General features: G+C 48.7%; 43 protein-coding genes and 1 tRNA gene (2 of these 44 running past the window's edge). 22 read left to right on the top strand and 22 right to left on the bottom strand.

What is annotated here, in order from left to right:
* The 5 genes from bshC to BGO59_RS04180 form a co-directional block, all read left to right on the top strand.
* Positions 1 to 879 carry the 3' portion of a bacillithiol biosynthesis cysteine-adding enzyme BshC gene (gene bshC / locus BGO59_RS04160; protein ID WP_293680990.1) on the top strand. Its footprint begins 669 nt before the window's first position, so only the last 879 of its 1,548 coding nucleotides appear in the window; the start codon falls outside the window, past its left edge; its stop codon occupies positions 877 to 879.
* A gap of 4 nt (positions 880 to 883) precedes the next feature.
* Positions 884 to 1,471 carry a 5-formyltetrahydrofolate cyclo-ligase gene (locus BGO59_RS04165; protein ID WP_293680993.1) on the top strand — a complete coding sequence of 196 codons (588 nt, stop codon included), beginning with the start codon at positions 884 to 886 and terminating at the stop codon, positions 1,469 to 1,471.
* A gap of 114 nt (positions 1,472 to 1,585) precedes the next feature.
* Positions 1,586 to 2,599 carry an aspartate-semialdehyde dehydrogenase gene (locus BGO59_RS04170; RefSeq protein ID WP_293680996.1) on the top strand — a complete coding sequence of 338 codons (1,014 nt, stop codon included), beginning with the start codon at positions 1,586 to 1,588 and terminating at the stop codon, positions 2,597 to 2,599.
* 89 nt (positions 2,600 to 2,688) lie between these two features.
* Positions 2,689 to 3,465, top strand: coding sequence for an ABC transporter ATP-binding protein (locus BGO59_RS04175; RefSeq protein WP_293680999.1), 777 nt, complete (start codon positions 2,689 to 2,691; stop codon positions 3,463 to 3,465).
* Positions 3,466 to 3,470: 5 nt separating this feature from the next.
* Positions 3,471 to 5,135 (top strand): hypothetical protein, encoded by a 1,665-nt coding sequence (locus tag BGO59_RS04180; RefSeq protein WP_293681002.1) that lies wholly within the window; start codon positions 3,471 to 3,473, stop codon positions 5,133 to 5,135.
* A 65-nt stretch (positions 5,136 to 5,200) separates the two neighbouring features.
* Here the strand turns inward: BGO59_RS04180 and BGO59_RS04185 are convergent, their stop codons facing one another.
* From BGO59_RS04185 to BGO59_RS04235, 11 genes are all read right to left on the bottom strand, one after another.
* Entirely contained in the window at positions 5,201 to 5,719 is a 519-nt protein-coding gene (locus tag BGO59_RS04185) for a hypothetical protein (protein ID WP_293681005.1), read from the bottom strand.
* 29 nt (positions 5,720 to 5,748) lie between these two features.
* Positions 5,749 to 7,212 carry a SusD/RagB family nutrient-binding outer membrane lipoprotein gene (locus BGO59_RS04190; protein WP_293681008.1) on the bottom strand — a complete coding sequence of 488 codons (1,464 nt, stop codon included), beginning with the start codon at positions 7,210 to 7,212 and terminating at the stop codon, positions 5,749 to 5,751.
* A 24-nt stretch (positions 7,213 to 7,236) separates the two neighbouring features.
* A complete protein-coding gene (locus BGO59_RS04195; RefSeq protein ID WP_293681010.1) occupies positions 7,237 to 10,440 on the bottom strand; it encodes a SusC/RagA family TonB-linked outer membrane protein in 3,204 nt (1,067 codons plus the stop codon).
* A 605-nt stretch (positions 10,441 to 11,045) separates the two neighbouring features.
* A complete protein-coding gene (locus tag BGO59_RS04200; protein ID WP_293681012.1) occupies positions 11,046 to 11,810 on the bottom strand; it encodes a CRISPR-associated endonuclease Cas6 in 765 nt (254 codons plus the stop codon).
* A gap of 11 nt (positions 11,811 to 11,821) precedes the next feature.
* Positions 11,822 to 12,538 carry a CRISPR-associated protein Cas5 gene (cas5, locus tag BGO59_RS04205; RefSeq protein ID WP_293681015.1) on the bottom strand — a complete coding sequence of 239 codons (717 nt, stop codon included), beginning with the start codon at positions 12,536 to 12,538 and terminating at the stop codon, positions 11,822 to 11,824.
* Entirely contained in the window at positions 12,535 to 13,503 is a 969-nt protein-coding gene (gene cas7b, locus BGO59_RS04210) for a type I-B CRISPR-associated protein Cas7/Csh2 (protein WP_293681018.1), read from the bottom strand. The genes cas5 and cas7b overlap by 4 nt, the downstream gene beginning before the upstream one ends.
* Before the next feature lie 3 nt (positions 13,504 to 13,506).
* Complete coding sequence (locus BGO59_RS04215) at positions 13,507 to 15,369, bottom strand: TM1802 family CRISPR-associated protein (RefSeq protein ID WP_293681021.1); 1,863 nt, start codon at positions 15,367 to 15,369, stop codon at positions 13,507 to 13,509.
* A 159-nt stretch (positions 15,370 to 15,528) separates the two neighbouring features.
* Entirely contained in the window at positions 15,529 to 16,767 is a 1,239-nt protein-coding gene (locus BGO59_RS04220; RefSeq protein WP_293681023.1) for an AraC family transcriptional regulator, read from the bottom strand.
* Between the two features lie 82 nt (positions 16,768 to 16,849).
* On the bottom strand, positions 16,850 to 17,248 hold the full coding sequence (locus tag BGO59_RS04225; RefSeq protein ID WP_293681025.1) for a hypothetical protein: 399 nt from the start codon (positions 17,246 to 17,248) through the stop codon (positions 16,850 to 16,852).
* Positions 17,249 to 17,462: 214 nt separating this feature from the next.
* Positions 17,463 to 18,113: a hypothetical protein gene (locus BGO59_RS04230; protein WP_293681027.1), complete on the bottom strand. Its 651-nt coding sequence runs from the start codon at positions 18,111 to 18,113 to the stop codon at positions 17,463 to 17,465.
* A 158-nt stretch (positions 18,114 to 18,271) separates the two neighbouring features.
* Positions 18,272 to 19,024, bottom strand: coding sequence for an NUDIX domain-containing protein (locus tag BGO59_RS04235; RefSeq protein ID WP_293681029.1), 753 nt, complete (start codon positions 19,022 to 19,024; stop codon positions 18,272 to 18,274).
* A 138-nt stretch (positions 19,025 to 19,162) separates the two neighbouring features.
* Here BGO59_RS04235 and BGO59_RS04240 point away from each other — a divergent pair, with 138 nt between their 5' ends.
* The 5 genes from BGO59_RS04240 to BGO59_RS04260 all read left to right on the top strand — a co-directional run bounded on the left by BGO59_RS04240 (position 19,163) and on the right by BGO59_RS04260 (position 25,180).
* Positions 19,163 to 20,038 (top strand): alpha/beta hydrolase-fold protein, encoded by an 876-nt coding sequence (locus BGO59_RS04240; protein ID WP_293681032.1) that lies wholly within the window; start codon positions 19,163 to 19,165, stop codon positions 20,036 to 20,038.
* 15 nt (positions 20,039 to 20,053) lie between these two features.
* Positions 20,054 to 20,923 (top strand): alpha/beta hydrolase family protein, encoded by an 870-nt coding sequence (locus tag BGO59_RS04245; protein ID WP_293681035.1) that lies wholly within the window; start codon positions 20,054 to 20,056, stop codon positions 20,921 to 20,923.
* An 11-nt stretch (positions 20,924 to 20,934) separates the two neighbouring features.
* On the top strand, positions 20,935 to 21,819 hold the full coding sequence (locus BGO59_RS04250) for an alpha/beta hydrolase family protein (protein WP_293681038.1): 885 nt from the start codon (positions 20,935 to 20,937) through the stop codon (positions 21,817 to 21,819).
* Between the two features lie 73 nt (positions 21,820 to 21,892).
* A complete protein-coding gene (locus BGO59_RS04255; RefSeq protein ID WP_293681041.1) occupies positions 21,893 to 23,434 on the top strand; it encodes a carboxylesterase family protein in 1,542 nt (513 codons plus the stop codon).
* Between the two features lie 120 nt (positions 23,435 to 23,554).
* The gene (locus tag BGO59_RS04260) at positions 23,555 to 25,180 is read left to right on the top strand and encodes a carboxylesterase family protein (protein ID WP_293681044.1); all 1,626 of its coding nucleotides are present in this window, start codon (positions 23,555 to 23,557) and stop codon (positions 25,178 to 25,180) included.
* Between the two features lie 145 nt (positions 25,181 to 25,325).
* On the opposite strand, the gene BGO59_RS04265 is transcribed toward BGO59_RS04260, so the two are convergent.
* The gene (locus tag BGO59_RS04265) at positions 25,326 to 26,213 is read right to left on the bottom strand and encodes a DUF808 domain-containing protein (RefSeq protein ID WP_293681047.1); all 888 of its coding nucleotides are present in this window, start codon (positions 26,211 to 26,213) and stop codon (positions 25,326 to 25,328) included.
* A 168-nt stretch (positions 26,214 to 26,381) separates the two neighbouring features.
* Here BGO59_RS04265 and BGO59_RS04270 point away from each other — a divergent pair, with 168 nt between their 5' ends.
* The 3 genes from BGO59_RS04270 (at position 26,382) to BGO59_RS04280 (ending at position 31,317) form a co-directional block, all read left to right on the top strand.
* On the top strand, positions 26,382 to 27,146 hold the full coding sequence (locus tag BGO59_RS04270) for a hypothetical protein (protein ID WP_293681050.1): 765 nt from the start codon (positions 26,382 to 26,384) through the stop codon (positions 27,144 to 27,146).
* Positions 27,147 to 27,242: 96 nt separating this feature from the next.
* Positions 27,243 to 27,530 (top strand): TIGR03643 family protein, encoded by a 288-nt coding sequence (locus BGO59_RS04275; RefSeq protein ID WP_293681053.1) that lies wholly within the window; start codon positions 27,243 to 27,245, stop codon positions 27,528 to 27,530.
* Positions 27,531 to 27,894: 364 nt separating this feature from the next.
* The gene (locus BGO59_RS04280; RefSeq protein WP_293681056.1) at positions 27,895 to 31,317 is read left to right on the top strand and encodes a HEAT repeat domain-containing protein; all 3,423 of its coding nucleotides are present in this window, start codon (positions 27,895 to 27,897) and stop codon (positions 31,315 to 31,317) included.
* Positions 31,318 to 31,407: 90 nt separating this feature from the next.
* Here the strand turns inward: BGO59_RS04280 and BGO59_RS04285 are convergent, their stop codons facing one another.
* Both BGO59_RS04285 and BGO59_RS04290 read right to left on the bottom strand, forming a co-directional pair.
* Positions 31,408 to 32,292, bottom strand: a complete 885-nt coding sequence (locus BGO59_RS04285; RefSeq protein ID WP_293681059.1) for a DUF4249 domain-containing protein — start codon at positions 32,290 to 32,292, stop codon at positions 31,408 to 31,410.
* A 36-nt stretch (positions 32,293 to 32,328) separates the two neighbouring features.
* The gene (locus BGO59_RS04290; RefSeq protein WP_293681062.1) at positions 32,329 to 34,746 is read right to left on the bottom strand and encodes a TonB-dependent receptor; all 2,418 of its coding nucleotides are present in this window, start codon (positions 34,744 to 34,746) and stop codon (positions 32,329 to 32,331) included.
* Positions 34,747 to 35,180: 434 nt separating this feature from the next.
* On the opposite strand from BGO59_RS04290, the gene BGO59_RS04295 reads away from it, so the two are divergent.
* From BGO59_RS04295 to BGO59_RS04305, 3 genes are all read left to right on the top strand, one after another.
* The gene (locus tag BGO59_RS04295; protein ID WP_293681065.1) at positions 35,181 to 35,495 is read left to right on the top strand and encodes a hypothetical protein; all 315 of its coding nucleotides are present in this window, start codon (positions 35,181 to 35,183) and stop codon (positions 35,493 to 35,495) included.
* A 198-nt stretch (positions 35,496 to 35,693) separates the two neighbouring features.
* Complete coding sequence (locus tag BGO59_RS04300; protein WP_293681067.1) at positions 35,694 to 36,572, top strand: outer membrane beta-barrel protein; 879 nt, start codon at positions 35,694 to 35,696, stop codon at positions 36,570 to 36,572.
* 347 nt (positions 36,573 to 36,919) lie between these two features.
* Complete coding sequence (locus BGO59_RS04305) at positions 36,920 to 37,279, top strand: hypothetical protein (RefSeq protein WP_293681070.1); 360 nt, start codon at positions 36,920 to 36,922, stop codon at positions 37,277 to 37,279.
* Between the two features lie 641 nt (positions 37,280 to 37,920).
* Here BGO59_RS04305 and BGO59_RS04310 read toward each other — a convergent pair.
* Positions 37,921 to 39,135, bottom strand: coding sequence for a DUF2252 family protein (locus BGO59_RS04310; RefSeq protein WP_293681072.1), 1,215 nt, complete (start codon positions 39,133 to 39,135; stop codon positions 37,921 to 37,923).
* Between the two features lie 516 nt (positions 39,136 to 39,651).
* On the opposite strand from BGO59_RS04310, the gene BGO59_RS04315 reads away from it, so the two are divergent.
* Positions 39,652 to 39,933 carry a hypothetical protein gene (locus BGO59_RS04315; RefSeq protein WP_293681074.1) on the top strand — a complete coding sequence of 94 codons (282 nt, stop codon included), beginning with the start codon at positions 39,652 to 39,654 and terminating at the stop codon, positions 39,931 to 39,933.
* A gap of 153 nt (positions 39,934 to 40,086) precedes the next feature.
* Here the strand turns inward: BGO59_RS04315 and BGO59_RS04320 are convergent, their stop codons facing one another.
* Positions 40,087 to 43,476 carry a glycosyltransferase gene (locus BGO59_RS04320; protein WP_293681077.1) on the bottom strand — a complete coding sequence of 1,130 codons (3,390 nt, stop codon included), beginning with the start codon at positions 43,474 to 43,476 and terminating at the stop codon, positions 40,087 to 40,089.
* Positions 43,466 to 44,209 carry a hypothetical protein gene (locus BGO59_RS04325; RefSeq protein ID WP_293681080.1) on the bottom strand — a complete coding sequence of 248 codons (744 nt, stop codon included), beginning with the start codon at positions 44,207 to 44,209 and terminating at the stop codon, positions 43,466 to 43,468. The genes BGO59_RS04320 and BGO59_RS04325 overlap by 11 nt, the downstream gene beginning before the upstream one ends.
* Positions 44,210 to 44,704: 495 nt before the next feature.
* On the opposite strand from BGO59_RS04325, the gene BGO59_RS04330 reads away from it, so the two are divergent.
* Positions 44,705 to 46,237, top strand: a complete 1,533-nt coding sequence (locus BGO59_RS04330; RefSeq protein WP_293681083.1) for a capsule assembly Wzi family protein — start codon at positions 44,705 to 44,707, stop codon at positions 46,235 to 46,237.
* Between the two features lie 103 nt (positions 46,238 to 46,340).
* On the opposite strand, the gene BGO59_RS04335 is transcribed toward BGO59_RS04330, so the two are convergent.
* From BGO59_RS04335 to BGO59_RS04355, 5 genes are all read right to left on the bottom strand, one after another.
* Positions 46,341 to 46,424, bottom strand: a tRNA-Leu gene (locus BGO59_RS04335).
* Between the two features lie 80 nt (positions 46,425 to 46,504).
* A complete protein-coding gene (locus BGO59_RS04340) occupies positions 46,505 to 47,842 on the bottom strand; it encodes a dihydroorotase (protein WP_293681086.1) in 1,338 nt (445 codons plus the stop codon).
* Positions 47,839 to 48,813: a porphobilinogen synthase gene (hemB, locus tag BGO59_RS04345; RefSeq protein ID WP_293681089.1), complete on the bottom strand. Its 975-nt coding sequence runs from the start codon at positions 48,811 to 48,813 to the stop codon at positions 47,839 to 47,841. The genes BGO59_RS04340 and hemB overlap by 4 nt, the downstream gene beginning before the upstream one ends.
* Positions 48,814 to 48,917: 104 nt before the next feature.
* On the bottom strand, positions 48,918 to 49,628 hold the full coding sequence (locus tag BGO59_RS04350; protein WP_293681092.1) for a response regulator transcription factor: 711 nt from the start codon (positions 49,626 to 49,628) through the stop codon (positions 48,918 to 48,920).
* Positions 49,629 to 49,692: 64 nt separating this feature from the next.
* Positions 49,693 to 51,609, bottom strand: a complete 1,917-nt coding sequence (locus tag BGO59_RS04355; protein WP_293681095.1) for a HAMP domain-containing sensor histidine kinase — start codon at positions 51,607 to 51,609, stop codon at positions 49,693 to 49,695.
* 175 nt (positions 51,610 to 51,784) lie between these two features.
* On the opposite strand from BGO59_RS04355, the gene BGO59_RS04360 reads away from it, so the two are divergent.
* From BGO59_RS04360 to BGO59_RS04375, 4 genes are all read left to right on the top strand, one after another.
* Positions 51,785 to 52,606 carry a T9SS type A sorting domain-containing protein gene (locus BGO59_RS04360; RefSeq protein ID WP_293681098.1) on the top strand — a complete coding sequence of 274 codons (822 nt, stop codon included), beginning with the start codon at positions 51,785 to 51,787 and terminating at the stop codon, positions 52,604 to 52,606.
* Between the two features lie 151 nt (positions 52,607 to 52,757).
* Positions 52,758 to 53,006: a hypothetical protein gene (locus tag BGO59_RS04365; protein ID WP_293681101.1), complete on the top strand. Its 249-nt coding sequence runs from the start codon at positions 52,758 to 52,760 to the stop codon at positions 53,004 to 53,006.
* Between the two features lie 492 nt (positions 53,007 to 53,498).
* Positions 53,499 to 56,618: a glycoside hydrolase family 3 N-terminal domain-containing protein gene (locus BGO59_RS04370; protein ID WP_293681104.1), complete on the top strand. Its 3,120-nt coding sequence runs from the start codon at positions 53,499 to 53,501 to the stop codon at positions 56,616 to 56,618.
* 374 nt (positions 56,619 to 56,992) lie between these two features.
* Positions 56,993 to 57,671: the 5' portion of a T9SS type A sorting domain-containing protein gene (locus tag BGO59_RS04375; RefSeq protein ID WP_293681107.1), read on the top strand. It continues 2,978 nt past the right edge of the window; 679 of the gene's 3,657 nt are visible here — the first part of the coding sequence; the start codon lies at positions 56,993 to 56,995; its stop codon lies off the right edge, out of view.

A 57,671-nucleotide genomic window follows, 5' to 3' on the forward strand; every position in this document is an offset into this window, starting at 1 on the left:
GCTCCTATCATGCGGGACGAACTGCTGCATCAGCACTCCGGCGAACTGGTACAGCAACGCACTGAGCAACTGGAGGAGCTTGGCTATAAAACGGTTATTGCTCCCCGCGACATTAATCTGTTCTATCTGGACGATCAACTTCGCGAACGCATCGAGCGCAAAGAGGATGGCAGCTATCGGGTTGTCCATACCAAACTAAGTTTTTCGGAAGCCGAACTCCTTAGTCTATTGGACGAACACCCGGAAAAGTTCAGTCCGAATGTAGTGCTACGGCCATTGTATCAGGAAACCATTCTCCCCAATCTGGCTTATATCGGCGGCCCTTCCGAAGTGCCTTACTGGTTGCAGCTAAAAGGTGTATTCGATCATTTCCAGACGCCTTTCCCAATTCTGATGCCCCGGAATTTTGCGCTGTATGTTCCATCCGTAGCAAACAAACGCATTTGTAAGTTAGGCCTGACTCCTGAAGAATTATTTCAGGACACGCTGAAAATCAAGCACGAATACATCGAACACCACGCCCGGCATACCCTTAAGTTCGACAACGAAAACAAAGTGGTCAATAAAGCGCTGGATGCTATTCTGCACAAAGCACAAATGGTTGACCCTACGCTCGAAAAAGCCGTTCTGGCCGAAACCAAGCGGTTTGCCAATGCCATTGCCCGGCTGGAGAAGAAAATGCGACGGGCCGAAGAACGAAATCAGGAAACGGGCGTTCGGCAGCTATTAACGGTCAAGGCAGAGTTATTTCCTAATGGTGGGCTACAGGAACGGAGTGAAAACTTCCTGACATTCTACTTGAACGACAAATCGTTTTTACAGAAAATGCTCTCCGTTTTCGATCCATTCGATTACCGGATGCAGCTTTGTATGGAATAGCCGAATGACCAAAGCCGAGCTACGTCGTCAGTATCTGACCAAACGAAGGAGCCTGACTGCGGATGAAGTTAATCTCCGGAGTCAGGCCATAGCCCAGCTGTTTTTCGACTTTCTCACTCAACTCAAAAAAACACCTTCCTCCGTTCATTGCTTTCTTCCGATTCAACGACAACAGGAGGTTGACACCTGGCTGATTATCCGACAGCTTTGGGCGTTGTATCCAGCTATTGAACTAGCTGTTTCTGTGACAGATGTAGCCACTCATCAACTTCGGCATTATCCTCTATTGCCAGATACATCGCTCCAGGAAAATCGCTGGGGGATTCCAGAACCCATTAGTTCCGATCAGTCGGCCATCGAGAGTCATCGATTCGATTTAGTCCTGGTGCCATTACTTGCCTTTGATCGGAAGGGCAATCGAATAGGTTATGGGAAAGGATTTTATGATCGTTTTCTAGTCAACTGCCGACCCGATTGCCAGAAGGTTGGCCTATCCTTGTTCGAAAGCCTGGAACAGATTGATGATGTAGAACCAACCGACGTTCCACTGAGCGCCTGCATCACCCCATCGGGTATCTGTTTTTTTTCGTAATAATTCTCCTGTGCGTCAAAGTTTTGGCGTAATTTTGCACTCCAAATTTGTAATGCGGGTGGAAGCCCGCTTTTGTTAACTAATCAACTGCGGGTTTATACCCGCATTACTACAATGAAAATCGCAGTCGTTGGAGCTACTGGCTTGGTCGGTAGCGAAATCCTGAAAGTGCTGGAAGAACGTAACTTCCCCGTGTCTGAACTCATTCCCGTTGCTTCCGAGCGCTCGGTTGGTAAACAGGTTGAGTTTAAGGGTAAACCTTACACGGTGGTTAGTTTCGAAGACGCCATCGCTGCCAAACCTGCTATTGCGATTTTCTCGGCGGGTGGCAGTACGTCGCTGGCGCTGGCTCCCAAATTTGCCGAAGCGGGTATTGTTGTTGTCGATAACTCGTCAGCCTGGCGGATGGACCCTACCAAAAAACTGGTTGTTCCTGAAGTCAACGCCGATGTACTGACTCCCGAAGACAAAATCATTGCTAACCCAAACTGCTCGACCATCCAGATGGTTGTAGCGTTGAAGCCTCTGCATGATCATTATAAAATCAAGCGGGTGGTCGTTTCAACTTACCAGTCGGTGACAGGAACGGGCAAAGCGGCTGTCGATCAGTTGTTTGCCGAGCGTAAAGGTGATCATGAATCACCCAAAGTATACCCGCATCCGATTGACCTGAACGTACTCCCACACATCGATGTATTCCTCGACAATGGCTACACCAAAGAGGAAATGAAGATGGTGAACGAGACCAAGAAAATTATGGGCGACGATTCCATCAAGGTGACGGCTACCACTGTTCGTATCCCAACGATTGGCGGTCACTCCGAAGCGGTCAACATCGAATTTGAAAACGAATTTGAAGTAAGCGATGTGGTTGATATTCTGAGCAATACCGAAGGGGTTATCGTTCAGGACGACCCGCAAAACAAAATATACCCAATGCCGCTGACGGCACATGGTAAAGATGAAGTGTTCGTAGGTCGGATTCGTCGCGACGAAAGCCAACCCAAAACACTGAATATGTGGATCGTAGCCGATAATCTTCGTAAAGGAGCGGCTACCAACGCCGTGCAGATTGCCGAGTATCTGGTAAAACACAACCTGGTTGAAACCGAGGCAACTGTGGCGTAACCGTTTTTAGTGATTAATGTAATAAATCCCGTTCGGCTTGTAGCTGGGCGGGATTTTCTGTACTTTCGGATACACTGAACCCTTTTTCCGTGAATCCAACGCCAGTTATCCAGCTACAGAACCTGCAAAAGTCGTATGGTTCGTCCCTCGTGCTTAAAGGCATCAACCTTAGCGTATCGGCTGGTCAGGTGGTCGGCTATATTGGCCCCAACGGAGCCGGGAAGTCAACCACCATTAAAATTCTGATGGGTATGCTCCCCGATTATGCGGGCGAAGCGACTGTATTGGGCATGGATGTCAAAACCAATGCGCTAGCGATTAAACGGCGGGTTGGCTATGTACCAGAAAACGCTGCCCTGTACGATACGCTGACCCCCATGGAATATTTGCAGTTCATCGGCCAGCTTTATGAGTTAGACCCTGCCCATATCGAACGCAAAGCCCTCGACCTGCTCCGACTCTTTCAACTGAGCGACCACGCCAACGCCCGCATGACGACGTTTTCGAAAGGGATGCGCCAGAAAGTACTGCTTATTTCGGGGCTTCTGCATAACCCGGATGTTATTTTCCTGGATGAACCGCTGTCGGGCCTGGATGCGAATGCCGTGGTACTGGTGAAAGAAATTATTCGGCAACTGGCCAACGATGGCAAAACGATTTTCTACAGTTCGCACCTGATGGATGTAGTTGAAAAAATTTCGGATCGCATCATTATCATTAATCAGGGCCAGGTGATTGCCGACGGTACGTTTGCCGAGCTTCAGCATCAACGCCCCGAATCGCTGGAGCAGCTATTTTCTCAATTGACGGGCAATGAAGGACAAACGGGCGTGGCTGAGGAGTTTATTCACACCCTGAAAAACTAATCGGCATGATTACCATTATACTGTGGATTCTCGACCGGCTGAAACCGCTTTTCGAAGCATTGGGCGCCGACTACGGTCAATTGCGAGCCATTGTACAGGTCAAGCTTACAATGGACAGCCGACGAAGCTTCGTCAGTTTGGGGCGCTATGGAAAGCAATCTGGCGAGAGCAATACTAATTTCATCCGGATTCTGGCAATTTACGCGATTATCGGCGGGCTCATTAGCTTCGCTATGTTGGGTATTGCGCCCAAAGAAAATCTGTTTCTTCCGTTAACCTTACAGTTTAGCTACATCATGGCCCTTTGCGCCATGACGCTCATCTCCGATTTTTCATCGGTCATTCTCGACTCATCCGACAATCAGATTATTCTGCCCCGGCCTGTCAGTAGCCGAACCCTGTGGCTGGCTCGTGTGGTGCATATCACCAGCTATTTGTTTGCCATTACACTGTCGCTAACAGTAGTCAGCATTTTCATTCTGGCAAGTCGATTTGGCGCGGCTTCGGGCCTGTTGTTTTTATTACTGAGTCTGCTTTCGGCCATCCTGATGGTGTTTCTGACGAACATTTTCTATCTGGTGCTGATGAAATTTACCAGTGAGGAAAAGCTTCGGGAAGTGATCAATTACTTTCAGATTGTGATGGCGATTCTGTTTTACGGAAGCTACCAGGTTTTGCCCCGGCTCATCGGCTCCGAACGAATGTTGCAGGAGCCACTGGCCCATCAAAGCTGGCATTACCTGATACCACCGATGTGGATGGCGGGAGCGACTGAAAGTTTTATTCAACCTGTATTCGACCAAACACACCTGATTTTTCTGGCGCTGGCGCTGCTTACTCCATTTACTGGTCTATGGTTTATGAATCGGTTTTTAACTACCGATTTTACCCAGAAAATAAGTAGTATCGATCAGGACGGGCAGACAACGCCAACTCCAATTGCAACTACATCGACCAATCGGCAAAGCTGGATGGAACAACTAGCTGATTGGTTTACCAACGATTCACTTGAGCGAGCGGCCTTTGCTTTTACCTGGCGAATAACAAGCCGGGATCGGAAATTCAAGCTCAAAACCTATCCACAGTTGGGCTTCGGGTTAGCCTATGTCATCGCCATATCGTTTCAGAGCGGAAGCTTTAGTTCGGGAAGCTTCTTTTATCTGTTCGCGCTTTATTTCGGCGGTATTTATGTGATGGTTGCCCAATACCAGCTCCGCGTTTCGGACAATTATCGGGCATCATGGGTATATGGCAGTGCGCCTATTCAGGAGCCAGGTAGTATCTTGTCGGGGTCACTGAAAGCCATTATTATAAAACTGCTGGTGCCTTTTTACACGTTGCTATCGTCCTATGTCCTGTTCCGATACGGACTTGACAAAATCAGCGATGTCCTGCTGGCATTCAGTAATTCGCTGGTCATGCTCTTGAGCGCAGCCCTGCTTTCGACACGCTCTATGCCCTTTTCAATTGAGCAGGATGCCATGAAGCAAAACAATACGGCTCGCGGACTACTCATCAGCCTGGTGCTGGCGCTGGTTGGTTTTTCGCATTACGGTCTGACACGCATCCCGTTCGGCGTCTGGATAGCCCTACCGTTTTCGATAATCCTTTGCTGGTACCTGCTTCAACAATATAAAAAGACTGGTTGGGAGTCGGTTGAAATGAGTTAGAAAAGCGAAAGCCTACTCACAACAGCAAGCAGGCTTTCTTTACGGTAGCTGTTAGGTCTTACTAATTAGTTTACGATTCGAACGCGAACGGGTTCGGGAACGATCTGCGTACCGTCGTCCAGTGTTACCAGAAACAAAAACTGGATCTCGGTATAGTTGGGTAACGCAACCGGAGCGGTAGCTACACTCGGATATTTCTTCTTGAAATCGGCGATTGTCGTCGTAAATACCGCTGTAGTACCACTGCCTGCAATTGGAGCCGTGTTCAGGAGTGTTGTAGCATACGTCCCCGAATTGAGGTTCCCGACGGTGATGCCCGTTCCACCACCCAGCACCTTGGTAATCTCCTTAATAGTGCGACCACTGCTGGCTGGTATCGATAAGGTGAATGAAATTGGGCCGCCCGATGCCAGTGAACTGACAATGAAGGGATTGAATCCATAAGTAGTCGTTCCAGGAAACGTTACCGGAATAGCCGGACGATTGTCCCGCACCAGATCACTGTAAACCAGATCGTCTTTGCAGGAGAAGCTGCCACCAGCCACCAGGGCCAGCAACAACAGATTTAAAAGTATCTTTTTCATGAAAATGCGTGTGTGAGTTCAGTTAACCATTAATCCACATCCCACCACACTCGTACGTTCGACTGGGGAGCGGGGTTGGGGAAGTTGGGGTTCCGTTGAATTTCGGTATTGATATACACCGCCCGAACAGGTCGGGTGCCATCGATACCGGCTGCGTTCTGGGAAGGTTGCAGAACGGGGTATCCAGTCCGACGGTAATCGTTCCAGGCTTCGAGGCCGTTTCCGGTCCAGGCGATGTACTTCTGGGTGATGATCTGGGCGATTTTTTGTTCATTGGTACCCGAAAGCGTCGCTACTGTTGGGTTGGCGGCCAAATAAGCTGTGATCTGATCGGCGGACAGGCCAGCCAATGACAGGGATGCGGTAATGCCTTCAGTATAGAGAGCCTGCGGATCGCCGGGTGTGCCCAGCCGTAAAGCCGCTTCGGCCAGGATGAACGCCCGTTCAAAATTGGTGGTCATCCGTACAGGACCTTCACCCGAATTGCCCGTAATGAATTTATTATACCGCGACCAGTTAGTTACGGGTGCTGGCAATGTTCCCCGAAACCCGTTGTCGATGGTTACGTAATCGGCACCGGGCTTGGTGAAGAAGATCGGCAACCGAGGATCGTTCAGGCTTTTCAGCAGGTTCAAATACCGCGTGCTCAAAATGATGTCGTCTTTGAACGTACTGACATACGTGTAGCTGTAACGCGGGTCCTGGCTACCGACTGTCGATCCGAACGTAAAGTTCATGTCGTTGGCGTTGGTCGTAATGTAGTTATTGCCCGTCAGTACCTCGTTGATGACGCTGGTGGCCAGAGCCGGTTCTTTACGGCTGATTACAGTCGCGAACTTGAGGAGTAGGTTATTGCCAGCCCGCTTCCACTTCGCCAGATCCCCCCCATAAATCAAATCTTCAACACCGGGCTTCAAGGCTGATGGAGCATCCAGATCTTTGATGCCTTCGCGTACTAGATCGAACAGGCTCTGAATGCCCTGCGACGAGTTACCTTTATAGATGTCTTCCTGTTTGTCGATACGGGGAGCCGTGAACGCTTCACCCTGTAATGCCTGCGAATACGGAACATCACCCCACATATTTGTCGCAATCGAGAAGGTATACGCCTTCATGATTTTGGCAATACCTGTATAGGCCTTTGAATTCGTCGCATCGCCCAGTTCGATCAGTTTCTGGAAATTGACGAGCCCACCGTTATAGATTTCGAAGCGCCACTGGTTTTCCATATCGGCCCCATTTGTCTGAAACACATCATAATTGGCGGGGCTATTGTTCGCTCCGGCCAGATGTTGAACCAGTGTTTCGGCAAACCGATTGATCTCATTAGATTCCGCGAAAGCCGTACCTGCCTGAGCACCCGGTAACAATACAGCCGGCGTTACGGCTGTTGGGTTGTTGGGCGTAACATTTATATCCAGAAAGTTGCTACAGGCACCCATACCCAAAAACAAGGGCAGCAACAGGTAGCGTTTATGATTCAGTAAGTTCATGAGATTCTTTGTTGAATAGAGTAATTAGAACGTGAGTCGGATATTGCCACCGAAGTTGCGGGTGTTTGGTGGGCCGTTCAGGTCAAGCCCCTGAATGTTACCAGCTCCCTGCGTATTGATTTCAGGATCGGCCGGAAAATTCGGCGCATAGAAATATAGGTTCCGACCACTGACACCCACCGAGATCGAGCCGAACGGTGTTTTTCCTAACAAGCCTTTTGGTAAGGTGTAGTTCAGGGCCACTTCACGCAGACGGTAGACTGTAGCGTCGAACACAGCCGCTTCGGAAGCTAATCCACCCAAGCCGGTAAAGCCCGTTCCACCCCAATACGCCTGTGGACTCAACTGAATGTTGTTGGGCCGGAAGGTCCCGTCAGCATTCTGAATCACACCGGGTAAAATACGCGGCTGATCCCGATCCTGCCCGGTCACGTACAGCGAACCATTACCCCGTAGATCGACCATCGGGAACGAGTAAAGCTGGCCACCCTGACGTGTATCGATCAGTACCGATAGGGCTATTCCCTTGTACGAAAAGGTGTTGGTCAGACCGGCGATGTAGTTCGGTTGCGGATTGGAAATGACCGAATTGGCAACACCAGGGGCAAACTGTCCCGAGGTTCCGTTGACCACATATTGTCCTACATATTGTCCGGTTGGGTCATAGTATAAGCCATTCGGATCGGTATTCTGCACACGGGCATTGGCTGTACCGACAACGACACCATACGGATAGCCTTCGTAGATCGACGGGGTAATGCCCGTAAATGCATTGGCACCTGACCCAACCAGGTTTGTGGCCGAGCTCCCCACCGACGACGATTTAACGCCTGGCGCAATCGAGATGACTTTATTGCGGATTAAGGTGTAGTTGAGCGAAAGATCCCATTTGAAACCACTGACCCGCACGGGTGTAGCATTCAGAACAACCTCAACACCCTGGTTTCGTAACTCACCGACGTTGGTCGTACGCGTATCGAAGCCTGTTGTATTCGCAATCGCTACGTTAAAAATCTGATTCGTACTCCGGGTATCGAAGTAGGACGCATCGATGCTAAACCGATTCTTGAACAAACCCAGATTCATACCCACTTCATACGACGTCACAAATTCGGGCGTCAGGTTATTGTTCCCGATTCGGCCGCTCACCACAAAACCGGGAATACTCCCGTTACTGACCTGAAGCGGGAAGGTAATATTCGCGGTGTTGTTTCCATAGGCTGCTCCGGTATAGACTGATGTAAGCAGGTATGGATCGGCATCGCGACCTACGCGAGCAATACTAGCCCGAACCTTCGCGTAGGAGAGAATATCCGAATTGAGCTTAAACGCATCCGTTGGCACAAAACTGAGAGCCGCCGACGGATAGAAGTAAGTATTATTGGCCTGGGGTAATGTCGACGACTTATCGGCCCGGCCCGATAGTTCGAGGAAGAGGTAATTGTTGTAATTCAACGACAACTGACCATAATAGCCTATCAGCCGACGGGCAGTACTGAATTCGCCGGTGCCGGTCCCAGCCGTAAATACGGTACCGTTGCCCACATTGTAGAAACCGGGAATGGTCAGCGACGAGGCATCGACCAGCACTTCCTGCGTTTTACGCTGGTTAACGTTATTCCCCAGCAACAGGTTGGCATTCAGCCCCTCTACGAACAGATTGTCTTTACGGGCCGAAATCAACAGATCGCCGTTGAGTTCGTTGCGGAAGAAGTTGTCCTGCTGGATTTCTCCGGCTGGTGAGCGTCCGGCCCCAATGGGCAGGGTAAGTTTGCGTCGATCGGTATAGGTGTCACCCGTTACGCGATAGGCTATATTCAGCCAGCTGGTGATGTCATAGCCAATCTGGAAATTGCCAAAGAAACGGTCTACCTGACTATCCAGCTTCTCATTATTTACGCTCCATTGCGGGTTATTGTTGGTAGTGGAATAATAAATACTCCGGCCATTTGCATCCTGATAAAGTTCGTTTGCCAGATCGTAACTACGAGGAATCCGGGTTATTTGGCCAAAGGCACTGGCCCCATTACCACCCGGAATCCCGGTCGATACGGTTTGCACATACGTTGCGGTTCCACTGATACGCAACCCGTTTTGCAGCTTCGACTCTCCGCCTAACTGCACGTTGGTCCGATTAAACTTCGAATTCTGGATGATACCGTTTTGCAAAGTATTCCCAATGGCAATAATGTAATTCCGGTTAGCATCGCCCGAGGCAATGTTGACCGAATTCTGGAGGATGGTACCCTGCCGATAAAAATCCTTTACGTTATTGGGATATGCCTGATAGGGCACTGTATTGCCCTGCGTATTAGTTACCGACGTAGGACCACCCCCAAAAGGCAGACCCCAGGAGTTGGTCGAGTTCGACACAAACAGGTTATTGGCACCCTGACCGTAATCGTTCTGAAAGCGAGGAAGGCCATACACATTCTGAACATTGAACGACGAGTTGACCGTTACCTCGGTCTTGTTGTTCTGGTTTCGGCCCGATTTGGTCGTAATCACAATGGCCCCAGCCGACGCCCGCGAACCGTACAGAACCGCAGCCGCTGGTCCTTTCAGCACGTTGACCGACTCAATACTTTCGGGGTTAATATCGGCCAGCCGGTTGGCGGGTTGTGTACCGAACAGCGTGTTCTGGGTCAGGTTAACATCGTTACTGAAGATAATCCCATCGACCACAATAAGCGGCTGGTTACTTCCCGTAAAGGAGGTAATACCCCGGATGTTGATGTTGGTCGAGGCACCGGGGGCCCCACTGGCTGCGGTAATATTGACACCCGCCAGCTTGCCCTGTAAAGCATTGAGCAGGTTTGGTTCTGATCGTTGCGCCAGAATATTACCACTAACTTCCTGCGTTGCGTATCCCAGCGAACGCTTGTCGCGCTCAATACCCTGTGCCGTTACGACAATTTCGTCCAGGCTTTGCGCGCCAGTGACTAAAGCGATATTAATGGTCGATTGATTGCCAACGGCAACTTCCTGACTAGCGTAGCCGATGAAGCTAAAAACCAGCCGACCATTGGCTGGCGCACTGATCTGATACTGACCATTGGCATCTGTGGTAGTACCTTTTGTGGTTCCTTTTACCTGAATGCTTACGCCGGGCAGGGTTTGGCCATCGTCGGATGACGTAACACGTCCACTGACGTTAACATCCTGCGCTGATACTGTACAACAAACGAACAGGGCCAGCAACCAGCTTGTGATGAACGTGAACTTCATGTTTTGAGTAAAGATTGAAACATAGAAAATCAATAAAACGGCGGCTATCCAAACCAAAAGCCCGACTAACAAGTATGTGCGTTAGAACGTGCATACGTCGGACAGCAGCCCTACAATCCTTTCAAAGGACGCGTGTAAGCCAGTGGTCAAGGGTAATCCCGATAAAGGTTATCGCTTTTATAGTGATGGGCCGTTTGCACAAAAAACGAGGAGGGTTATTCTCAACGCAGCCTGTGCTGTTTCGAGAATAACCCTCCGCCTAAGTCCATTTTTCAGCCCTTCTTCAACGGGGACACCTCTAAAAAATCACTCTTTTTAAGAGATTAAATGGATATGCTTCAATCCTGCTTTTGAATGGATTCTGCTTTGTGATATCGGATGTGAACATCTGACTCCGTTAGGTTTGTCAAGTTTTAGAAGTTGTTTGAGTTAGTTCAAGTACAGCGGTTTGTCCAGTTAGAGTGAGGCCATATCCTTAAATCTGGCCTTGGTGCGGTTTTGAGAAACCGAACGGTTTGTCTGGTTCGGTGTTGAGAAACCGCACCGTGTCGGTTATTAGTAACCGACACCACATTCCCCTCTACCGTTCTATATCCATGTATAGTTTATGAGAATGGTTGCCAGGATGTGTCATGCATGCGGGTGACAAGCTGATTTGGCTGATCACTATGGACACACCGTTCCACGCTGCCGAAACCACGAGACACGCCTTTGCCTAAGCCAAGTCCATTGGGCAGGACGACATTGGCTAGAAAACGACCCGAAAAGGCAATCATGCGCTGGTTCTTAAATTGAGTGGCCCGCTCGTCCAGCGACAAATGCACCATCAACCGATCGTGGTGAGTCAGCCATAACCCAAACGTTCGAAAGGTGGCCAGTATCTGACTGGTAAAGACACGCTTTAACTGTGCCGTTCGGTCAGCCTCTGAATATCGTCGATAATCGCTATAGTTCGCCTGGTTGAGGGCCATCCATAGTGTTACAAATTGATAGTCAACCAGTTCATCTGCCATACCAATCGGCACCTGTTCACAACGAATGTGCTTTGTATGAACCGGAATGTGTTTGCCATCAATCGATAACGTAGATACCTGAAGAAAAAGCTGGGTAAGTAACTCAGCGCCCTCGCCAAATCCAACCAGCGTCGGCATATGTCTTAACACTTTGTACTGAACCAACGGATACGCATAGCGAAACCGAATGGCCTCTGTAGCCGATTCATTATCGGCCTGAAGATGATTATGCAGTAGGGGCGAATAGTTTCGAAACAACTCCCCAAAATACCCGCGCAGTTTATGGGCATCACGCGTATGGAGTGTAATTTCCGGAAAGGTGATTGTTGTTTGCGGAATCAATGTCTGCGTGGCCATAATCAGCAAGGTCAGAAAAGAATAACATTAGCTTCCTTAACCGGATAATACTCAGTTACCTGGGCTCGAATCGGCCTTCCTTTACGGTCCAGCAAGATGTCGTCGCGTTCGGTAACCTCCCGATCCGTATTCATTTCGATGGCAAACAAGCTCTGTTCAATCAGTTCATTGCTGCCTTCCAGCAAAGCGGTCTCTTCCAGACCCAGCAGATACTTCCTTGGAATGACCGAATGAATCGCAACAAGGTCTGCCGATCGGTGTGCCTTTACCGTAACCTCTCCTATCCACTCAAAATTAGACGGCAACCCCGCCAACCCCAGCGAAGGCGTATAGACACAGGTATGGGATTCGATTGCCTTTTTCAGCTCCTGTCGAACGGTTTCGTCCTGATGCCAGACGAACAACCGATAACGCGGTTTATACACATATTCGACCAACGAAGGCTTTGCACTATCATCGACCCGTTTGAGCGTTGACCGCAAATTGACACCTAACCGTTTCATTACGATTGGATTACGTACTGAAATACCCAACAGGCATTGCTTATTGGCAAACGTTTTTAGGTAGGCACTGTCAATTTTGGATAATCCAAGCACGGCCCCCAAATAGCCATACAAAGATGTTTTTGGCGGAATGGCATAGGAAACGGCAGAGGTTGTCGCGTAAATTTTCTTGAAATGAGCATAGTCGCCCCAAATATCAAAGATCAGAATTTGCCGACTCGTCATGGCTTCGTCAGAATAGGGTCAGACAGGTTGATACGGTCATCCTGTAATACGGAGATGCGTTCGATTCGGTCAGCATATTTTGTCAGAACGGCTACAAGCTGCGAGGTGTCGACTATAAAATCGTCAATATCGCTATAGGCGTCCTCCCGCTTACCCGCTTTGGGAATCAGTTGGAGTCGTTCGATCAGGTCACCGATAAAGAAGCCACCTTTATAATCGATCTTGACCAGTAATCGAGGCATATGGCCTTTTTTGGAACGGGTAAGCAGGTTTTTGGTGCCGTACCAGATGGCCTCGTTTAACTGATCAATATCCTCATCCGTGGTTCCGACGTATTTGGCAGCCTGTTCATTGATCACTCCATGAAACGCAATCAGGCCATAGGTGATGATGTACTCTTCCCGAAACGTTTTCTGGATCGACTCTTCTTTTGTAGCAAACGCTCCGGTCCCTTTCATAAACGTTTCCTGAACGCGATTTAGCGAACGCCCCATGCCAAACTGCACCGGGCCCGTAAAATGGAATAACTTGTGGGCATCAACGGGCTCTTCGGGCTCCCCACTTTCCAGGTCGATACCGGCCTCAACCAGAAATGCTTCCCTGACCTGCTTCCCAACTTTCGGACTGGCCTTCGGTGCCGACACCCCCCCAAACAATCGGACATCAATAAACTTTTGCAGATACTCTTCCCGATTACTATACGCTTTTGCCCGCTCAGTACCTGTTACGGCCCTGCCCCCCACCGACCGAATAAAAATATCTCCTTTACTGCCTGCCTCGCCATCGAAACCATGATCGAGCAGGTAATCGCGAATGGTGCGTTTTAGTCGCACATCGGTCACCAGACAACAGCCCGACTCTTCGTCGATACGAGGCCGGTTAGCATCCAGCGGATCTCCGTTCGGATTACAGCGTTTGGCATCGTATAAAAACAGGATCTCACTGCGATTTTGAATTGTACGCATACCTTATGCCGTTGGCCCAGCTACTGTCTTTTTCAATCGATTGATCCGAATCTGCTCTATTGTAAAGGCTTTTTGCATCGCCATACCCACTGCAAACGAATAGGATAGTTCGGTTTTCGACAGGCTATTATCGGCTAGCAGAAGCGCAGGGCCAATATGCGTATCCAGCTCGGCCAGCCGGGCCAGCTCGGCCGGATAGAAATGCCGCTTGTCGTTTATTCCGGTATCCATATACTCCCCAATCTTAGCCGTCAGTTTAAGGTGGATTTTTCGGAGTTGGTCAACATCCAGATTCAGTCCATTCAGGTACTGGCGAAACGGCTGGTTCCGGTAAAAGCTTTTTTGCTTGGCCAGCAATAGCTCGACCTCACAACCCAGGTAAAAAGCGGCTCGCCGAAGGGGATGAGTCAGCAGATCGGGGTGTTGACGTTCGAACGTCTCGGGAATCAGTCCAACGGGTTGTGGCATAGCAGGTTTCATGCTAGAAAAAGAAAAAAGATTGAGTTGATAGAAAAATTGAAGCAATACAAACGAATGTCGGATCTGTCGATTAACCAGATAAGCACTGGCATCATTAGCCTTGAAAGCCGCCCGAATCGGAGCCATAAAAGCACGTAGAAGCTGCTCCCGGTCTAGCGGTTGGTTGTAGTAAATAGCGTCAATAACGTGGAAAAAGAACGAGTGAAAGAGCCATTTGTCTTTCCCTTTTACCTTAACCAGTTCAGCAAAATAATCCTTGATCGAAGCCAGCGAAATCCTGAGCGGTTCAGATCTTCCCTGCATTAGACTAACCGGCCCTGTTAAGCCTTGATAACTTCGTTCAACAGCATTCTTGACGGCAATGACCCGTTTGAAACGGGCGGGCAGAATATTCGACACCTGCAATTTGATTGCGAACTGAGCCTGTTTCTCCTCGTAAAAGAAAATATCGTAATACACTGGCTCACTATCGACGATGCTGTTGTCCGAGGTATTATCGACCGCTTCCGCCGGGTTGATAAACGTGTATATGGACTGAACGCTGGCTGTTGCGGTACCCGACGACCGCAGGAAACGGGCTAAAAACTGCGTTGCCTGTTCATCGGGAACGGTGTCGAAAAAGCGGGGCATGATCAGATATTTCATGCCAAAAAAGGGTCGCGCCAGCCGTTCCAGTATCAGTCGTTTAGCCCCTTCCAGCCGTTTTACCGCATCGGGCGATACCGGAAACATCTTATACGAATCTTCCCCATCGAACCCGTTTCGGGAGAACGCAGGCTTTTCGACCGTAAACCCCAATGTATTCACCCGCCCCCACACTTCTGAAACCGGTTCGTAACTAACGGCACATACCTTGTTATTAGCTCTTGACTTGCGCCAGTAGGTGGCATAGGGCATCTGGTCGTTCAGAAAAAGAGCCCGGTATTTTTCATCGTCTCCAAAGTACCGCCCGTTGAGCCGGATTGTAAATAGATATTTAATCGCATTATCGAGCGGAAGCAACCGTAGCCTCTGTTCAATGTCGTCAATCTGGCTGTCACGGATAAAATCGTGCTGATAATTCTTAATGGATTGCCGGATTTTTTTTACCATCGTACGGATGCTTTCCAATTGCTTCTCCGTAGTTGGCTGCGTGTGCAGGTACAAGGTCGGAACCAGGTTCGTGGCATTGGCTTTTGCCTCCCGGAACAGATACCGATCAACCCAGTCAGGATTAAACACTTCTACCGACAATTCGGGAAGTAACTGACCATCGTGAATATCAGCAACAATCACCTGGGCCGCTCCCTGCCAGGTCGGAAATGGATTGGCCCAGGGTCGGAAATAGTCTTTATAATCGTCCAACTGAGCAAGCAGCTTTCCGGCTATGTACAATGATTTAATCATACTGTCTCAAGCAATAGAACACAGATTGTTATGATTCGTATGATTGGTTAAGATCTTCGTAAATCCTATGAATCATACCAATCTGTGCTCTATAAAAACCTTGCTAAATCAACCGAATTAGGGAGTAGTAAACGGTAACTCTGATAAACATTACCACATTTAGGCATCCTCAAGCTGGTCGTGCGGATCGCATCTGGGCTTTGCCTGCATCGTTTGTCGAAATTCGCTGGGTGTTCGACCAGTAGCCCGTTTGAAGGCTTTATTGAACGACACTTTATTATTAAAACCAACCTGGTAGGCCACTTCAATTACGTTCAATTCCCGTCGTGATACCTGGGCCAGCAACGTTTTTGCCTCTTCGACCCGCAACGAATTGACATACTCGAAAAAGCTCATACCCAGTTGCTCATTGATTACCTGCGATAAGTGATGGCGGCTGATAGATAATCGATCAGCCAGTGTATCCAGGCGCAACTCATTCTGTTGATACAATTTTTCAGTATGCATCAACAGTTGAAGCTGATTGGCAAAATGACGAGCCAGATGGGGCGGCAATCCAGAATGGCGGTACCGGGCGTCGGGTTCTTCTTTAGGCTCTGCTTCAAAAACCGGAAATTCATTGGTCTGAAAGATATGCGGCTGCACATAGGCCAGCACAGCGACCAGAGCAATAAACCCCGACATACTGAATGAGATCCCGTAATCCCAGGCCCGGTTAAAGAATGGAAGTCTGACCAATAGGAAATAAGACCAGTTCGCCAGTACAAACCCCAGATAACACAAACTTACCCACAATGCCCAGCGACCCACTTTCTGTAAACTACCGAACGATTGCTGTAGTCGTAAGATAGCGATAGCGTACAAGGCCAGTTGAACCAAATACAACCAGGGCAATACCTTAAAATAAGCCCCCCAGACGGGTATTCGAGCAGGGCGGCCCCAAAACTCTGGATACTGCGTACGGGCTATCAGCACAATCAGGTCGGCAGCTACCCCAATAAAGAACGGCAAAAAATGAAGCATTCGCTTCCGGCCTACTACGGGTTGATTTACCAGGTCTTTGAGGTATAAGTAGAATAAAGGGCCAAACAAAAAAAAGAATAGATCGATCGTGCCGATCAGGTAGGGGAATAGACGGATATACTCGCTCCAGAACAGAACGTAGTAGATCAGCATGACCGAAAACAGGACAATGATCCCCACAATGTACTGAACCTGACTCTTACGCTGCCCGGCCTGAATCAGTAGCAAAGGCGCCACAAACAAGCCCAGAAAAGCAATAACAGCAAATGCAGTTGTCCAATGATCAAGATTAGGTTCTTTCATCAGAAATAGTAACTGATTAACCGACAATAGACTAAAACCGGAAATACGGGTAAGAAGAAGACTAGCAACCATGCTGATTGCGGTATACCAGGCATGTGACCTATATACCACAATCAGCATGGGCTGCTTCCTTACCTTGGTTAAGCAGAGAATTTTATAAGACGGTTAATTTGCGGGATTGAACCACAGGCTCTTTTGCGCTGATTTTAATATCCCGGACTTCCATTTCCAGCCCGTTCGTTATTTTCAGTTGGTACTCTCCCTCGTTCAGATCGCTCAGGTCCAGGCTCAGCCGGGCTATCGTATCAACGGACGTAAGTGTATGATCGTAATATAGATTTCCTTTGGCGTCGGTCAGTTTGATGGATACTTCGCCCCCTAATTGCTTGTCGATGTTGACACGAAGCTTCTGCATAACCGTAATGTAAGTCCCAACCTGATAGCGGGCCAGTTTAGTAGGATGATCTTTTTTACCGGACGTTTTGCCAGGATCGGCCAATGCAGTAGAGCTGACAAGAAAAGTCAGAAGAAGGGTCTTGAGTAAGGTGTTCATAGTAGTATTTGGCGTTGTAAACTGGCTGTTTGAGAACCGTTTTTTAGCCAAAAGACAAGACTCAAAACCAAATAGTCATCTATTCAGACGAAAGGTTATTTTCATCCATAAGCGGAGAAAGGAAAACTGTATGTAACTACCCGCTACGTTAAAGAACTTACCAATTACTCCCCAACCGAAAAGATAACCACCTACCTATCAGACAATTAAACCATTACTCAGCACCAGAATCAATCCTCGCGTAGTTTCCTGTTGGGTCAATAAACTCCATAAGCCAGCGAGTCGGCATCGCCTTACAATCGGTAAACAGCCACGGTCGGCCCATTTTTGCCAGAATTAACAATCCATAATCATCACCAATGGCGGAGAAATCGGGTATCGGCTTACTTTTAGAAAACGGAGTCAGCCCGTATTCCTGCTGAAGCCAAGTGGCGGTAGCTTTTACATCCTCTTTCACTAATCCGATCTCACTAATGCACTGAAAATAGCCACTAGCCGACTCTTCGCAAGCGGCATCACGTCGCTCAATAAACTCAACGATGTTACCATCAGGGTCGAAAAAATAGCTGGCGCGTGCTTTCCAGTCCGCAAAATTAGCAATCCGATCACCGGGAGACCCAGCATCAATATAAGGCAAATCGAACCAGAGCTGGTATTGCTCAAGTGTATACAACGGAACGTTGAACGCAAAATGATACGGAGCAGTAGGAAGATATGTCTGCCGAAATACCAATTCTGTCCATCCCGCCTGAAAGATGACCATGCTGGGTACGTGTGCCAAAACAGGCAATCCCAATTGCCGGGAATAGAACTGATGGATGGTAGCTAATTGATTCGTTTTCAGTTCGAGTCGAGTAATCCTCATTGCTAACGTTATCTATATACGTTTAGTAACAACTAGCAGATTCAGTGCATTAAACTAAACGCTAGTCACCGACACAAAAATGGCCCCAAAAAGTGGGGAGGCCACACTGGAATTGAATGAACTGGAAAAACCCGTCAATGAACCGTGTAGATGAGCGCTCAGGTGTAGGATGGAATGTCGTTTATGCCAGAAGGTGAGCGCTTAAACCGATATAGATAAGGTGCCTTATGCGGGGTTCCGGCTCGTCGTTCGGCAAGGCGTTCCAGATTTTCCTGCGCCATAATTTTCTTGTAAAAATTCCGGGCGTCCAATGAATGCCCCAGAATGGTCTCGTACAACCGTTGGAGTTCGGGAATAGTAAATGTTTCGGGCAATAGATGACCTATGGGCTGATCACTTACATTTTTACGTAACGATTGCAAGGCCACTTCAACAATATGGTTGTGATCAAAAAGTAAATTCGGTATGGCCTCCAAACTCCACCAGCGGCATTCTTCGGTGAGAAAGTCGGGGGTAGGAACAACCTCAGCGTATTCAACCAGGGCATAATAACCGATTGAGATGGTCCGTTCTGACCAGTTGATGCCCTGAACGGGTAAATTTATTTTTCGCCAGGTTTCCTCCGAATTATACCGAATCGTTTCGCCAAACACATGAAACTGTTGCAGATAAAGCGTCTGTAACCCCGTCCGTTCGCGAATAATTCGCTGGGCAGCCAGATCGACCGATTCCGCTTTCAGAATGAAGCCTCCCGGCAGGCTCCACTCATCCGTACCTTTCCAGCGTAACAGCAAAACCTTGAGCTGATTTTGATGAAACCCAAAGATGACCCCATCGATGGACAGGTAATGAATGCACTGTTCCGATACATTCTGATAATACTGAAACGCCGGATGGTTATAATCGATCATAAAATTTTACAACAAAAATACCGTTACGCTGCTGACGTAATCCATCTTTGCGTACTTTTGACATAAAGGTACTATTATTTGCGAGTCTACCCCAAAGCCTGTTCAAATTGAACCCATGTGTTCTATCAAACGATGTTCATGCGCATAATTCATTTCTTCATTTGTCTTAGTTTACTCGCCTTGCCACAGTTGGCTTTCAGTGCTAAAGTCGATACACTGGATGTACCAAGCGCAGCTATGAATCGGGCCATGCGGACGGCTGTTGTGCTTCCCGAATCGTATGCAAAGAGTAAAACCCCCTATCCTGTCCTGTATCTGCTCCACGGCGGAGGTGGACAATTTAGTGACTGGCTCAAGCAAACGCCCGATAAAATGCTGATTCATAAGCTGGCCGATCAGTATAACCTCATCATTGTGATGCCCGAAGGCGACCGACTCAGTGGTTATCTGGACAGCCAGACCCAGAAAGACAACCTATTCGAAACCTACCTGACCAAAGAAGTAATCGGCAAAATTGACAACACATACCGCACCATTCGTGACAGTAAAGGACGGGTCATTTCAGGTTTGAGTATGGGCGGGCATGGCGCTTTATACCTGGCGACGCGTCATCCTGAACTCTATTGCGCAGCTGGCAGCATGAGTGGTGCTGTCGATCTGAATTACAAGACCTGGCGCATTGATCCGACCTTCGAGAAGCGGGTAGAGGAAGGCTTCAGCCGGATTCTGGGACCGCTGGGGTCAACACCTGATCAATACGCAGCCAATTCAGTCGTTTATATGACCGATAAAATCAAAGCCAACGGTCAGAAGATTATTATTGACTGTGGCGTCGATGATTTTCTGATCGAGCCAAACCGTGAACTACACCGTCGCCTGGTTTATAGCAAAGTAGAGCACGATTACACCGAGCATCCGGGTGGCCATACCTGGGAATACTGGCAAAACTCGTTACCTTATCATCTCCTATTTTTCCAGAAAGTGCTAAAAGCGAATGGCACAATGGCTCAGTAAATTTCACCGAAACCCATGATCAAAACGCTTCTTTTCGGCCTTAGCCTCTTTGCAACATTATCTATACGGGCGGCTAAAGTCGATTCGCTGGATGTGCCGAGTACTGTCATGCAAAAGACCATGCGGGCGGTGGTCGTATTGCCCGAAAGCTACGCGAAAAGTAAGGCGAATTATCCGGTGCTTTATCTGCTTCATGGAGGGTATGGTCATTTCAATGACTGGATCACCAAAACGCCCGATAAGAATCTGATTCAGCGATTAGCCGATCAGTATAACCTCATCATTGCGATGCCTGAAGGCGAAGTATTCAGTTACTATCTGGATAGCCCGGTTCGAAAAGATAGCCAGTTCGAAACCTACCTGACCAAAGAAGTAATTGGTAAGATCGACAACACATATCGCACCATTCGCGACCGCAAAGGTCGGGTCATTACGGGCCTGAGTATGGGGGGCTACGGGTCACTTTTGCTGGCAGCCCATCATCCAGACCTTTACTGCGCAGCCGGTAGCATGAGTGGCGCCCTCAACCCCGACATGCAAAGCTGGAAACTTCCCCCAGATATGATGAACGGTATTAAACTGGAGTTTGAGAAGATACTGGGGCCTATTGAACAGGTGCCGCAAACCTACGCGGCCTTCTCAGTAATTAATCTGGCCGACAAACTGAAAGCCAATGGTCAGAATTTAATTGTTGATTGTGGTGTCGATGATTTTTTGATCGAGCCCAATCGGGAACTTCACCGGAGGCTGGTTTTCAATCAGACACCCCACGATTATAGCGAACGCCCCGGTGGCCACAGTTGGGACTACTGGCAAAATTCATTACCCAATCACGTTTTGTTTTTCAGCAATACATTGAAAGCCAACGGATCGACAGCTCCATAAGCCAACCTACCATGTACAACAAAATTCTTATCAGCGCATTGGGTTGCCTGCTGGCTATGCAGGTTCGGGCCGCCAGGGTCGACACACTGGATGTGCCCAGCGCCAGCATGACCCGAACCCTTCGGGCTGCGGTCGTGCTACCCGAGCGATACGTAAAGGCTAAGAAGCGAGATACAACCCCTTTCCCTGTGCTGTACCTGCTTCATGGTGGTACCGGAAGCTTTCGCGACTGGCTGACCAAACTGGCAGATAAAACGCTATTGCACCGCTTAGCTGATCAATACAACTTAATTATTGTTACGCCCGACGGCGATCCAACGAGCTATTATTTCGATAGCCCACTCGTCAAAACCAGCCAGTTCGAGACCTTCATTGCCAAAGAACTGATCGACCGGATCGACAATACCTACCGAACCATCCGCGACCGCAAAGGCCGGGTTATTGCAGGACTAAGCATGGGCGGCCACGGAGCCATGTTCATATCCAGCCGCCACCCTGATCTATATTCGGCTGCGGGTAGCATGAGCGGGGTCATGAACATTAATACAGCTACCTGGAAAGTTCCGGCTGACTTTGCGAAATCCCGTTCGGAAAACTTTGCCAAGTTGCTGGGTCCACCGAAGGAAGGCGATACACCTTATCCGGGCTATACGATGGTTACGCTGGCCGACCAGCTTAAGAAAAACGGGTTACCCCTCATTTTCGACATTGGTGTCGATGATTTCCTGATTGTTGGCAACCGGGATTTGCACCGTCAACTTATGGAAAACAAAACCCCACACGACTATACCGAACGGCCCGGTGCCCATACCTGGGAGTACTGGGAGAATGCTCTACCCTATCAGGTATTGTTTTTCAGTAAGGTACTGAAGGCGAATCAGGTTGCTATTCCATGATAGAGTGCAGATTGTTATAATGCCGGGCCGACGCTTCGGTTATGATCTGTGTTCTATTCTTACAAAACACTATATGAAAACGACCCTTTCTTTACTCTGCCTGGCTTTATCAGTCGCCTTTACTATTGCTACCGAAGATTTCGATACGGTGAAGGTAGAAGGCGGTATGATTTCCGGGACACTCAATCAGGATGGCGATGTCCATATTTTCCGGGGCATTCCGTTTGCGGCACCACCCGTCGGTGACCTACGCTGGAAAGCACCCCAGCCCGTAAAACCCTGGTCGGGCGTTCGTAAGTGCGATGCGTTTGGGCCAAGTCCAATGCAGGGCACACCTAACCCATTTGGGCCATGGAGTGCTGAATTCCTGATTCCGAAAGAACCGATTAGTGAAGACTGCCTGTACCTCAACGTATGGTCGGGTGCCAAGTCTGCCAGCGAGAAGCGGCCTGTACTTCTCTGGATTTATGGTGGTGGATTTAATAGCGGTGGCGCTGGCTGTGCTATTTACGACGGCGAGGCAACGGCTAAAAAAGGCATCATTTTCGTCAGTGCCAATTACCGCGTGGGCCCATTTGGTTTCTTTGCCCACCCCGAACTGACGAAAGAATCACCGCATCATGCATCCGGTAATTACGGGCTGATGGATCAGGTAGCGGCTTTGCAGTGGATCAAGAAAAACATTGCTCAATTCGGCGGAGACCCGAACAATGTAACCATTGCCGGTCAGTCGGCGGGGTCGATGAGCGTAAACTGCATGGTAGCCACGCCACTCGCAAAAGGTTTGTTCACAAAAGCCATTGCCGAAAGTGGAGCCAACTTTGCAAACCCTCACCCGACGCTTCAGCAGGGCGAAGAAGCTGGTCTGAAAATGGCCCAGGCATTGGGAGCATCGTCGCTGGCGGAGTTGCGCGCCAAACCAGCCGAAGAAATCCTGAAAAAAGCCCAGGGTCGCGGTCCGATCATCGACGGTTATGTATTGCCATCGTCTATTCCGGCCATTTTTGCAGCTGGAAAAGAGAACAATGTAGCCTTACTTACAGGCTGGAACGAAGACGAAGGCATGTCGTTTGGGCCACCAAAGAATGCAGAAGCCTATCGGAAACAGATCGAGCAGCAATACGGCGATAAAGCAGAGCAGTTTCTGAAACACTATCCGGGCGGAACTGATGCGGAAGCGGCCAGTTCGCAGATGAAAATCTCCAGAGACATGATTTTTGGGGCGCAGAACTACACCTGGGCCAACATTGCCAGCAAACAGGGTAAGCCCGTTTACGTTTATCGATTTACGCGAAAGATTCCGGCAACAGGCGAATATGCCCGCTACGGCGCATTCCATACCGGAGAAGTTGCCTACATGTACGACAATCTCAACTTCATCGACCATAAGCTTCGTCCGCTGGAACCGATCGATGGCGAGCTATCCTGGTACATGTCAGGCAGTATTACCAATTTTATCAAAACAGGTGATCCAAATGGCAAAGGACTACCTAACTGGCCTGCTTATTCCGTCAAGGATAAACAGATTATGGTCTTTGGCGATAAAACGGCTGCTGCACAACTACCCGACGGCCAAGCCCTCGACTTTCTTTTTTCGACCATCAGCAAGCGATAATTCATCAATAAACAATCTCCCGAAAGCACGAACCTCACTGTAGATTGAGTTGCGGCTTTGTCATTCCAACGCTCTATTGAAAATCAAACAATTAACCAACCTACAAGTACCCAAACCCCAATGAAAACCAACACAATTTTATTCTCGTTAGCAGCGCTGAGCCTGCCGTTACTAACGATAGCGCAAGCCCCGAAAACAGCGCCCACGCCAATCATGGCCGGTAAAGACATCGCCGTTGCGCCTACCGCATCCGGTAAAGTACGTGGCTATATTCACAATGGCACATTTACGTTCAAGGGCATTCCGTATGCCAAGGCGGAGCGGTTCATGGGACCCTCTAAACCTGATTCGTGGACAGGAGTGCGCTCGTCGATGACCTATGGCCCCGTTTGTCCGATGGACCCAACCACATCTACCTACGACGAAATCGAATTCCCGTTTCACCACGATTGGGGTTACACCAACGAAAATTGCCTGAGTCTGAACGTCTGGACACCCCAACTGACCGAAGCAAAAAAACGCCCGGTGATGGTGTGGTTCCATGGGGGCGGATTCACCGCGGGTTCGTCGGTTGAGTTGCCCTCCTACGACGGCGAGAATCTGTCGAAAAAGGGCGATGTGGTGGTGGTGACGATCAATCACCGGCTGAACATCCTAGGCTTCCTGGACTTGTCGGCCTATGGTGATAAATATAAAAATTCACCCAACGCTGGCCTGATGGATCTGGTGGCGTCCTTGCAATGGGTGAAAGAAAATATTGCCCAGTTTGGTGGCGACCCCAACAACGTAACCATTTTCGGTCAGTCGGGTGGTGGCGGTAAAGTCACAAGCCTGATGAATGCCCCCTCGGCAAAAGGGTTGTTCCACAAAGCCATTGTACAGAGTGGTAGCTACCTGACCAGCTTCACCGAGAGCGACCTTGCCCGAAAAGTCAGTGCTGCGTTGCTGGAAGAATTGCATTTTCAGCCTAATCAGGTCGATTCGCTGCAAAAAATATCCTACGAGCGCCTGAATGCGGCCGGAAAACGCGCCATCCGTAAAATCAATGAAAGTCTGAAAGGTCAAAATCAAGGCGGCTTTGGCCTGGGCTGGGGACCAATTCATGACGGTAACTTCCTCCCCTATCAGATTTCAGACCCCGCAGCGATGGAGTTGGCTAAAAACATCCCGTTACTGGTTGGCTCGACCAAAACCGAGTTTGGTCCGTTCAATCCGGGCAATCGCGTAACCGATATGGAAGCGGCCAAAGCAGCCATGCAGAAACGAATTGGTGATAAAACCGATGCCTACATGGCCGCCGTAAAAAAAGCCTATCCCGAAACCTCCAGCCCCGCCGATTACATCAACATCGACATCAATTTCCGGGCGGGTGTTATCCGGCAGGCAAACCAGAAAGCTGTTGCGGGGGCTGCCCCGGTGTATATGTACCTCTTCACCTGGAATTCGCCCGTAAACGATGGTATGTATAAATCAATGCACTGCATGGAAATCCCGTTTGCCTTCAACAATATTGCCCGTTGCGAAGAAATGACCGGCGGTGGTAAAGATGCGTATGCGCTAGCCGATAAAATGAGCAACGCCTGGATTGCTTTCGCCCGCACCGGAAATCCAAACAATAAAAGCTTACCCAACTGGCCGCAGTATAATGCCCAAAACGGCGCTACAATGCTGTTTGATAATACCTGCCAGGTAAAAAATCACCCTGACAAAGAACTGCTGGAAATTGCAAGCGGAAAGTCTATGTAAGTTTATAACTGATAACGGTCGAGCAAATCCGTACGTTTAATCGCGGATTTGCTCGACCGTTGTATTTTCTGAATAGTTTTTGCTCTGGTATGGTTAACGCAAATGCACAATAAATAGTAGTCTTTTGCTTTTGGTAGCCCACCCATTAATGAGCTGTATGCGTTTTGGATGGCCGGGTAACCAACTTAAACAGGGAAACAAGACCAACCATCAATAACCCAACAATCAGCCCAATACCAAATTCTTTTACGAACGCTGGAACGCCGGGGAGCAACGTATGCAGGAAGTGTAAGTTGTGCACAAATATTCCACCAGATACCAGCAAAAGGGCAATGGTCCCGACCACACTTAAGAGTCTGATTACAATCGGCAGTGCTCCGACCAGTCCATGACCAAGCTTACTCAAGATTCCTTTATCATCCGACCAGTCGATCAACCGGCGTCCGGCATCATCCATTCGTACGAGGAGTGCTACCAAACCATACACCCCAACCGTGGCCAGCAAGGCTACTACCGATACTGTCACAATCTGGATTACGGATGGTTGCTCGGTTACTGATCCCAAGGCAATAATGACAATTTCAACCGACAGAATGAAGTCGGTAGTAATAGCGGCTTTTACCTTAGTTTTTTCATTATCGGCGGCCGAATGTTGCTGAGCGCCTTCCGTTGTTGCAGGATGGACACCCTTTTTCGATTTACTGATGATGGATTCTATTATTTTCTCGGCTCCCTCGTAGGCCAGATAACAGCCGCCCAGCAACAGTATGATCGTAATGGCAATCGGAAAGAATGCGTTCAGGAGTAGCGCAATCGGAACAATAATGAGCTTGTTGAGCAGAGAGCCTTTAGTAATGGCCCAGAGTATAGGTAGCTCCCTGTCTGCCACGAATCCGGTAGCCTTTTCCGCATTAACAGCCAGATCATCTCCCAGTATGCCCGCTGTCTTTCGCGTCGCTACTTTGGTGGCTAAAGCCATGTCGTCCATTAAAGCGGCTATATCATCTAAAACTGCAAAAATGCCAGATGCCATTGTTCTTAATTACGTTAACTGAATCGGTCTGAATGGTGATGCCTGGAGAAGTGACCCCAATCGCTGGAGTCTTATTTATAGTAACCCAGATTTTGTCTTGGGTAGGCAGGGCACAATCTACTAAGCGTTTAGTAGAAAACCATTTGTTGGCAAGATCGTTTAGGAATAATGCAAAGAAAAATACATTTTCCTAATGTCGTTTTAATTGGGCTCTACACCAGTCTACTATTTCTCGCAGGACACAAGACTCAGGCCCAACTACGGCTCGATCTGGAATCAGGATTAGTTTTGGGAACGCCTTACAATGAAATCAGAATTCCTAATCAGGGGGGCACCTACGTCAATCTGCCTGACAACCTAACAGCAAAACCAACGGTGTTCTACCGAGCCCGGCTAAGTTATACAATTGCCAATCGGCACACCTTGTCGCTATTATACGCTCCTCTGACCGTCCGTTACAAGGGGGAATTAAGCCAGGACGTCAATTTCAACAACCAGCTTTTTGCTGCTAACCGACCACTAAATGTTGACTATACGTTCAACTCCTACCGCTTAACCTATCGCTACGAATTTATTAATCGTGAGAAATGGCAGGCAGGCGTAGGTTTAACCGCCAAAATTCGCGATGCGAACGTCCAGTTTGCCAATGAGTCGATCCGTACAAATTTTCCTAACCTGGGTTTTGTACCCCTTGTTAATGTCAATGTCGTTTACAAACCAGATGAGCATTGGCGTCTGTGGCTGGAAGGTGATGCGTTGGGTTCGCGCTTTGGGCGGGCAGAAGACATTTTTCTGGGCGGTGCTTATGCCATCAATCAAACAGTTGGTATAAAAGCGGGCTACCGGGTAGTAGAAGGCGGAGCAGACGTAGACGAGGTATATAATTTTACCTGGATCAACTATGCATCGGTAGGTCTGTTACTGTCGCTTTAGGCAATTTGAGAGCTATCATCTGGCAACGCAGTTACCAAGTATACAATTGAACTATTGGTAGAGTAACCTTTCGATTGCCAACTGCGTTACAGGTATATGAAACCGCAATCGCATAAATTAAGTGAAGACGACCTGGACCGATTGATCGAAATGGCCTGGGAAGATCGTACTCCCTTTGATGCAATAGAAGCCCAGTTTGGGTTGCCAGAGTCAGTAGTAATCAAACTCATGCGCGAACACTTGAAACCGGCCTCCTGGCGTCGGTGGCGGGCTCGCGTCCAGGGGCGATCCACCAAACACGCGGCCTTGTCGGCAGGTGTGGGTCAGCGGTTTAAGTCAGATCAACAACGCTCTGTAACGCATAATCGAATCAGTAAACGCTAGTTAGCTGATGAAAAACTAACGACTCACCTACTTAATCAGGGTGCGTAAATTGTTGTTTTTTCATGGCCTCAGGTTCTTAAAGCTGACGCGAACGGTTTCTCAAAACCGAACAACGATCAGATTCTCAAATCTGTCCTTACCCTAGCTGGGCGAAATACCCCGTGTGCCTTTACTATCCATACTACTTCCTTCACAGCGAATACCGTAGCATGGTCAACAATGCTCAAAACCCCACTTCCTCTAAAGATTTAATACACCGGAATATTAAAAAAGACTCAGAAAACGCTTTAGTAGCTAGTCGTCAGCACCCTATAAACAGCCTGACTTTGGCTCATCCAATCTGCCTGACGCACTGATTCTTTGCATGAAAAAAACAACGCGATTTCCGCTCCGACAATCGCTGCTTCCACTGGCAGCCGTTGGGCTAACGACCTGGGTAGGTATTACCGGATTTATGGATGATCCGGTTACCCAACGCATCAAAAAGCTGGCTCCGGCCAAGGCTGCCGAAATGGCCCACGCTGTTGAAGCGTTGGTTAAGCCACAATTGGCCGATGGACTTACGCTAAAGCTTTGGGGTGTTGACTCGCTGGTATCTGATCCAATTGGTATCGATATCGATGACTTCGGGCGGCTCTATTACACCCGAACCAATCGGCAGAAAAACTCGGAGTTCGATATCCGGGGGCACCAGGATTGGGAAATTGAATCGAACCGGCTCCAGACAGTTGAAGACAAACGGGCATTTTTGCATCAGGTTCTATCGCCAGCCAATAGTAAGAAAAACGAATGGCTCAAGGACGTAAACGGCGATGGTTCGCACGACTGGCGCGATATGACCGTAGAACGCGAGCAGGTGTTCCGACTCGAAGATACGAACGGCGATGGCGTAGCCGACCTGTCGAAAATGGTCGTGAACGATTTCCACGACGAAACGACCGATGTAATGGGGGGCGTTTTGTCGGATGGCAATGATCTGTACGTAACCGTAGCCCCCGACCTCTGGCGGCTGCGTGATAAGAACGGCGATGGCATTGCCGATGAGAAGAAATCGATCTCGCACGGTTACGGCGTTCATATCGGATTCAGTGGCCACGGCCTGTCGGGCGTAGAAATGGGCCCTGATGGGCGCATTTATTGGCAGATTGGTGATATTGGGTTCAATGGTGTTGGGCCCGATGGTAAAAAATGGTCGCATCCTAACAGTGGTGTCGTTGTACGGTCGAACCCGGATGGCAGCGATTTTGAAGTCTTTGCTTATGGCGTTCGGAACACCCACGAGTTTGTATTCGACGAATATGGCAACCTGATCAGCGAAGATAACGATGGCGATCACCCTGGTGAAAAGGAACGGTTAGTCTACATTGTTAACGGCTCGGATACGGGCTGGCGCAGCAACTGGCAGTACGGCAAATACCGCGATCCGCTCAACAACACCTACAAGGTCTGGATGGACGAGCAGATGTTTAAACCCCGTTTCGATGGGCAGGCGGCTTACATCCTTCCCCCATTGGCCAACTTCGTTAGCGGTCCGGCGGGTATGCTTTACAATCCCGGCACGGCGTTGAGCCCGAAGTATAAAAACACGTTTTTCATTGCTGAGTTTGTGGGTAACCCGGCGGCATCGGGCGTACATTCATTTACGCTCAAACCCAAAGGAGCTTCGTTCGAACTGGATAAGTCGAAGAAGATACTGGGTAATGTGCTGGCTACAGGGCTCGATTTTGGCCCGGACGGTGCCATGTACGTCGCCGACTGGATCAACGGCTGGGATACCAAAGATTACGGGCGTATCTGGAAACTCGATGATAAAGACGGAGCCAACTGGGCTGAGCGCGCTTTGACCAAACGATTACTGGCGCAGAATTTCAGCAAAACACCAGTAAATGAATTGAGTAGCTACCTTAAAAACGCCGACATGCGTGTTCGGCAGAAAGCTCAGTTTGAACTTGTAAAGCGGGGCGAAGCCGGGGCTACAGCCTTCGGGCAAATGCTTCAGCAAAAAGACCATCAACTGGCGCGGGTACACAGCATCTGGGGCATAAGCCAACTGGCGCGTAAAGATGCTAAATACGCCCAGCGACTGATGCCGTATCTGAAAGACGGGGATGCCGAAATTCGGGCGCAGGCTGCTCGCTGGCTAGGCGACATTCGCTACGCAGCAGCCGGTTCGGCACTGGTCGCAATGCTGAACGATGAGAATGCACGTACACGTTTCTTTGCCGCCGAAGCGCTCGGACGAATCGCCTACATACCAGCTATTCAGCCGCTGATTTCACTGCTCGAAGCGAACAAAGACGAAGACACCTACATCCGGCACGCGGGTAGCCTGGCCCTAGCCCGTATCGGTAAGGCTGAACCAATCATTGCTTTGTCGAGTCATCCGTCGAAAGCGGTTCGTATTGCGGCCGTTGTCGCCCTGCGCCGGATGCAGAATCCAGGCATCGCCAACTTCCTGAACGACAGCGACGAATTTGTCGTAACCGAAGCTGCGCGTGGCATCAATGATGATCTATCGATTCCACAGGCCCTACCAGCATTGGGTAACGTACTGACCAAAACCAAGTTCACCAACGAAGCCCTCATTCGCCGGTCTATCAACGCCAACCTACGAGTCGGAACGGCCGATGCCATGCAGAATCTGATTGATTATACCAACGGTGAAAAAAATCCTGTTGCCTTACGCGCCGAAGCCATGGATGCTTTGAGCACCTGGGCTAAACCGTCGCTGCTCGACCGGGTCGATGGTCGCTATAGAGGCCCAATAACCCGTGATCTGGCCGTTTTGAAGACCAAATCAGCGAGTTTATATACCGCAATGGCCACAAATTCAGCCGCTCCTATTCGGAAAAGTGCTATTCGGGCCATCAGCAAGTTGTCGTTAAACACGGCAAGTCCGGTGCTGCTGGATCGGCTGAAAAACGACGGCGATGCTGAGATTCGGGAGGAGGCTCTTCGGGCACTGGCAGCTTTGAATGATAAACAAATCGGCACCGCCATCGAAACGGCTCTGGCCGATAAGGATAAACGGGTACGCGTTGCAGCGCTGGATCTCATCGGAAAAACAAGCATGCCTAAAGATCAGATGGTAGCCCAGTTAAAAGATGTACTGCAAACGCACTCGACCGAAGAGAAACAGGCCGCGCTGGTAACACTGGGCAAACTACCCGTTGCCAATACAAAACCCATTTTCGATCAACTGTTAGCAGATTTATCGTCTGGCAAGCTTCCGGTCGATCTGAGCCTGGAACTGGAAGAAGCCATTACCGAAACCAAGTCTCCGCAATTGATTGAGCAGCATAAGGCGATTCTGGCCAAACAGTCGCCCGACGCTATTTTAGCCTCATATCAGGGTAGTTTATACGGTGGCGAACCCGATAAAGGACGGCGAATTTTCTTCCGTCATCAGACGGCCCAGTGTATCCGTTGCCATTCGTACGACGATCTGGGTGGTAATGCCGGTCCACGACTCAATGGTGTAGCTAGTCGCCTGACGCGGGAGCAATTGCTCGAAGCCGTTGTCAATCCAAGCGCCCGGCTGGCTCCAGGATTCGGTACGGCCACGATTGAGTTGAAAGACGGCAAAACGTTGAGTGGTATTGTGCAGAAAGAAACCGACTCTGAATTGATCCTGAAAAGTGGGGACGATCCTGATCTGACAATAAAGAAAGACAAGATCGCTAAAACTACCTACGCGCCATCGAGCATGCCCGATATGAAGTACCTGCTCACCAAGCGGGAAATCCGGGATGTCGTGAGCTTTCTGGCAACGCTAAAAACTAACTAACCTGAATACATAGAACGCTGATTGTTATGATACTTATGATCTGTATTAATCATAATTGTCATAACAATCAGCGTTCTGTTTTCTAGCTTTCTATTTAATCACAGTAGATAGCGTCGTCTGGTTGTAGCTACCGAAACATCCAAGTCCGCCCTGAATATTGGTTGGAAGCGTAACCGGCTCAGCAAATGGATTGCTGGACACTTGTAACTGCTGATCCAGTGCTACATGGTAGGCATAATAAGCAGCATCGACATGGAGTAAATTCATAGTAATCTGGGTCGAGCAATACAGCTTTTTAAACGATCCATCGCCCAGCGATGCCGAAGCCAGCAAACTTGCTGCTTTAGCCGGGCATTCGACCAAGCCTAACGAATTTGTCGCCATCAGGAAGGGAATGACTTGTGGGTTCTCGAACGATGCATTGGCAGGAGCTCCATATCGAATGCCTCGGTATGAACCTTTCACCCGGAAATAGGTATCGGCCCCAGCCTGCCAGTTCCCAATTACACGGAAATCTTTCTGCACAGCGCCAGCCTGAAGCGACGAATCAACCTGCATCGATTTAAGTGCTACCGCTTTAGGAACCGTTGTTGTGGCCAGCACCTGCTTACCATCTGGCGTCGAAACCGTTAATGTATAAGTACCCCCTTCCCGAACAACCAGTTTTTGGGGTTTTATACTATAAACCCCCTGTTGTGCATTATAGACCAGTTTTACGGAGTTGCTCCCGTCCGACAGGAGAACGGTTGCATCAGAAATATCGACTGTCTTTGCCGACTGATCGTCCAGAATTGGGCGTGAGCGGCTTACTTTTGCCGTTAACAAGGAATCCTGCGGAGAAATAAAACAGTCGACAACCAGTTTGGTCGACTGCGAGGTTAACTCTTCGGGTACAACCTCCTCGCGCATTGAATTACAGGAAAATAAAGCGGTTGACAGAAACAGCCATAGCCATTTCCTGGTAAAAGAAATCATGAGTACAATGAGGTTAACTGGTTGCTGAGGTGTTTATTAAAACCGGATCGTGTAGCTCAACGAGGGGATTGCCGGAAAGAGCGAATATTTATATAAAACCGTTTTTGAGGGGAGGCCTTTTTCCTGGGCTTTGCCCTCCAGCGAATACAAAAACGGATTATGCCGATTGTAGGCGTTATAGACACTTATCTCCCAAACCCGCTCGGTACGGGCACGTTTTTTTGTAAAACGCGCACTTACATCAAGGCGATGGTAGGCTTCGGCTTGAAAACTATTCCGCTCGCCATATTCTTTTACATTCGAACCAGCACCATATAGGGCATTTGAAGTAATTGGACTACCAACCGTTTTCTGATCATAGTATCCTGAAAAACGGGATAAGGGCAATGTCAGTGAATTACCGGTCCCATATACCCAACTAGCCGACAGAGTGATGGCAGGGGTTAGTTCATACATCCCCACCACAGAGGCATCGTGCCGTCGGTCATAACGTGGATGAAACGCTTTCCCACCGTTCAGTTCGGCAAACTGCCAGTCGGTCCACGATAGTGTATAGCCAATCCAGCCTGATAGTCGGCCTGCTTGTTTCTGGAGCAGAATTTCGGCTCCATACGATTGCCCCTGACCACTGGTTACATTATCGACCCACTTCGCCGAATTGACATTTCCCAGTGCATCAGCCGACAGAAAACTGGCACCCTCCCGATAGCTGAGCAGGTTATTCATTTTCTTGTAATACCCCTCAACTGTTAACGACAGGCCCGACTGCGAAAAGTCTTTCGCTATACCCAACGCTACCTGTTGCGACTGCTGCGGCTTGATCGAATTAACCGTTGGTACCCACAGATCAGTAGAGAGACCCACACCCGTACTGGATAACAAATGCAAGTACTGGTTCATCAGAGCATACGATCCCTTGATCGAGAACGAAGGAGCAACTCGGTAAGCAATAGACAGCCGAGGCTCAGGGCGTATGTACATTGTACGCGCCGACGAGTCGGGAAGCGTTTTGCTTTCTGTAGCCGTATTTGAACCACCTAGAACAGAATAAGCACTAAGGCGAAGGCCGCTGGTAAAGCGCCATTTGCTGGCTGGGCTCCAGCTATGTTCAATGTAGGCTCCGGCTTCGGCTGCAGTAACCGTCTGGTCAGAAGCCTGATTGGGCAGCTCGTTTACATTCAGGCTAACATAAGCCTGCGGATTAAACGTGTGGTGGGTAAGCTGCCCTCCGAAACGAATCTGGTGAGCTGTATTCAGATAATGGGTGCGGTCATACTTAAGGCCAATATCCTGAATAGATGACTGATAGTTAAGCGTATAAAAGGTATTCTGACTACTTTGCTCCAGTGCTTTCTGGTCCTGCACACTCATCTGATAGCGGCTATAGATTAGCGAAAGATCAGATACCGTTCCTTTGACGCCCTGATGATTCCAGCGAATACTTCCAGCTCCATTCGTCCAGCGCAGATTCGACTGCAGGGCTGAGCCATTTGTAAACTTGTCCTGACTGGCATATCCACTGATATATACCTTGTCGGACTGTCCAGCCTGAATGGTCAACTTGGCATTAAGGTCAAAAAAAGCCGTTTTAAGTACAGGCTGCTCCGTCGTATTTTGACCTAAAAGGCCCGTAAGCAGATCCAGATAGGTACGTCGTCCGGAAACCATAAACGATGCCCGCTTACCAATTGGGGCACTTAGTGTCAATCGAGAGGCTACCAAACCTGCCGATGCCTCTCCCCGAAAGCGATCCGGCTGCCCGTCTTTCGTAGTTAATTCAATGACCGATGATAACCGTCCGCCAAATCGTGCCGGAAAACCACCTTTGGTCATATCAACGCGCTTTAAGGCATCGCCATTAAAGGCTGAAAAGAAACCGAGCAAGTGATTTGGATTATAAATAGGTGCATTGTCCAGCAAAATCAGGTTCTGGTCGGGCGCTCCCCCACGAACATAAAGTCCGGCATTCCCTTCCGATCCTTTTTGTACACCCGGCATCAACTGAAGCAATTTCATAACATCTTTTTCACCCAGCAAAGCTGGTACTTTTCCAAGTTGCTCCATCGAGAGACTGATAGCGCTCATTTGTGGATTATTGCTGATAGACGTATGAGTAGTCGCTTTAACGACCTGCTCAGCTAGTTGCTGCCCATAGGTTAAAAATACAGTAAGTTCTGTCTGCTGTTTGGGTACGATGGTTTGGGTTTTCGGAACAAAGCCAACTGACGAGAAGGTTAGTGAAACTGTTGACTCAGCCATAACCGACATAGCGAAATGCCCTTCCGAATCCGTTACAGTACCTATCTTATTATCAATTACATATACATTTACACCGGCCAGTGGAGCTCCCGTCTGCTGGTCAAAAACGTAGCCTGAGATATGCCGGTAAGCCGGAAGAGCGGTTACAGACAGGCTGTATAAGTATACAAAAAGAAATAATTTTAAGCGAAACATTTAAGTACAAGTCGTCAAAAAGCAAATAATTCATATAAGTAGTTTTACTATTCTCTACTATATACCTTTGACCATGCTTTTTGAAAATTGTCACATTATTAATAGTATCTACATAAAAAATAACTGACCATTTCAGTTTATACGAATTTTGAATTTTTACAATATATATAACTTATAGTATACTTATACAATTAATAGTTAACAAAAAAAGGTTGTTAGCAACAATAATCATCAACATTGTCTATTTTTCGCTTCTGTTTCGTTGCTTTGGCCAAGTCACCGAAAACTCGTAAACTCATGGTCTATTCATGCCTGCGAATTCATTCCCTATAACAGTACGTATGCGTATACTCTACATATTCCTCTTTCTAGGTGTTGCATTCGTGCTATACTTAAGCTGGCAACCCAATTATGACTTTAAACACCTTTGGTTTATGCCCACCTGGCTCACTCGCTGGACCGACGACCATGCCAATGGTAACCTGCGAACAGCCGTACCCTTCGTTTTTATGGGCTTTGCCGGCGGCATATTACCAACGCCACATCACCGGCCTCTATACCGCTGGTTCGTGATCTGGCTTATTTTAGTTGCTGTAGTCATTGTGGCCGAAGCTGGTCAGCTATTAATTCCAACACGATTCTTTAGCTTTGAAGATATTGGCTGGGGAGCCACAGGTGCATTTGCTGGCCTTTGTACGGGCGTTCTAACCCGGTTTCTTCTTGAAAAAACCCGCCTTTTGAATAAATAAGCCCCATTACAGGCTCTGCTCTTTCTTCTTCCGACATTCCTGCTTTATGCCTCAATATACTGGCAACAAACCTCTTGCTGGTCCAATCACCTTTTTGATCAGTTGAACCCGTCAAAATACCATTTCACCTGAGACGTACGTACGCGATCTGGGAGCTTCATCTAATTTCGAATCGAAAACAACGAAAACGAATGAACGATGAAGAATCATTTCTGGATAATTGCCCTAACTATTCTGCCACTCAGTCTGTCAGCACAAACGAAACCAGCCGTGCGGAAGCCAGTTGCCTCCGCTTCACGGACTACAGCTAACCGACCAAACGGTGTACATACAGTCGCACCGACGGAGAAGAAAACTGTTACCACTCCAAAAACAGCGTCTGCACCGTCAACTACCGAAGCCCCAGTCGCTGTTCAGCCTACGTATTCAGAGTCAGTTAGAACGGCCTCTACCCAACCCATAACCAGCCATCAGGAAAATGCGCCTGCACGCCCAGCTTACACCCGCCAGAGTAAGTTTCATGTGGGCTTACGGTTTGGCGGAAATTCGAGCACAATAGGCGGAGCCGACCCTACGGCAGTAGGCCAGGGCGTACAGTTAGCGCGTGTCATGGGATTCCACGGCGGAGTTGTGTTCAATATTGGAGGCCCAACCTTTTCAGTGCAGCCAGAAGTACTGTTCAGTCAGTATGGCGTCCGTTTTGCATTAGGTTCTGATTATCTGCAATTGAAATATAATCTGGTAGAAGTACCTGTGTTGTTGAAAGTAGCCTTTGGCCAACCTAACCTACGGTTCTTTGTCAATGCAGGTCCTGTTGGCACGTATGTATTGAGCGGAGCTCTATCGGTTCGGGAGGGCGGTCAGAGCGACTCACAGGCTATTGATATGAGCGGCCAGGGACGGTTCTCTTACGGCGTAGCTGGTGGCGTTGGCGTTGCGATACAGGCAGGTACTGGCAAAGTACTACTTGAAGGGCGTTACAACTATCTGATGGCCGACCATGAAGATGGTAGCACGACAAAGCCACAAAGCGCAATGCTCTCGGTCGGTTATTTATTCCCATTAGGTGGCCGGTGATCAACAAGCATTGCCAGCTATACCTAACCCACAGATAGCCAGAACAATAATGTTACTACTTGGCACGATCATTGTCCTTAATATTAACAATTGCAAAGTTTTAACAATAGTTTAGTAAAGTAGACATATAGTTCAAAACGCTGATTCTGCTAGGATCAGCGTTTTTTTATATTGAAAACGCCCTAAAAACCTATTATACACCCCTTTACAGTACTATATAGAAGGCTATCCCCGGACAACAAACCAATTAAACTAAACCAATAAGTATATATATACACCTCTTTCATGAGGTCGTTCTATACGGTTTGGCATGATTCGTGAAGTAATCATACTACAATTATGCCCATATGCTTCTGAGCCAAAATTCCATCCGAATTTACGCCTGTATCAGCCAGCCACTTATCTGCTTCTGGAATGCCAGTGCAGACCAATTAGATGAGGTTTGCAACGCCTACACCAGTCTATGGTCATCGGTTTCCAATGAAGCGCAGGCTCGGGATATTTATGATTCCCTGGTTGCGATTGCCTTAACCGACGATAAACCATCTCCAACTCGCTGGCTAGCCAGTGAGCTCCGCTTCGAAGCGTTCGCAGCGGCCACAAGCGACCGGCAATGGGCCGCGTTAATGGAATTGGAGCACAACTCAAACGTCATCACTGATACCGAACTCGATTTATACAACGAACGAATCAGTCGGGAACTGTAGTCCAATCCCCCATTTCAGACTTACTTCTGCCAAAGGCCGTAGACCTACCCCAAGGCTTTTTTTCATATCCATAAGTGGTAGAACGCCCAAGCCACGCTGTTTCAGGCACATGGCTGATCTCTATGGATACCGAAATTTTTCCACAATCCATATCCCTGCGCAACTCTTTGACCATCAAATACGTACTGTTGATTGGAAGTTACTCAAAGGTGCTTTCCGAAATGCCAACCTAAATTAATAAGCCTCATCAACATCGATGGGGCTTATTTGTTGTCAATGACTAGTCCTGAAATAGGTTGACATAACTTCGAACCTATTTCAGGACTAGTCATACACCTAATTTGGGCTTTATACTGTTTTGATAACTGTAAGTGGCTCCAGACTATTTAGCTGCCACCTATTATACGATGGTCAAAGCATGCAACTAAAGACTAAGTACTTTACTAAAAACGCCCCATTTTTTAAGCCGATGAATGATGATTCTATCGTCTCAAGGAGGAGCATTTTTTGAGTTTTTACCAGAACCTTTAACAACTATCCAGATCGGTAGTATACAACCACTCAACTTTTTCTCTTGATATTACCAGCCGTCGAGCCTCTGCCAAATCAACGTTTACGAATAAGTAGCCCCCCCTATTACCTTACTTGCATTCGATTGAGCCGGGCCAGCCAGCGTCGAACGCGGCTTGAAACTGGTCAAAATCCAGGAAAACCTGTTGGGCATACGCTTCGGCCCAGGCCACCAGTTCAGAAACCCATACTGTCTTGTTAGCAAATGTAATTAACTCATCAGCAATGGCAGACCCCTGATGACCACCACTTCGTAGATGGGCTGAAGCCGTTAGCTGCGCCATTGTGTCGATTAACTTACCCAATCGCTGCTTACCTCGAATGCGCTTGTTAGTCAGATCAAGCCGATCAGCCTGCGGTTGAAGAGAGCGCACAGCAAAAAACTCGCCATCTAGTCCGACAAGGGGCCATAAGTTGGCTGGTGGAACATCCTGAAGCCGGTTCTGGAGCGCCACGATACGATTAGCCGGATTGGGCCAACAGGGCTGACTTACGTTCAGATAGGGTTCAGCAACTGATGAGCGAGTCGCTTTTATATCCAGCAAATGGAGTTTATGGCTTGCACTTTCGACCAGAGCAACATAGCGATTCAGGCCAATACTGCTAGTGCCCGCCATTCGAAATTTTACATCCCGAAGGCGATAATCTGCCCCTTCTGCCAATGCGCTTTTTAGCCAACTCCAGACAACCTCTCGCTCCTGCTTTGGCAGCGGTAAGATCCGATCCTTTATTAGTCGAAGCTGTCGCTTTCGACCATGGCCGTGCGTCAATCGATTGATTAACTCTTTGCGGGATCGCCTGGCGACCTGAGTCAGAAACTCGTTGAGTATACCTTTCGACGTTTGCCGTTCGATGGAACGTGGTTTGCTCAGTAAGAGTAGTTGTCGATAGGTAGTCAAAAAACGATAAGCGAGCTGCCGACTTGTTTCGGGAGAATGTCTTAGCAACGGAGCAGCCACAAACAGACTGGCTACAAGCCGCGTAAGATCAACAGTAGCTGGTGCCAGCAAAGCCTCGTCAAAATCGTTAATGTCGAAGTACACCAATTTATTACTACCTCGGAAAGAACCGAAATTCTCCAGATGCAAGTCCCCGCAACTCCAGCAAACTGGATACGCATCAGCCATCAGTTCGGGGTGCATATTCTGATAAAACAGCGAAGGGGTAGCCCTAAAAAATCGAAATGCATTCTCACGCATGGCCCGATACTTCCACATCAACAGATCGGGGCGCCGGTCCCGATTGATCTGCTGAAGATGATCAAGTAGTTTCTCATTATTTTTCATAATACGTAGTCGCTCAAACTTGATCACAGGTGTACGAATAGCTACTATGTGCCAGCTGGTCGTTGTGGCACCACTAACAAACCGGTGTTTAGATCGTACATAACGGATGCCTTGCTAAGCATGTGCGCTGCAGCCAGAAATTCCTGAGCGGTATCAATAGGCAACCTGAAGGGTGTACTATGCCTCGTTGTCGTAATAACAATACGCCAGGAGTCTGGCCGGGTCGGATTAACATCCCATTCTAATGCATAATCAACAACTTTTTCCATCCTTATCCTTCTGAGAATCGTGAAACAACTAACTGACTTGAATGTATGCGAAATTCTACCTGTTAGCTGATTAGCGGATGATAATGGAATTAATTTATGATTAATGATGGGTTACTTTTCGTATTTGCATGCCCTAGAGTCAGGTTAACCATATTTTAATTGCTCCTCGTAAACACCTTTCTAGGTACCTTGTTATTGAGGATGTAGTAAAAAATACTTATTCATTACATTCTCTGTTGCTGTTCCGATGAAAACAATACTCATCCCGTTTATGATGTTGGCTGCAGTTGCCATTAATTCTGTTCAGGCTCAAGATGTCAAGAAAAAGACCGATGCCCTGGAAGCTAAAGCGCAGGTTGCGGCTGATAAAGCCGATCTAAAAATGAACAAAGCAGCCCGTAAAGCCGATAAGATGGCTGGCGATAAAGCGGCCTTAAAAGCTGATCGTAAGGCACATATGAAGGCTGAAGGAAAGTTAATTAAAGATCAAGCCAAGAAAGATGTCAAAGTGGCTAAGGAAAAGTTATAGAAGTTAGTTATTCCTAGCTACTCATCTTCTGCTTTGTGCCCATCTCTCAGGGATGGGCACTTTTTGTTACTAACAGCAATTGATAAACTAAATCCCACATAGCCCTGAAACGAGCCGCTTCAATGGTGTCTGGTTTTGGCAAGGGCTGGATACTTAACTAGTTCTAACCTCCGTAGTAATCGGTTCGTTGAGAACACCCACGGACCCTATCGTTTCAGGGGACTGATCGGGTAACCATACTTGACCCGTCCGTTTCAAAACGCCCCACGAAGCGACTTCGCCCCGAATCGCGTTGGCATAGGAACGAATCAGAACCCAAAACAATAGATAGCGCCAGGTGAGTCGTTGCGGAATAAGCCAATATAGCGGGCGCAATGAGCGGCCTTCCAAGCGATAAGCAAGAATAGCTATAACACTGTCGATTGCCAGAAAGCCAATAAAATACGTCAGTACAAGGCTCCAACTGCCCGTGAATAACGAAAGCACCAGTTGCATTTCGGCTACCAGCGTTAACAACGGAAACCCGAATTGAAAAAAGACCAGACTCGGTAAAGCCAGCCAACTCAACCCCCGACTAGCCAAACCAGTCCGCTTAACTTGAAACAACAGATCACGGTGTTTCCAGACAACCTGCATAATGCCATAGCACCAACGGACCCGCTGTTTCAGCAGCATCCGAAGCGTATCCGGGGCTTCCGTCACGGCAATTGCTTCATTACAGGTTTTGATTACATAACCAGCTCGCAGTAGGCTCACAGTCAGGTCACAATCTTCAGCAAGTGTATCGGTTGTGAAGCCCCCCACAGCCAGCATACTGGTGCGACGAAATGCCCCGATGGCGCCCGGTACGACCGTAATGCAGTTCAGTTGCCCGTAGGCCCGGCGGTCGAAGTTTTGGCTTGTTGTGTATTCAATCGATTGAAAGCGAGTGAGCCAGTTGTGAACGTTACCGACACGTACATTGCCTGCCACTGCCCCGATCGTTAGATCAGAAAAAGGAGCCACCAATCGAGTGATGGCATCGGGCAACAACTGCGTATCGGCGTCGATACAAACCACAACTTCCCCATTCGCCTGAGAAAGCCCCAGATTAAGCGCCGACGCTTTCCCACCGTTGGGCTTGGTCAGGACCTGAACACGCGGGTTATTGGCAAAATACTGGCTAACTCGATTATACGTCTGATCGCGCGAGCCGTCGTCGACAAAGACAATCTCCAGATCCGGGTATGAACTAGCCAGTAGGCTTTCAACTGTGTGGACGGCGTTCAATTCCTCGTTATAGGCGGGTACAATCACACTGACCAAGCCCTGATACGGCACCTCTGACGAAACAGGCTGCTGCTTTTGGCGGATAGCCAAAAAAGCCAGAAATAACACCCGCATTATGGCCAGTAGGGTACCGATCAGAAAGAGCCAGCTTAGCGTATGTTGCCCATAATAAAGCAATTCAACCAAACTTCGATCAGTCAGTAAAGCGGCCCGCTGAACAGGAGCTGTTGGCATAAGTTCGTCGGCAGGCCGATGCACGAGTTGGCCAATAGTGGCAAAACGATACCCGTGTTTTTTATAATAATGAATAATATTAGGCAAAGCAGCTACCGTAGCGGATCGGTCGCCCCCCGCGTCATGGAGTAAAATGATGTTGCCCAAATTTTGCTGCTGCTGGATTCGTCGTACAATCTGCTGTGGCGTAACGCCCACCTGCCAGTCGAGCGGGTCGATGGATTCACCGATAGCGTAATAATGCTGTTTCTCCGCCAGCGCGATAGAACGTAGTTCTTCCGGCTTGTCAGGTTCACTGTCGGCATTATAGGGTGGTCGGAAAAGAATCGTTGAGCGCCCCGTAATGCTTTCGATCAACCGTCGGCACGTATTTAATTCAAAAAACAGTCGTCGCGGACTTACCTTCGTCAAATCGGGGTGTAAAGTAGTGTGGTTACCGATTTCATAACCAGATTTTGCCATGCGCTGCAACAAAGGCAGATTGCGCTCCGCATTAATTCCCACCACAAAAAAAGACGCTGGTACATGTTCACGTTCCAGAATAGATAGAATCTGGGGTGTATAGGTTTCGTCGGGGCCATCGTCAAACGTGAGCACCAGTGTTTTGTCCGCTTTCCCCACTTTGCTAATCACGTACGACGTAGGTAAGGTTAGATAGTGTTCTTCGCTGATGAGTTGATCAGCAGCGTTGTACTCCAGCCGAAGCTGCCCCGCATGGGGTGTTGCTTTCACATCCAGCACATCACCTTCTCCCTGGTAGTCTACGCTCTTTAAAGCCGGTACGGTTTGCAGTTGTTGCCAGTTCAGGGGATGACGGGCCAACGCTGAGCGCGATACATCCCGGGCAAAATAATCCCAGGTTCGTACGTCTTCCGAACCGAGTCGCCAGATAGCGGCCCCGGCCGTTTCGTAATCTTCGGCCGCTCGCAGTACATTATAGGCGGAAGCCGCATCATTAAACCAGACATCATGTGGCTTTCCCTGATCATCGACGTACCGAAACGATAAGCTGTAGGTTTGATTATCGAAATGAATGGGCGTAGCAGATCGGCGGTTGGCGCGGGCAATTGCCTGCTGATACGTAACGTCTACGCCCTGACCGCCTTTGGCCCAATCATAGCCGTAGCCAGCTACGCACAACACAACCTGTTCCGACGGAATTTGCTGGCAGGCTTTTTCCAGTACATACTCAATCCAAGGATACGGCGCTACCGGCCCTGGAGCTGATGTACTGAAATGGTTATCGTAAGCCATCAGCATAAAATAATCGACGTAGGGGCGTAAGGCAGGCAGATTATAATCGGAGTTCAACGCGGCAATGTCGATCGTAACGAGATATCCTTTAGGATGTAAAGCCGCATACATTTCCCGGATAAAGGAAACCAATGTTTCATCGGTATTTTCCCGTAATTCTTCAAAGTCGATATTAACGCCCTGATAGTGATGCTGGTTAAGTAACGTCAGCACCTGAGCAATGAACGTCTTCCGTCGGCTGGGGCTAGTTAAGAGCCGATGCACGTTCTGACCACGCCAGTCGCCCCCGTAGAAATTGGATATCATGGGCAGAACGGCTACGCCCGGATGCTGTTTTAAAAGCGAATCAGCCGTGTTGTCGATATCAGTGCGGAGTTCGGCCTGGTTGCCCACAAAGAACCACTCGGGCATGACCATGTTCAGTTGGGAGACATGATCCCGCAAGGTTTGATACGACTGAGCATCCCAGTTGACGTAGAAACCGGCCCGAACCTGTGCGCGACCGTTCGCCTTAATTGCTTTTGGCAGATGCCGATGAAATCCCCTCGGTACGCCCTCATTACCCGAGGTTACCGACTGTGAACTGTCAACCGTTGACAGCGTTTGGAACGCACTTTCGTTATCCTGAAGGGTTGGCAGTTGTGGGAAGACACGCTCGGCCAGCGACCAGCCAACGACTATAAGCGTGGCAATCACCAACATTAGACTCAGTAGCAACGTACTTCGAAATACCCGCCAGCGACGGCGCGACGGCGTATAAAAAACTTGGTTTGGCTTAGTATCCATTAGCGAAGTGAAGTGTGTAGGTGAGGGTTGCGACAGCGTAGAAGAACAGCCTGGTCCGTTCACCGGGCAACGTGTTGAACGGTTTTACCAAACGCGGATCGACCAGCAGCGACCAGCGGGGTTGTTGCAGCGTGATCGGCAAATTGAGTTCGGCGGCAACTAAACCGTATGGTTTGCGAACGTCAGGAGCCGACGGAATCAAGCGCCCCCGCCTGTCTAGCGTGGTCTGATAAATACCATTGATGATAAAGCTTTGATTGGCCAGTGTTGCCTTAGCCAACGGTTCCATGAAAAGGGACCATGTTGCGCCATCAAGTAGACCAATGTACCGACTAAACTGGAGGTCGGTTTGCAAAAGCTGTTGGCTCCCAACCATGTAATAAGTACCAATTGCCGGGCTCCAGTCCTGCCATTCGCCCGACAGGTACGCTTCAAAAAAGTTGCTTAGGGGCTGCGTTTCGCCCGGATCGGCACTCGGAAAAAACCACTGTTCGTAGCCAACTGTATAATTAACATGCTTGCCTAGCCTGCCTTCTTTTTCAATGCCAAGATCGATTTTGCCCACCTCCGACGTCTGAAAATTATTCCAGATATAGCCAACCGTATAGAAGTTCCAGTTGGTGGGAGTTTGATAGGTAATCTGCGGCATCATCCCCCATTGATGTACTCCGAACGTGCGCCCTCGGTAACTGACCGGGTTCATATAGCTGTAACTAAACTGAATCGCTCGCATGGGTTTCTCGGTTGATGTATCTGCTGCCACTTTGTTATCAATTGGCTGACCAGTAACGGAATAAACAAGTAGTATTAGCAGGAGTACTTTGCATAGCGTAAAGGCAATTGGGGGCATCGTTTCTGGGCAACAAAGAGGCTGTAAATAAGACAGACAAGCGGTTTATTATCAGTTACATTGGTAAAGTCGTAGTGGTGCTTAGAAGAGGCCTCTCCCGACTTTTTTGCCAGCCGAAATCCACGATATGTACTCGCCAAGCTACTCGTAAAATGTCCATTGGTACAATTGATATAAGACTGGCTCTGGTTTTGCACCAAAGGAAGGATTTATACTTAAAAATCATGTTAATGGGAAATTAAACATTGATTAGCATTACCATGATAGTATAATAGATTAGGGCCTTCAGAGAGGCATTAGCTTATTTAATCGCACCTTAATGCCGCTACTACAATTGCTAAGTAGTTTCGCTTACTTACTCCTATGCGGTCTTCCTGAATGCGCACGTTTATCAGTATTTTTTTTCTGAGTATATTTTTAGGGCAATCGCCCGGATTTGGTCAGTCAGATACGTTAGCAAAGCCCGGCAAAGCATACATTGAAGTTGGTGGGGTACTGACAACAGGCACTGCGGTCCCCTTCTGGCTTCGCGCCAATCAGTACGGAACAGTTCCCCTGACAGGCTCACTGGCGACATATCGCATGGGTCTTCTCGCTGATTACAAGCCTAGTAATAAGCTTCGCTTCGATTGGGGCTATGGCTTAGAACTGGTCGGGAATATTGGCCAAGGGAGTCAGCAACTGCTTTTACCACAGGCTTATCTAAAAGGGCGCTGGCACCAGCTCGAATTATATGCCGGACGCCGAAAAGCCATAGTTGGCCTGGTTGATACGCTGCTCACATCAGGATCATACAGCCTGTCAGGCAATGCGATGCCGTTGCCAACTATCCAGCTTGGCACGCATGGTTTTGTAGCTGTGCCCTTCACCAAACACATACTTAGTATTTACGCAACCTATGGACACGCCTGGTTTGAAACAGTCAATCGGAAGGTGGAGCATACCCTCTTGCATCAAGCTACCCTCTATGCTCGAATTGGAAAGCCCTCCTGGCCCGTTCGGTTCATTGGCGGCATCAATCATCAGGTTATTTGGGGCGGCTATTCGCCCTATCTGGGGAACAGTTTATCGAACAATGGGCATTTGCCATCCAGCTTCAAGGCTTATCTGTATGCAGTAACTGCATTGCCGTATTCAAACGCGTCCATTGATGGTAATGTTACCTCATTTGATGAAACAAATCGGATTGGTAACCATCTGGGCTCTTTGGATATAGGGGCAGAATTTTCGCTCGGCAACTGTACATTTTTACTTTATCGACAAAACCCCTACGATACGGGCGCCATTTGGTATTTAACGACCATTGCTGATGGCCTGAATGGATTGAGTATCCGCCGGCAGAAACGCGGAAGTAGCCTGTTTTCAATCGATCGAGGGCTTATTGAGTTTTTATACACAGCTAACCAGGGTGGAGGTCAGTTTATTATTGATGATCCTGCACAACGGGGCAAGGTCAACTATTTCAACAATAGCCAGTATGTAGATGGCTGGACAACACGCGCTCATACGATTGGTACACCCTTCCTGACGCCGGAGGGAGATGTGCGGCCCCATTTGCCTTATGGGCCGATTATTAATAACCGAGTGACACTGTGGCATATCGGGCTGAGTGGTCGGTTTGGCAGTACGGTTAACTGGCTGCTTAAATTTTCGGAAAGCCGTAACAAAGGGACCTACGACACTCCGTTTGCCACACCACTTGATCAATTTTCGGCTTTACTTCAGATCACAGCCCCATTACAATTACCCTTACTCGGCGAGTTGCTATTAACAAGCCGAGTGGCTACCGACCAGGGCGCTTTTCTACCCCGTTCAACAGGCCTGTATATTAGCCTGCAAAAAGGTTTGCAATCAACGGGCCTTAGCTTATCAAGCGCTCATCCAAAAGACACAATTAAAAAGTATCGTTGAGCCGCAAATAGTGTTGCCTATAGCATAATTCTATTCCGCCACCCCAAGGCAAAAAGCAAAAGCCGCAATCAACTGATTTACAATTGATTGCGGCTTTATGGTGTGCCGAAGGCGAGACTCGAACTCGCATGTCCGTAAAGACACACGCCCCTGAAACGTGCGTGTCTACCAATTTCACCACTTCGGCAGCGCGTTCCCCGTGTTGGGATTGCAAAGATAGGGTTTACGCATAACACAACACAAGAATTTTTCAGGATTTTTTCAACGCTAACGGGCAAACGCCAGTCGCTGGCCGGGCTTATCGGAGCAGAGAGCACCATTCTGATAAACCAGCTCGCCCGAAACGATCGTATCCGTTACCGAAGCGCCAAAGGTGTGCCCCTCCAAGGGAGACCAGCCACATTGATAATAAAGTCCTGACTTTGAAACGGTTGTTGGCTGGCTCATATCGACCAGAACCAGATCGGCCCAGTACCCTTCCCGGACGTAGCCCCGTCGGTCAATCTGGAAACAATCGGCCGGGGCATGACTCATTTTACGCACTACGGTTTCAATGGATAGTTTACCCTGCTGCACAAAATCGAGCATGAGCAGGAGAGGGTGTTGCACCAGTGGTAAACCCGATGGTGCTTGCCAGTACGATTGCTGCTTTTCGTCCCAGGTATGTGGCGCATGGTCGGTGGCAATAATATCCAGCCGATCATCGAGCAGGGCCGCCAGTAATGCTTCCTTATGATGCGGTGCTTTAATGGCCGGGTTGCACTTGATGAGGTTACCCAGTCGGGCGTAATCGCGGCTATCGAACCACAGGTGATGCACGCATACTTCAGACGTAATCCGCTTTTCGGTCAGGGGTATTGTATTGTCAAATAGCACCAGTTCATCCGCCGTCGAGATGTGTAGAATGTGCAGACGGGCATTGTGCCGACGCGCCAGATCAACCGCCATTGATGACGACTTCAGACAGGCTTCCTCATTTCGGATCAGTGGATGCAATTCGGCAGTAGCGCGGTCGCCATACTCAGCCCGGTATCGTTCCGTGTTGGCGCGGACGGTAGCTTCATCTTCGCAATGGGTGGCAATCAGCATTGGGCTTTGCCGGAAGAGTGCTTCCAGAATCTGCTCATTATCGACCAGCATATTACCCGTCGATGATCCCATGAATACTTTTATGCCGCAGACCGTTTGCGGATCGGTACGCAATACCTCATCAAGATTAGTATTCGATGCGCCCATGAAAAAGGAATAATTGGCCAGCGATGTTTGAGCGGCTATCGCATATTTATCGGCCAGCAACTCCTGTGTCAGCGCATTGGGGACGGTGTTGGGCATTTCCATAAAACTGGTCACACCACCCACTACAGCTGCCCTTGCTTCGGAACCAATGGTTGCTTTATGGGTGAGGCCGGGTTCCCGGAAATGCACCTGATCGTCAATAACACCCGGCAGTAGATATCGACCTGCCGCATCGATCACCCGGTCGGCTGTTGCATCAGACAGACCAGATTTAATTTGTGCGATAAAGCCATTCTCGACCAATACATCTGTTTCTATAATCTGCCCTTCGTTGACTAATCGGGCATTGCGAATCAGTAGTTTACTCATAAAAGTCGGGCGGCTTCTTTAGCGAAATAGGTTAAAATGACGTTGGCACCCGCCCGTTTGATGGACAGCAATACCTCCATCATGGCCCGTTCTCCATCGAGCCAGCCGTTCTTAGCTGCCGACTTAATCATGGCGTATTCACCACTGACATTGTAGGCTGCAATAGGCAGATGAAAATTATCGTTCAGTAATTTAATTACATCCAGATACGCCAGGGCGGGCTTCACCATCAGGAAATCTGCTCCTTCGTCGTAGTCGAGTTGCGCTTCGATGAGGGCTTCCCGGCTATTGGCGGGGTTCATCTGGTAGGTTTTCTTATCCCCAAATTTGGGAGCCGAATCGAGCGCATCGCGGAAAGGTCCGTAAAACGCGCTGGCATATTTGGCAGCATACGACATAATGGCGACATCATGATAACCTGCCTGGTCGAGCACCTGCCGGATGTAACCTACGCGCCCATCCATCATATCGGATGGCCCAAGGATGTTCGCTCCTGCCTGTGCCTGTGCCAGTGCCATCTTTCCCAACACGTCAAGGGTAGGGTCGTTCAGGATTTTACCGTCTTCAACAACCCCATCGTGCCCGTCGGAACTGTAGGGGTCCATCGCCACATCGGTCATGACCATCACATCCGGGAACCGCTCCTTAACAGCGCGAACCGCCTGCAAATACAGTCCATCCGGGTTATAGCTTTCGGTGGCGTATTTATCTTTTTTCGATTCGGGCAAATTGGGGAATAAATCGAATGTTTTAATACCCAGATCGACGCACTCCTGAATTTCTTCAAGCAGTAAATCGAGCGAAAGCCGATAAATTCCCGGCATTGATGCCACTTCGGAGCGAACATTCTGGCCCTCCATCACAAACAGTGGGAGGATAAAATCGGTAACCGACAAGCGGGTTTCCTGCACCATATCACGAATCACAGCAGACTGGCGATTCCGGCGAGGACGACGAATTAAATTTGCCAAAGTTGTAAAGTTATACTTGTTATAAAGTTGTAGAGTTAGTAAAAGTATCCGTCTCGACGAGATCCGAAACTTCATAACGTTCCAACCATGCAACTCTATAACTTCTAAACGATCAATTTAAATCCTTCTCCATGCACGTTTACCAGTTGTACGGAAGGATCTTCTTTGAGGTACTTCCGTAGTTTGGTCACGTACACGTCCATGCTTCGGGCATTGAAGTACGAATCATCACCCCAAACCATTTTCAGGGCAAAGCTACGACTCACTGGCTGATTGAGGTTCTGTGCCAGCAATTTTAATAATTCCGACTCTTTACTGGTCAGTTTCTGCGGCTGTGATTCGACGTCGTTGGTCGATGTGCCATTTTCAGCCCTGGAAAGCAACTGATGCGGGTAATCAAATGAAAAAGAGCCGATTTTATACACTGTTGGCTCACCTAAATCGGTTGACCGCTGGTATCGACGAAGAATGGCCTGAATCCGCAACAGCAGTTCCTCCATACTAAACGGCTTGGTGATGTAGTCATCAGCCCCCACCTTAAACCCCTGGATCGTATCCTCTTGCATGGATTTGGCCGTCAGAAAAATAATGGGTACGTCGCGATTGGCCATTCTAACTTCCTTCGCCAGGGTGAACCCATCTTTTTTAGGCATCATCACATCGAAAATGCACAGGTCGTAATGACCAGCCATAAAGCGCTGTAAGCCCTGATTTCCGTCGGTAGTCCGATCGGTGGCATAGCCTTTCATGGTCAGGTATTCCTGTACTAACTGCCCCAGATTGGGGTCATCTTCAACAAGGAGGATATTTGGCATAGATGTAAAGAGCGAAAGAGCGAAAGAGCGAAAGAGCGTATTTTTTGCCGGAGGGCACACCCTTTCACTCTTTCACTCTTTCACTCATTGTATAAGGTATAATAACTTCGAATGAACTGCCTTTGCCGGGCTGGCTTTCGACCGTGATCTGGCCGTGGTGCTGATCGACAATCTTTTTGACGTAGCTCAGGCCGAGCCCAAAGCCTTTGACGTCGTGCCGATTGCCGGTTGGAACGCGATAGAACTTTTCAAAAATGCGGCTGATCTGGTCTTTGGTCATGCCTAAGCCCTGGTCCGTAACCGTGATACTGACCCCTTCAGGAAGACTACGCGTCGCTAACGTAATATGTGGCGTGTTGGGCGAATATTTCAGGGCATTGTCCAGCAGGTTGTAGACGATGTTGGTCAGGTGCAGCTCATCGGCTTCAACTTCCTCCCGGTCTGCATCGAAGTTGAGATCAACCTCGCCCCCACGCTGTTCGATTTGCAGACTCAAATTATTAAGCACCTTTTCGATCACGTCATGCACATTAACTGTCGACAGGTTCAGCTTAATTTCGCCCCGGTCAAGCAGGGCCATCTGGAGTACTTTTTCGACATGCGAGCCTAATCGTCGGGTTTCGTCGCGGATAATACTCATGTAACGTGTCAGACGGGCATCAAGCTGTTCTGTTCGCTCCTGTGCTTCTTCTGATTCATTTATTCCATGAACCGCCAGCGCTGGCTGCGAATGACCTTCGAGTCGTATCTGCTCCTGCGCCATCTCAACGGCCAGCGAAATGGTCGAAATAGGAGTTTTGAACTCGTGGGTCATGTTGTTGATAAAGTCGTTCTTGATATCGGCCAGTTTCTTTTGCCGGACAATCGTATTGATCGCGATATAAAAACAGGCCAGAATAACCAGAATCAGGACAACCGAAGCACCAAACGTGAAGCCCAACCGACTCAAAATGAACTGCTGCTGAGTCGGGAAATAGACGTAAACATAATTGCCGGTTTCGAGCAGATTATTCGGAAAGAGAGCCGCTTTGTATCCTTCAGTGTCAAACTGCTGAGAGCCCATCCCTAGCGATGTAAACAAAAATTTGGGCTGCTGCCGGGTTCGAACGGCATAGGCAAATGGAATACTGATGCCCCGTTCGTCCAGTGCCTGCCGAATCAGGGTATCGAGTGCCAGCCGGTTGATCCGGTCTTCGATTGGGCGATCCGACATAAGTAGCCCTTTGAGCATATCCTTTATTCGATGCGACTGCTCTTCAGCTTTGTTCAGGCTCAGGCTAGCCGGACGCGTTGCCAGGCTGGTATTAGCCGAAGCAATCGGTTGATCCGGTTTTGTTTTGGCATGCACCCGACGTGGGTGTTTTTTTGCCGCCCGATTCAATGAGTCCTGAATGGCCAGCAGTTCACTACTCAACACATTTTCAACCCAGTGGTCAAATTTCTGTTGCTGAATCATCTGCGTTTGCCAATCCCCAACCGCCATGAGTTCGTCCTGCTGCCGGACAAACTCTTCGACCACCGCCATTTGCTCTGGCGAAAGCGGTCGAACAATCGGATGTAAAATATCTGACTGAACAACAACAGAACCCGAAGGTGCCATACCCGTCGATAGTGATGGCTCAGTGTTCAGCCGATTCCCCGGTGCACGTTTCAACGATTTGGCCTGAACTACTGGCTCCGACTTACCAACCGACGTTTGATGGGTGGCTATTTCTTCATCGGTTGGCTTACTTTCTTTTTTAGCAATGGCCTTCAGGCGACTTTGTTGTTCACGAGCCTGAATATGTTGCCTGGTCAGATACGCAATTTCCTGCCGTTCCAGCGTTCGGACCACTTCCTGAAGCGCATCAGTAACTTTATAGGCAAACTGCTCTTTCTGCAATTGCAGCGCACTTCCTATCCAGTAGAGCTGAAGCCCTACCAGACCCAACAGCCCGATGGCCATCAGCGCAACAATCCAGCTTATGCGTTGTTTCGACATTTTTTTACTCGCTCATGCAACCTTAATCCTGCTTTTATATCTATTAGGAACAGGTCGTGTCAATAGTAAAAGTACGAACCAGATGGCTACTCATTGGCTCGTTAACAAACTTTAACAGGCCCTGTATCAATTGGTTTTACAACTTATCATTCCTTCGTTGCAATTTTCAGGCCCTATGAAAAAAACAGTTTTAACCCTCTCCCGGTTCGCCCCTGCGCTACTACTGGCGGTAGCTTTTAGCGGTGCGGCTGTTGCTCAAAAGAAGGTGTCGCCTTCGCCAAAATCCGACAACAATGAAGTAAGTATTCGAATAATTGAACGGGATGGCGACGATGTTCGAGAAATTGAACGCACGTATCGCACCGACGGTATGAGCGAAGATCAACGCGACCAACTCGTAACGAAACTGGTCGATTCGGTCAGAGCATCGCGGAAAGATGGTGGCAAGCGTCAGTTAACCATTATTGTGGATGATACCGGCGAAAGCAAAATTGCGCTGCGAAAACGCCAGGGCCTCAAGCGTATTCCTGGCGATGCCTATGTATTTCGTGGGCAAACTCCCCGAAACAACCAGGATTTCTGGGGTAGCAAAGATTGGGAATTTCAGCTACGACGCAATGCCGATTCAATGGCCGATCAGATGCGCCGGTTTAAGTTTGAATTTCCCCGCGATTTCGAAAATCAGATTGCTCGTCCGTTCGAAGGCTGGGCGCGTGGCCTTACTGGCAAACCGTCAACCATTCGGAGTCTGGATGCCTTCCCCAATAACCCCGACCGCGATCAGTTAAATGTGCGTTTTTCGGCACCAACGAAAGGCGATGTAAGCATTGTTGTCACGAATCCGAAAGGAAAAGAAGTCGCTCGACGGGACATTAAAGATTTCTCTGGTGAGTTTGTTGGCCAGATCGATCTGGGCAAAAAAGCACAGGGTACTTATTTCATTACAGTAACGCAGAACGAAGATGGCGCTGTGAAGCGGATTGTCATTGACGAATAGCATGGTGCATGGAGCGCGGGGTGGATAAACGCTGTTGATTTACACTGCGCTCCATGCTCAAGAAAAAAAATATTTCAAAAAATTTAGTACTATGTATTGCAAGATACCAAACCAAACCCATATCTTTGTATTGTAAATAAAAACAGAGGCCATGAAGTCGTTATTCATCATCGCAATCTTATTCGTGGGTATCAGTGGGCAAGCGTTTAGTATGGGGCATCCACACAATATGTTTGCTGCACGGAAACAGTTACGAGCAAAGGCTTCTACATCAGTAGCTAAAACGAAACTTTGCCCGCCCGTGACGACCTGGCAACGCGCTGTTCAGGCAACTCAAAACTCCCTGACTGAACAGGTACTGGTCGCCTTGTCGCGGGTAAATCCATTACAATCCCGCTAGGAATTGTCCACATGCTTTATTTACCGTACACCCAGCTCGCTCTGGGTTTTGTTTTTTCGTTCAATTCTATTACCCTTCCTACAGTCCTTTGCGGCCTATCTCTTCGATTCCGGGCAACATCCTTTTCGCCCTTGCTATTAAATTGAGCCTACTGCCTGGCCGCTCTACTGTCACTCTGCCCGAAAACAAGTTTGAAAACCGCAGACTAATTTGATGCATCTGGCACAACTGTTGTTCTAAATCTGCACGTATATACCTTCTACTAGTCAATCGATAAAATCCTGTCAGTAAGCCTTTTACTAAGCCAGTAACCAGTCTACCCTAATTTTAATTTTGTATTAATCCAGTACAAAAAACAAATAACCTACATTTTTTCGTTAAAAACTTAGATAATTCGGAGATTCGCTATAGTTTTCGCCGGGCTTTCCCTATTTTTATGGTTTAGCCTTACCTTGCCGATAACTGACCTAATTAGTTTACAGTCGTTTACCTATGCAGAACACCGTTCTACGACCCCTGTTACTCGTCGGACTCCTGTTCGTGAGTTTGTTTTCAGCGTTTGGCTTAACCAAACCAGGTCGTAATTTGTGGCGTCGGGCAGCTCACCACAGAGCTTCGCATTCGCATAGAGCCAAAAAAGTGGCTATCCGAAAAACTGTAACGCCAGTTCGTACGCCATCGGCCCCAGTCTTGCCTTCCGTCTTTACGTTCCGCCCTGCCGCCAAGCCCGTTGATGTGTTTACGCTGGCCGATAGCGGTCAACGTTGGGTAGATAGTGTATTTCAGGCATTAACGCCCGAACAGAAAATTGGGCAGTTCTTCATGGTCGCCACATTTTCTAATCGCCATGAAAATCATTATCAATACATTGAACACCTCATCCAGAATAATCACGTTGGTGGTCTTATTTTCTTTCAGGGCGGCCCCTATCGACAGGCAGTGCTGACCAATCGGTATCAGGCCTTGTCGAAAGTTCCTCTGCTGATTGGTATAGACGGCGAATGGGGCCTGGGTATGCGCCTGGATAGTACGATGGACTTTCCTAAGCAAATGGCGCTGGGGGCAATTCGAAACAACGATTTGATTTATCGAATGGGTGCCGAAATTGGGCGTCAGTGCCAGCGGCTGGGCATCCACATAAATTTTGCCCCTGTCTCCGACATCAACAGCAACCCAGCGAATCCAGTTATTGGCGTTCGTTCGTTTGGAGAGTCGAAAGAAAACGTGGCGCTAAAGGCATCGGCCTATATGCGTGGCTTACAGCAAACCCATATCATTGCTACGGCCAAGCATTTTCCTGGTCATGGCGACACAAATGTCGATTCGCATCATAGCCTCCCTACGGTCAGCCGATCAACGGAAGTAATGCGCGACATCGATCTGTATCCTTTCCGCAAACTCATTGCCGATAGTCTGATGGGGGTTGTAACGGGCCATTTGCACGTGCCAAGTATCGATAACACACCTGCACTGGCGGCAACCCTATCGGAAAAAATTGTGACCGATCTGCTCAAGAAAGAACTGGGTTTTCGAGGGTTAGTATTCACCGATGCTTTGAACATGGGCGGTATCAGCCGCTCCCCGAAAGCCATGGATGTGAACCTGCGGGCACTGATGGCCGGAAATGATATTCTGCTGTATCCTGAAAACGTCCGTGAAGCCACGCAGAATATCCTGAATGCGATTCAGCAAGGTGTTATTACGCAGGAATTTATCGACGAGAAAGTTCGCAAAATTCTTCGGGCTAAATACTGGGTTGGCCTCAACAAGTACAAGCCTATCAACCTGTCGGGCTTAGCTACTGACCTGAATTCGACCGAATCGAAACTTCTCAAACAGGAACTTTGCGAACAGGCTGTAACCATAGCCGATGACCGGAACAACCTGCTTCCCTTAAGCCGCCTGGATACGCTACGGCTTGCCTCCATCGCTATTGGAGCCGAGTCGGGCAATATCTTCCAAAAGACATTAAACCAGTACGCACCGTTCCAAACCCTCACCTACCCCGACAAACCCGTTTCGGAAACCGATATCAACAATATATTGGCTCAGGTAGGGGATGTGAATACGGTTGTCGTTAGTTTTCACCGGATGAGTGAATCGTCGGCCCGTAAGTACGGTATTACCAAGCCTTCCGTTGACCTGATCGCCCGCCTGAAACAGCGTGGGCTGAAAGTGATTGTAACGGCTTTTGGATCACCCTATAGCCTACCGCAGTTTGCCGTAGCCGATGCGCTGGTTTGCGCGTATCAGGAGATGGACGCCATGGAGCAAGTGGTGCCGCAAGTTCTGTTTGGTGGGTTGGGCGCCCGTGGTACGCTGCCCGTTTCGACATCGCACGACGATATGAAAGTCGGTGTGGGTATGAGTACCAACCCCGAAGGCAGACTGTCGGCCGGAGCCCCCGAAAGTGTCGGTATGAAAACAGCGATTCTGAACCAGATCGATGCCATAGCCCAAAGCGCCGTTAAAAATCATGTGGTGCCCGGTTGCGAAATTCTGGTTGCCCGCCGAGGGAAGGTTGTTTATAGCAAAAATTTCGGCGCGTTGACCTATGCAGCCGGAGCCGAAAAAGTAACCGACGAAACCCTGTACGATCTGGCATCGCTTACCAAAGTGCTGGCCACGTTGCAGTCGGTAATGGTTCTTTACGATCGGAAGCAGATTGACCTGAACCAGAAAGCTTCCTTGTATTTGCCGGAGCTTCGTAACACCAATAAGCAAAACATCACCCTTCAGGACCTGCTCTGGCATCAGTCGGGGATGGTTTCTTTCTACCCAACAACCTGGGATCGTACCCGTAACCCACGCGGTGGTTTGAAGGCGGAATATTACTCAGCTACTCAGGATAGTCTGCATACGCTACAAATCGCACCAACTCTTTGGGGGGTACCTGCCTTAAAAGACTCCGTCTGGAAATGGGTGGTACAGTCTCCCATGTCGAAAAAGACTGACGAGGCAGGTCGGCCCGCCTACGTGTATAGTGATTTGAATTTCCTGATGCTGCAAAAGATTGTTGAGCGGGTCAGTAAGCAGCCACTGGACAAGTTTGTGACCGAAAACGTCTATAAACCGCTAGGCCTGCACCAGCTTGGCTTTACCCCTCTCCAACGTTTGCCGCATCCTCAGTGTGCCCCTACTGAGCAGGATACCTATTACCGGAATCAACTGCTTGTTGGCACCGTACACGACCAGATGGCAGCCGTACAGGGCGGAGTTTCGGGCCATGCGGGTCTGTTTGGGAATGCTCACGATATTGCCACGCTGTTACAGATGAACCTTCAAAAAGGAGTGTATGGCGAACAGCGCGTCTTAAATCCAATGACGGTGCCCTATTTTACTCAAACATTGAGCAACCGCAGCCACCGGGCGCTGGGTTGGGATAAGCCGAATGCCGAAAGCACCAGCAGTGTGTATATGGCCTCTCAGGTATCGCCACGATCATTTGGCCATACGGGTTTCACGGGCAATGTAGTTTGGGTTGATCCCGACGAAGAATTAATCTTTGTTTTTCTGTCGAACCGAATTTATCCAACAGCCGGAAACAATTCGATTAATACCACAAAACTCCGTCGGCGAATTCACGAGGTTATCTACAACGCCATTCAATAGTTACTGTAGTAACGCGGGAGGAAACCCGCGCTCTGTGTTTGAAAATCACGGGTTTTCTCCCGCATTACCACAGGCTCAATAGCTACTTCTTGATTAAACGGTAATTCTCTATTATATCCTAGCACTTATAAAGTTCGGCAATGCCACTTCTCGTCAGAAGTGGCATTTTTATTGCTAAGGCTTTCCAATACATATGATTTCTCGCTAATTACTGCTGAACCAACCAGAGCAAGCAACTGATTTAAAGTTATTTACCCCAAAAAGAAAGCCATCCACTCTACTTGTAGAATCCGATACTAGCTTACTTCAGGCTGAATATCGAGCATAAATGCGTTAACTTTAGAACCCATACAAGCTTAGTTGCTCAAATTTTTATGAAGGGCCGTATCTTTTACTCCTACCTCTTAGCCTTGCTAGGCCTTGCTGGCCTGGTCAACCGAGTCTCTGCGCAGACAATCCAAAGCGTTACGTTATCGACTCCTAGTGTTTGCGCTGGTTTAGACCTTACCGTTTCATTTGCAACAAGTGGCACGTTTGCTAATGGCAATAACTTTTCGCTTTTATTATCAGATGCAGCAGGCGTTACGTACCCCAACCCTTCTTCTCCCTTAGTCACAGTTGCGGGCCGAACAGGGACTTTTACGGTTAAAGTGATAATTCCCTCTTCTGCGACAACCAGTACCAATTATAAAATCCGGGTTCTTGCAAGTACGGGCACGCCCGTTCAATCGAAGGAAAGTAGTGCCTTCACCGTTAATTCAGCGAATAAACCCGTTTCCTCTGCCCAAACAGGTTGCGTAGGTACTCCTAAGGCTCTAACAGCAACTCTTACTGCAGGTGGCCTCAGCCTGGCCTGGTATAATCAGAGTAAACAGGCCATTTCAGCTCCTTCACCTACGGCCAGTGGAACATACTATGTCAGTCAACTAAATGGAAATACCTGTACCAGCGATCTGGTACAGGTTGACTATGTTGCCAATTCCTACCCTTCTGCCCCTTCAGTTACCACTCCTCCACCTACCTGTTCTGGAAGCCAGTTAACGAACTTTAACG

This window comes from Spirosoma sp. 48-14, assembly GCF_001898575.1.
Taxonomy (GTDB): Bacteria; Bacteroidota; Bacteroidia; order Cytophagales; family Spirosomataceae; genus Spirosoma.

Excerpts from the sequence above, each read along its gene's own strand:
- BGO59_RS04215 (WP_293681021.1), bottom strand. The coding sequence starts at position 15,369 with ATGATTAAATCATTGTACATAGCCGGAAAGCTGCTTGCTCAGTTGGAC.
- BGO59_RS04235 (WP_293681029.1), bottom strand. The coding sequence starts at position 19,024 with ATGATCGATTATAACCATCCGGCGTTTCAGTATTATCAGAATGTATCG.
- BGO59_RS04225 (WP_293681025.1), bottom strand. The coding sequence starts at position 17,248 with ATGAACACCTTACTCAAGACCCTTCTTCTGACTTTTCTTGTCAGCTCT.
- cas5 (WP_293681015.1), bottom strand. The coding sequence starts at position 12,538 with ATGACGAGTCGGCAAATTCTGATCTTTGATATTTGGGGCGACTATGCT.
- BGO59_RS04245 (WP_293681035.1), top strand. The coding sequence starts at position 20,054 with ATGATCAAAACGCTTCTTTTCGGCCTTAGCCTCTTTGCAACATTATCT.
- BGO59_RS04330 (WP_293681083.1), top strand. The coding sequence starts at position 44,705 with ATGCGCACGTTTATCAGTATTTTTTTTCTGAGTATATTTTTAGGGCAA.
- BGO59_RS04275 (WP_293681053.1), top strand. The coding sequence starts at position 27,243 with ATGAAACCGCAATCGCATAAATTAAGTGAAGACGACCTGGACCGATTG.
- BGO59_RS04200 (WP_293681012.1), bottom strand. The coding sequence starts at position 11,810 with ATGGCCACGCAGACATTGATTCCGCAAACAACAATCACCTTTCCGGAA.
- BGO59_RS04230 (WP_293681027.1), bottom strand. The coding sequence starts at position 18,113 with ATGAGGATTACTCGACTCGAACTGAAAACGAATCAATTAGCTACCATC.
- BGO59_RS04265 (WP_293681047.1), bottom strand. The coding sequence starts at position 26,213 with ATGGCATCTGGCATTTTTGCAGTTTTAGATGATATAGCCGCTTTAATG.
- cas7b (WP_293681018.1), bottom strand. The coding sequence starts at position 13,503 with ATGCGTACAATTCAAAATCGCAGTGAGATCCTGTTTTTATACGATGCC.
- BGO59_RS04255 (WP_293681041.1), top strand. The coding sequence starts at position 21,893 with ATGAAAACGACCCTTTCTTTACTCTGCCTGGCTTTATCAGTCGCCTTT.
- BGO59_RS04165 (WP_293680993.1), top strand. The coding sequence starts at position 884 with ATGACCAAAGCCGAGCTACGTCGTCAGTATCTGACCAAACGAAGGAGC.
- BGO59_RS04170 (WP_293680996.1), top strand. The coding sequence starts at position 1,586 with ATGAAAATCGCAGTCGTTGGAGCTACTGGCTTGGTCGGTAGCGAAATC.
- BGO59_RS04185 (WP_293681005.1), bottom strand. The coding sequence starts at position 5,719 with ATGAAAAAGATACTTTTAAATCTGTTGTTGCTGGCCCTGGTGGCTGGT.
- BGO59_RS04370 (WP_293681104.1), top strand. The coding sequence starts at position 53,499 with ATGCAGAACACCGTTCTACGACCCCTGTTACTCGTCGGACTCCTGTTC.
- BGO59_RS04180 (WP_293681002.1), top strand. The coding sequence starts at position 3,471 with ATGATTACCATTATACTGTGGATTCTCGACCGGCTGAAACCGCTTTTC.
- BGO59_RS04320 (WP_293681077.1), bottom strand. The coding sequence starts at position 43,476 with ATGGATACTAAGCCAAACCAAGTTTTTTATACGCCGTCGCGCCGTCGC.
- BGO59_RS04360 (WP_293681098.1), top strand. The coding sequence starts at position 51,785 with ATGAAAAAAACAGTTTTAACCCTCTCCCGGTTCGCCCCTGCGCTACTA.
- BGO59_RS04270 (WP_293681050.1), top strand. The coding sequence starts at position 26,382 with ATGCAAAGAAAAATACATTTTCCTAATGTCGTTTTAATTGGGCTCTAC.
- BGO59_RS04300 (WP_293681067.1), top strand. The coding sequence starts at position 35,694 with ATGAAGAATCATTTCTGGATAATTGCCCTAACTATTCTGCCACTCAGT.
- BGO59_RS04195 (WP_293681010.1), bottom strand. The coding sequence starts at position 10,440 with ATGAAGTTCACGTTCATCACAAGCTGGTTGCTGGCCCTGTTCGTTTGT.
- BGO59_RS04190 (WP_293681008.1), bottom strand. The coding sequence starts at position 7,212 with ATGAACTTACTGAATCATAAACGCTACCTGTTGCTGCCCTTGTTTTTG.
- BGO59_RS04350 (WP_293681092.1), bottom strand. The coding sequence starts at position 49,628 with ATGCCAAATATCCTCCTTGTTGAAGATGACCCCAATCTGGGGCAGTTA.
- BGO59_RS04285 (WP_293681059.1), bottom strand. The coding sequence starts at position 32,292 with ATGATTTCTTTTACCAGGAAATGGCTATGGCTGTTTCTGTCAACCGCT.
- BGO59_RS04290 (WP_293681062.1), bottom strand. The coding sequence starts at position 34,746 with ATGTTTCGCTTAAAATTATTTCTTTTTGTATACTTATACAGCCTGTCT.
- BGO59_RS04260 (WP_293681044.1), top strand. The coding sequence starts at position 23,555 with ATGAAAACCAACACAATTTTATTCTCGTTAGCAGCGCTGAGCCTGCCG.
- BGO59_RS04250 (WP_293681038.1), top strand. The coding sequence starts at position 20,935 with ATGTACAACAAAATTCTTATCAGCGCATTGGGTTGCCTGCTGGCTATG.
- BGO59_RS04365 (WP_293681101.1), top strand. The coding sequence starts at position 52,758 with ATGAAGTCGTTATTCATCATCGCAATCTTATTCGTGGGTATCAGTGGG.
- BGO59_RS04280 (WP_293681056.1), top strand. The coding sequence starts at position 27,895 with ATGAAAAAAACAACGCGATTTCCGCTCCGACAATCGCTGCTTCCACTG.
- BGO59_RS04310 (WP_293681072.1), bottom strand. The coding sequence starts at position 39,135 with ATGAAAAATAATGAGAAACTACTTGATCATCTTCAGCAGATCAATCGG.
- BGO59_RS04325 (WP_293681080.1), bottom strand. The coding sequence starts at position 44,209 with ATGCGAGCGATTCAGTTTAGTTACAGCTATATGAACCCGGTCAGTTAC.
- BGO59_RS04315 (WP_293681074.1), top strand. The coding sequence starts at position 39,652 with ATGAAAACAATACTCATCCCGTTTATGATGTTGGCTGCAGTTGCCATT.
- BGO59_RS04305 (WP_293681070.1), top strand. The coding sequence starts at position 36,920 with ATGCTTCTGAGCCAAAATTCCATCCGAATTTACGCCTGTATCAGCCAG.
- BGO59_RS04295 (WP_293681065.1), top strand. The coding sequence starts at position 35,181 with ATGCCCACCTGGCTCACTCGCTGGACCGACGACCATGCCAATGGTAAC.
- BGO59_RS04240 (WP_293681032.1), top strand. The coding sequence starts at position 19,163 with ATGCGCATAATTCATTTCTTCATTTGTCTTAGTTTACTCGCCTTGCCA.
- BGO59_RS04340 (WP_293681086.1), bottom strand. The coding sequence starts at position 47,842 with ATGAGTAAACTACTGATTCGCAATGCCCGATTAGTCAACGAAGGGCAG.
- BGO59_RS04355 (WP_293681095.1), bottom strand. The coding sequence starts at position 51,609 with ATGTCGAAACAACGCATAAGCTGGATTGTTGCGCTGATGGCCATCGGG.
- BGO59_RS04220 (WP_293681023.1), bottom strand. The coding sequence starts at position 16,767 with ATGGTTGCTAGTCTTCTTCTTACCCGTATTTCCGGTTTTAGTCTATTG.